We start from the raw sequence: 57,671 nt of genomic DNA, 5'->3' as shown, positions 1-57,671 counted from the left end.
GGTTTATGCGAAGGATACCACCCAAGATCCAATATTCTGTTCCGTAATTCGTTTCTAAAATAAAAGATATCTTCTTGAAACTCCCAACAATGAATATATTCCTCATCCAAGAACTTTTCCGGTTCTGATTGTGTAAAATTGTTCCAAATAACTTTCCAATCTTTCGGAATATTCAGCGAAACTAATTGAAGACTTATTGCTTCCACCTTCTCATTTGTAGGGAGGTTTCACCAACTTGACGCTTTGACAAGAACCAACCGCGATATCATAACAAACGCCGCAGTGCGAATGTTCTGTTAATAGGAGGCTGATTTTTGAATTACTTATACTTCTATTTCAAAATCGTCCTTTTTTTTTATCTCCTCAATTAATTCAACAATCAAATTAGCTTTATTTTTCAATTCATGATCAATCCACAATCTACCTTGCTTCGATGTGTAGTAGTAATAGTTTTTCTTTATCAGTCTCTTTCTTTTGACATTACCGCTAACCCAACTTATTGCATGCTGAGGATCCGTAATTCCATAATAATATAGTGGTCTTATTGCTATTTTCATTAATCTCCTATCTAGATCAGGTCTAAAATAGCAAATATGTGAAATAATTGAGAAATAACCACTTGCAGCATCATCACAAGAGTAGCTTGGTAAATATCCTTCGACTTGCGATATTATTTCTTCATCTTTGAACTGATCCGATTTAGTAAATAAAGAATTTAATAGATTTTGAAGCTTTGGATCGCTAGCAAATTGACTAATCATTTAATGGCTTCTCCTAAAGGTTAATCTCCTCATGAGTTAGGTAAGATTCAAGAGTTTGCAGGAACTTCTCTTTTAGTCTATTTATTTGATTAGTCCGGACTCCATCAATTAAGATACAAAGCCGTGACAAGTCATTAACGAATACTATATGCTTCCGATTGTTCAAATTATGTTTATTCACATGCCAACTATAGAGTGGATCTGCTTTATCGATTTCTATTGGAGTAACTTTCATGTCTTTTAGTAGAGCTTGAGTAAATCTTAAAGTAATCAAAAGAATCTACCCTTTCTTGTTCAAAAATATGCAGGTGACGACTCCTCCGAGTTACTTAAGGTTCTTTCGAGTGTCGTTGTGGAATTTTCTAATTACTCCATCATGAAAGTATTCGATTAAATATTCTCCTGTTCTAAACAGCCATACATCTGGCGAGACAGCCAATATATCCTCTAGCTTCTCTAGTGCTTCCTTTATGTTCACTTCAATTACAGGATCATTCCCGTGGCTCCAAAGAACAAAACATCTTTCATTCTTGGTTATAGTATTGGATAGATGATTTTTGTTTAACTCTTCGAACATATATACTTCCGAATTCACTCTTCCGTAAAAAGTAAATTCAAATTGCTCCTGCATATCATTATATATTTGATCTGATCTTTCCTGACTATAAATAATTATTTCTTTGCCCAATGATGCTATACATTCGTTAAACATGGCACTGTAGAACCATCAGGACATGAAGTGCGGATATCGTGTTATATGTAGTCATGGTCATCTTTAAAGTCGCTTACACTAATTCGTTTTACTTGGTAATCTTCATCTTTGTATTCAAATTCATTTTCATTTATCCATCCATTAAACGATTCATATGGACTTATTCGCATAATTTCTTTATACGGTAATTCCAATGGATTCCCTATATCATAAATTACAATTTCATATTCCTGTGCCCAAATGCAGCCTTCTACCGCTAGCTTGTCATTTTCTATTTTATGGTGCATTGCAGCCCAACAAAAACCTAAGCCTTCGTAAGCCGCTTTGGGAACATAACTCATCGTTAGCCCTGTCTTTAATTCCACTATCGTATATCCCTGATAATCTATTCCACATAATAGATACTCCTTGCTATCCTTTTCAATCCAACAGTATGGAAAATAATCATAATTCCTATCAATCACAGCGACGATTTCATTTTTGCTATCTGTTATTATCCCTTTAGAATATCCATAATGCCTTATTCCGACTTCATACTCGAAATATTCAATAACCAACTTGTATCTTCCTGATGGTGAATGGCTTTCATCTCTATCATCTGTTTTATTTTGTTCTTGATAAAAATAAAATTCTTCTTTTCTTTCAGCGATAAATCTATTTTCGTGCACTATGTTTTTCATCGTTTCCCCTTTTCTAACTCCTTGCGCGATTATATAACGTTCCTGTATCCACGACGTCCCACCGATTTAAGGCTCCGCCAGGAGCCAGCCGCGATGCGTTAGTCGGTGCAGATGTGTCCGTCTGTTTCCACTTCCCTGTCATTCCTCTTCTCCCGGATCGAGGGGGGCGAAAAGCCCCGAAACATGGATATGATCTTATCTGAAGTGGATGCCCCGCCTGAGCCATTCTCAAATCCATTATCGTTTACCTTTATCTTTCCACTCCCAATAGGAAGCGAATAATAAGTCATGCATAAAATCTTCACGATCCTCTAGTTTTTCCGCTTCTTCATGACTACACTCTACTAATTCGATCCTCTCATAATTTGAATCTGGTATATCGGTAGTTCCATCTATAAAATTGAATAAATTAAATAAAGGATACATACTCATATTTCTCATCAACTTTTTCATTGTCTTTTCTATTTCAAGATTTTGATCTAACAATTCTATTAGATTATTTACTTCATGTTTTGTCAGTTCAACATCAGGAGGATAAGATATCATTTGTTGAAGCTTATCATTACGCAATGATTCAAAAGTCCAATCCACAGATTCATGAATATCCTTATGCAGATATAGTAAAAGAGAGTTCAAATGATTATTGTTTAACTTCTTCAATATAATTTCCCCTTCTATTATACATGCATTCATTTAAAATGTTCCTATATCCACGACGTCTCACCGATTTAAGGCTCCGCTAGGGCGTGTATTCAAACCTTAAGCCATCCAGATCATGGAAGAAGCAAGCTTTAAAAAGGCGATAAAGGTACATGATAATTTATCGTAGCGGGTAGCTAATCGGCGGTTATGCTTAAGCTTGTTAAACAAGCATTCGACCAGGTGCCGTTCTTTAAATAACCACCAGTCGGTAGCGCGTTGAATGGTGCGGTGCTTACGGCTTGGAATGATGGAGTTCGCTTGCTTCTCTTCCAGCAGTGCGATGATTTTATCGGTATCGTATCCACGATCGGCCATGACGTTTTTGCCTTCGACGTCCATTTCCTTCAGGATTTCGTAACCGGTCACACAATCGTTGATATTGCCAGCGGTAACTTCGTATTTCAGCGGGTTACCGAGGGCGTCAACAATCGCATGGATCTTGGAGGTTAAGCCTCCGCGCGATCGTCCGACTGCTTGGAATTGTTGCCCCCTTTTGCTCCCGCGCCGTGTTGGTGAACACGGACGATGGAGGCATCGATCATGACACTTTCAGAATCCGGTTCGGCCGCAAGCACATCTAGCATCTGATCGAACAGACCCGCCTTTTCCTAACGGCGGAATCGTGTGTAAACGCTGCTCCAGGAACCGTAGTGTTCCGGCAGGTCACGCCACGGCGCTCCCGAACGTAGCACCCAAAGCATGCCATTTAGCATCTTGCGGTTGTCGATGGCCGGGCGTCCGCCCTGTGGTTTTCGTTCCGGTGGTAAAAGATCCTTCAGTCGTTCCCATTGATCGTCCCGTATCTCGTATCGTCTTCTCATATGAAAAGTTTACCAAAAGATAGCCTGTTCCGATAGTTTGAATACACGCCCTAGGAGCCAGCCGCGATCGTTAGTCGGTGCAGATGTGTCCGCTGAATAAACTATTCTGCCATCACTTCGCTCGAACCGAGGATCCGTCAGGCTCCGAAACATAGACATGGTGTTATCTGAAGTACTCAACTACTTGATAAGCTTACATGATTCTTTGAAGTAACTTTTTTAAAATATCATCTAGTTCCTCATCAATTTCATCTCGAGTTGGATAATATAACATTCTTTCTAAATCTTCTTTTAATTCTACAAGCACTTCATCAGGTAATCTTTTTATTAGTCCATAAAGTAAAAAGTACTTCCATTGTCCATCAACCACATTAAATATATTTTTCAGGTGTGGAACTAGTTCTTCCTGAAAACCAATCAATATTTCTTCAACCTCAATTGCAATTGGCCAGTTTATATCTTGAAGCCATTCTAGTAAGTCTGGAAGTATCGGTCTTATTTGATCTAGACTTAACTTCTTTAAATCATTTATTCTATCAAAATCGCTTTTATGTTTTGGTACTAATTCCTTAATATCCATTTAGTCACCTTCATTTTTAAACATTATTTCGAGTGTTTCAGATAACGTTCGTGTATCCACGATGTCCCATCAACTTAAGCGATTATCGAGAACTGCCGCGATGCGGTTAGTGGTGCGGATGAGTCCACCTGCTTCCATCTCGCTTCCAATCCCCTCGTACGGACCGAGGAGCCGCCAGGCTCCGATACGTGGATTTGATGTTATGTGATGTCCCCGACTTCATAAATTGCTCTCAAGATAACTGGCTTTATTTCAGGTAGATTCTTTTTGATAATTTCCCAAATAATTTGATTATCTATTCCAAAATACTCATGAATCAGGATGTTTCGAACCCCGATCATTTGCCTCCACGGTATTTCTGCATATTAACTTTTGATTGCCTCATCAGTGTTTCTCGCAGCTTCTCCGATAATTTCTAGATTCCTTATCACAGCATCGAACATCATTTCATTACAACAAAAGGAATCGAAATCGACTCCTTCTGTGTATGCTTCTATTTTCTTTATAGATTCCATTATATCCAGCAATGGTACTTTATTATTTTTCACTGGAACTGTACCTCACTAATAATATTGTCCTTCATAAATGGTCTTAAGGCGTTAGGTGTAACTAAATCAACCAGCTTTCCAAATACCCCCTCTAAATATTCCTTAAGCTCAATAAATTCAAATCCTACTGGCTTACTAAACTCGACCAACAAATCAATATCACTATCTGCAGTTTGTTCATCTCTAAGAAATGAACCAAACAAACCTATGCGGTCTACATAAAAGCTATCTCTTAAATATTGTTTCTGTTGTTGTAAGGTGTTTTGAATATCCATTTTATTCAATCGGCTCACCTCAATTGTAATTCGTTCTTTATTATTATAATCCAAAATTCTGTACTTGATAAAAAGAACTTAAGAACCCTTCGGGGATTTTCCATCACATTCCTGCATCTACGACGACCCACCGATTTAAGCGACCAAAGGGAGACGGCCGCGATGCGGTAAGTCGGTGCGGATGTGTCCGCCTGATTCCGCTTCTCTGCCATCCTTGAACTCCAAACCAATATTTATTGACTTATTGATTTGATAATAATTTCACTCTTTGTAGAGCTATTTCCATCCCTTCATATAGTTCTGTCACTGATCTATACTCTTCTTTAAATATTGGATCTAATATCCGTCATGTCACTTGGACTTAATTTAAATGGATTGTCAGTTACTATCCCTGGTTCAAATTTAAATTCTTCAAACATATTTATTACTCCTATTTTTTCCATTTGTCTTACTAATGTTTTTTGTTTTGCTACTCAATTAAGATTGCAGTAATTTCATATAACATTCCCGTATCCACGACGTCCCGCCGACTTAAGCGACCAACGGGAGCTGGCCGTGACGCAGTTAGTCGGTACGGATGTGTCCGCCTGATCTCGCAGGCTCCGATGCGTGGATATAATGTTAGCTGATGCCTCTGACTTCTTGAGTTACATTCAAGCTCCCTCTCTTACAAACTCAACAATATCGCTGTAATGCGGTATCTTTAGAGGTATTGGATTAACTGCTTCTAATTCAGAAACGAACTTATTTGTTTTAAATCTTAGTTCATCCTCAAACTGCTCCCAATATACCATTTCATTAATAATCTCTGACTTTTCTGCACTTTTAAATACATTCTTGTTTGCCTCAATAATGTTCATCCCTTCGGTTATTGGATAACTTAGTTCACTTATGATCAATAGATCATTGTGTTTAGCTATTTCTAGCCATGTGTTCGAATCTTCGATGTATTTAATTGCAACATAATTGCTTTTTTGTAAGTATTTATATGCTTGGAATAGATGTGAAAAATGTATGCTAATAATTTCCGATAATCCGCGAAGCTCCTGTAACTCTTTCTCATTATTCTCTTAACATCTCTTCCATATCTAATGTTTTTAATTCTTCGCTATCTTTTTCAAAGATCTTATATCTTATTATATAGATGTTATTCACCACACAATCATTATATTATTAAATCAATATTTCAGAGGTTTCAGCTAATGTTCCCGTATCCACGACATCACACCGACGTTACTTAAGATTCCTTTTTATCCCACTTAACTCAAGAATTGTTGCGAAGTCATTTTGTAGATTTATATCCTTCATTTTCATTATTATCAAAGCTTTTTTCTTTTGATAAATCAAAAAATAATACTGTTCCTTTTCAATTACTTGATCAAAAAAAGACCATTCATAAGATGAATAAGCATTATTAATAGATGATTTAAAACCGTTCTGATCAATGATTATCTCAAATTTTTTATGTAAGTTTTGATTGTTATTATAAATATATCTCAAGTTAAAATACCTTACGTATAGTAGAAGCATTATCAAAATTATTCCTAAAGATACAAATATCCAGCCCGCAGCTATCGAAGATAATAGCATAACAGATCCAAATATAATGTTTACTAATGCAGAAAATATGCTTGGTGCGATCTTATGTTTGTTAAATATTGAATAATACAAATTCATTGAATTTATGTAGTCTTTTCTTGTAAATCGAAATGAATAGTTTATTGGCTTCATATTATCCTCTCAACGGAGATTTCGCTCTGTCGCATAACGTTCCTGTTTACCTTCAAAATCTATTGTCGAACTTCCATTCCTCATGTTTAACTTCTTCAATCTTATATCCAATCAAATGCAACGTGTCTTTGTTAATATCGAAATAAATGGATTTCATTTCTTCAATTGTATTCCCCTGTATCCTGACTTTGAGGTTCCATTAATGTTTTATCAGTAGTGCCGCATGAACATAGTATCGTTAACATGATCATAATAATGGCATATTTCAGCCTCATAGGTTGTCTCCTTGTCATTATTCTCTTTTAGAAAACAATCATTTCCCGCACATCAGTCCAAAGACAACCTAATTATATCCACAATTACGTTAAAGTTCTAGCATTTTGAAGGAAGCCGCTTGTCTGCCTTACGGATCAATAAATGCGCCTCTGTTCAACGATCACCACTTCAGTCTACCTCCTCCCGATTTTCCACATATGACACAAAAAAGCCCGCTCCTTCGCCGACCGGACGAACGCCCGATGGGAAGCAGCAAGCTCTCTGAGGATACGGAGCTGGGAAGAAGCAGATCTTGCTCTCTCTTAGATTAGTGCACGAATCCTAGTCACCAATACCGGTCCCATCATCCGCGCAGACTCGCACCCCGTCAGGCACCCAACCCGCGAACGAGCCACAGGGCAGCCGCAAGAGAGACAGCGATGATGACCAGCCCCCAATCCTTCGCCGTCCACCTGCCCAGCTTGACGATTGTGGGGGATGCGACCCGGCCGACTCCCCGGCTCTCGAGCGCAATCGCGGCCTGGTCCCCCAAGCGGAAGAGGGAGAACAAGAACGGCGTCGCGATGCGGCCGATCCGCTTAACCAAGCCGGGCACGGAGCGCCGCCGCCCCGATTCCTTGCCTCTGGCTATCGCATAGCGGGAGAATCTCTCCCATTCGCTCAGGAACACCGGAATGAACCGTAGCATCAGCGCGACCGTGAGCAGGAACTTCTGCAAGATCGGTGCAATCCTGCCGCGGTAAGCGAACAAGCTCTCGAGCGATCGCCGCAAGCGGAGCGGCGTGATCGCCACCGCGAGGCCGAGGCCGAGCAGCAACACGAGGAACGTCCTCGCCATCGAATGAAGCGCCGTGAGGAACGCCCCGACTTGGAACCCCCACTCTCCGCCCGCACTGCGCCCGATCCCTGCGACGACCGATACCGTTAGCGTGAACAAGAGGAAGCCGACGAGCACTCCGCGCCACCTCCCGAGCGGAATCCGCCCGAAGGCAACGCCCGCTGCGGCAATCGCGCCCCCGGCTGCGACTCCCCACCAGCTTCTCTGCGCCAGAATCGCGATCGAGAGGATCACGTACACAAGCCACAGAGCCCGCGGGTCGAAAAACAGCAGAGGAGTGCGAGCGATACGTCGGCGTTGTTCCCTGGCTGCAGAGGTTCCTCTCCGGCGAACGACGGAAGAGGAACCCGGCGAGAGGTCTTCCGTCTCCGCTTCCCTCTTCGCCGCGGCTCGGGCCAAGTCGCGAGGACTCCAGACAAGAGAAGCCGGCACTCCCCTCTTCAGAAGGGGAGCGATTGCCTGCAACCATTCCGGCACCGGAAGACCGGCTTCCTCCCACCATTCCGGGTGCCCGAGCAGCTCTTCCGGCGAGCATTCCCGCACCCGCTCCCCGCCTGCCGACAGCAGCAGAACGCGATCCGCAAGCGGGAGCGCCCACTCCGTATCGTGCGAGATGAGCAGGATGCCTTGCCCCTCCGCCGCCCGCAGGCGAAGCTGCGCCTGCAGCGCCTCCTGGCCGGGAGCGTCCAGGCCCGAAGTCGGCTCGTCGAGCAGCAGCCAGTCGCAAGGAGCGGCGAGCAGACAAGCGAGCGCCAGCCTCCTCTTCTCGCCCCCGCTGAGCAGGAACGGAGAACGGGCCAGCCAATCTTCCGACCAGCCGACCGCCCGCAGCGCCGCGACAATTCTCTCGCGAACTTCCTCCGGAGGGAGCGAGTAAGGCTTCAGCGTCTCGGCCAGTTCCTCCTCGACGGTGCGATGAGCGAGCTGATCCTCCGGAGCCTGGGTGGCATAAGCATAGGCGCGAAGCGCTTGCGGATTGCGCACGATGCGTCCGCGCGCCCCCGCCCGCCAGAGCGGCTCATCGCCGAAGCGGACTCCCATCCCTGCGGAGGGGAGCAGACCTGCCAGGCTCTCGATCCAGTGTGTTTTGCCGGCGCCGTTCTTCCCCAGCAGAACGTGGATACGGCCCGTCTGAAGAATAAGCTGCCCCTCCGTCCCCGCAGAGTCGAATCGGCAGACCAGATGGGAATCCCGCCCGCTTGTCATGGCGTTTCCCTTCTCTCCAGCGCTGTCGCCCATTCTTCCTTCGTCGCCGGAAGCGGCCATTCAAGCTCGCCGAGCGCATGGAGCTCAAGAGCAAGCTTCGCCAGATACGGCAGCTTGAGGCCGCAGTCTTCGCAAGCGGAAGAGCCGCTGCCCGATACGCTCAACAGGCCCGGCAGACCCGGCCCGTTCGGCTCGCGTCCGAACAGGAATGCTCGTCCCGTCCCGTCGAAGCGAATGCGGCCGGCCGCCAAGGCGACGACACGCGCATCCGGCTCCAACTCTTCAAGCCGCTGCGTGAGCCAGACGACCGCGCTGCCCTGCCCGTGCAGACGCTTCGCGAACCCGCGCACCCGCTCCGCCGCCGCTTCGTCGAGCATCGACGTCGCTTCGTCGAAGACGATCAGCGGCGTCCGGCAAGCCGCTGCCGCCGCAACGGCGGCGAGCTGCCTCTGCCCGCCCGACAGCTCGGCCCAAGGGAGATCCGCCTGCCTGAGCAACCCCACCTCCTGCAGCGCTTGCTCGACAAGCGCCGGAATCCGCTCCGCGGGCACCGCTCTCCATTCCAGCGCGAACGAGATCTCCTCGCGCGGCGTGGCGGCGAAGAGCTGGGCGTCGGGCTGCTGCATGACGTAGGCGCTCGCCCCTTCGCCGGCGAAGCCCCGCTCCATGCGGCCGACGGCGCCGTCTTCATAGATGCCGGCAAGAACGCGCGCCAGCGTCGACTTGCCGCTGCCGTTCGCGCCGACCAGGTAGAGCCATTCGCCTCTATTCAGTTCCAGAGAGAGATCGTCCAGACGAACGGAGCTCTCTGCTCTCTCATTTTCCGATAGTACGGTTAGACGATGCACAAGCATTCGATCGTTCATCCGGTCGAGAATTCCCCTCTTCCCAATTGCTCCATCCCATGTTACAATCCGAATTGTTAACCAACAGACGAGTATAAGGTTAACATTTAAAAGGAGCGTTGACAATGCCATCTTCATCATCGAATTCCAATCCTGCAACAACACCTGCAACAACAGATCCGCACACCTCGAACGCCCGCAATCAGAAGACACAACAACCACCCGAGCCGATCGGACCGCTTCGCGCCAATTCCGCGGCCTGGATTCGCGGCTCCGTATTCACCGCGTTGTTCGCGGCGCTCTTCATCGCCTTCAGCTCGATTACGCTTCCGATCGGAATCTCTCCCGTCCCGATCACGCTGCAGACGCTTGCGATCATGCTCGCAGGCGGGTTCCTCGGCGCCTTCTACGGCTTCTGGAGCATCGCAATCGTCATTCTGCTGACGGCAACCGGCCTTCCCCTTCTGCACGGCAACGGCGGCCTGTCGCTGCTCCTCGGGCCGACGGGCGGCTTCCTGTGGATGTTCCCGTTCTGCGCGCTCTTCATCGGCTGGGTGACCGATCTCTTGTTCCGTGGAGCGAGATCGGCGAGCGTGCTGCGCTTCGTCCTGCTCACCGTCGCCATCTACATTGGAGACTTGCTCTCGTACATAGGCGGCGTTCCGTGGCTCGCCTTCAAGATCGATGCCTCGCTCGCCAAAGCCATCTCCGTCGGCATGACGCCTTATGTGGGCTTCGATGCGATCAAGGCGGTCATCGCGGCGATGCTCATCGTCGCCCTTCGCCCCGTCCTGACGCCGCTTCGCAAGCGCAGCCGGTAACGCACACTCCGCACTTGCAGACGATGAAGGCTTCCCGCGCCGTTACGCGCCGGGAAGCCTTCTCTGCTTCCTAATTCTTGATTCCGGCCGCTTACAGAGCGGAACGATAAATCGCCAACACATCCTCGCGGCTTAGGGACACGAAGTGCCCGCGGGGACCGTTCGCCGTTACCATGCCCGCCATTCGCTCCAGCTGGCTGCCGTCGATTCCGTAATCCGACAATCGGGCGGGAGCCCCGAGCGAGGTCCAGAACGCGCGCAGCGCCGCAATCGCTTCCTCCGCCACCTTCTCCGCCGTTCGACCTTCCCCGACGCCTTTTACCCCGAATACGTTCACGCCAAGCTGTGCGAACTTCTCCGGATGCTTCCGGCTGGCCATGTCCATCCAATGCGGGAACAGAATCGCCAGCCCGCCTCCGTGCGGAATGTCGTAGACGGCCGAGACGGCATGCTCCATGTCGTGATTCGCCCAATCGCCCCGGATGCCCATCGAGAGCAGCCCGTTCAGCGCCACCGTTCCGCAATACAGAATCGTGCCGCGATGCTCCGGGTTGCCAAGATCGGCGGCCAGCTTCGGAGCGGTCTGCACGACGGCGCGCAGAATCGATTCGCAGAAGCCGTCCTGCACAGGCGCGTTCGCGTCATGATGGAAGTATTGCTCGAACACATGACTCATCATGTCGACGATGCCGTACACCGTCTGATCGAGCGGAGCCGTCGCCGTGAACGAGGGAGCCAGGATGGAGAAGCGCGGGTAAACGAGGGAACTGCTCCAGCCGTGCTTCTCCTGGGTGTCGGCGTTGGAGATGACCGAGTTCGCGTTCATCTCCGAACCGGTCGCCGCCAGCGTCAGCACGGTGCCCAGCGGCAGAGCGTCCGTCGCCGTCGCCTTCTTCGTGACGACGTCCCAGAAGTCCCCGTCGTACTTCGCCGCAGCAGCGATTGCCTTCGCGCAGTCGATGACGCTTCCCCCTCCCGCCGCCAGCACCCAGTCGATCCTATGCTCTCGGCAGAGCTCGGCTCCGCGACGCACGGTCGAGACCCGCGGATTCGGCTCGACGCCGGACAGCTCGACCACCTCCGCTCCCGCCGCGCTAAGCTCCCGCATCACCGCGTCGTACACGCCGTTGCGATGAATGCTGCCTCCTCCGTAGACGAGCAGAACCCGGCTGCCGAGCTTCTTGCTCTCAGCCGCCAGTTGACCAACCTGGTCATCGCCGTAATACAGCTTGGTCGGATTCCAATACGCGAACGATCTCATAGTTCCCTCTCCTCTCGATTGCATGAATAAGTTTGGCACACGGCGGCTTCTCAACCGTCTCTTCCCGCTGGACGACCGTACAAGCAAGCTTGCATAAGATCGCATAAGGTGAAAAGGTATCGGAAGACATCCTGCAGCAGGTCTTCACAAGGAGCGTGAATAGGCTTCATGGCAAGCACAAGGTTGGATATCTACTATTCGCAGATCCCGCCGAATGCCGTCTACATGACATTTAACGGGCTCGGTCCGGGCGAGAGAGGACTGCGCTCCATCGGCAGCGGCAAGCTTGTCGTGCTTAAGCGGGGCAAGACGGAACGAAATGCCACCCTCCTCTTCCGCGAGAACGGGGAGAGCTTCGCGAGCGAGCTTGAGATCAGCGCCAAGCTGGCAGCTCCTCTCGGACTGAAGGCGCAGTCGCGCTATCAAGTGACCTACGATCCCAAGACGAACGTGTTGACGTTCGTCCCTTCTCCGGTCAGCACCACGGTCGCCAAGCTGATGACCAGCGCCAAGCCCGCCGCCGGCCGCATCGCGATCGGCTACGAGCTTCTGTCCAAGCTCGGCATCCCCGACTCCGGGAGCCCGAGCATCGATTGCCGCACGGCGACGGCGGCGAAGCAGCTTCGCGTCCGCTCCCCTTCGAATTTATTCGATAAGGGGCTCTATCTGGACCTTCCGACGATTCGGGCGCTCGGCTTGTCGTCCGGCGCTTATGTCTCCCTGACGTACAATCAGACGACGAAGACGTTGAGCTTCGCGCCAACCAAATCTCCGTTGCCGCAAGCGAACCGGTCCTCGAAGTCTCCCCGGACGCTCAAGCACCGGGAGGGCGGCGACTTGTACTGATGACTATACTGATGACTGTACGGATGACTGCACTAATGACTCGCACTGATGACTTGTACGGATGCACCAGCCTTCCAAGCAGACAGAACGGGCGGGACCGTCAGCGGCCCCGCCCTTCCTCTGCGGATCAATCGCAAGTCTCAGGCGCTTCCGCCTTCGCCGCAGCTTCCAGATCGAGCCTCTCGGCCACCGTATCGCGGATGATCGACACGATCGATTGCAGCAAGTAGTTGACATCCGTCTGGCTCTGCTGGAACTGCTGAACAACCGGCATCTCGTCGAGCTCGTCCTGCAGCACCGCGATCTCCTGCTCGATCTTGTCCGCCATCTTCTGGTTCTTGAACGTATTCTGGAAGGCGACGAGCTCCTTCTGCTTCTTCTTGATCTGAGCGATCAAGCCTTGAATTCGATCGTGCCCCTGAATCAGCTTCTCGGACTTCTGGTAGAGAGCGACCTCCTCCGACGTCGTGATCAATTGGGCAAGCTCGTGAGCGCGGGCAAGAATATCTTCGCGGACGATCAGCTCCCGGTTGTCGAAGCGAGGGATGTCGTCGTGATGGCAATGCCCATGCTCGTGGTCGTGGGAATGGTCGTGCGAGTGCTCGTGCTTCGTGTTCGTTGCGGACATGTCGATAAGTCTCCTTGTATCGGCGAATAGCTCGGCAGGTTCGGCTGTCGGCCGGCTATTCGGCTTATGGTAATGGTTAATGGCAATCTGGCGTTCGGACCAGGACTTGGACCAGGCTAGGACTAAGCTAGGACTAGGCTAAGCGCCGTGCGACAGCGCCGTAGCCAGGCGAGGCGGCTCCGCCGCTTCGGCGTTCAAGTACCAGGTCGTCGGCTTCGTGATGCGAACTTGCATGAGATGGCCGATCCATTCCTTCGGTCCTTCGAAGTGGACCAGCTTGTTCGAAGTCGTGCGCCCGGACAGCACGTTCGGATTGCTCTTGCTCTGCCCCTCGACGAGAATCTCGACCGTGCGGCCTTCGAACTGCCGATTGCTCTCGCAACTCATCTCGGCGATCAGCTCGTTGAGGCGGTTCAAGCGATCCTGCTTCACCGCCATCGGCACGTTGTCCTCCATCTCGAAGGCGGGCGTTCCTTCCCGAGGCGAATAGATAAACGTGTACGCCATCGCGATCTCCGCTTCCCGAACGAGAGACAGCGTCTCCAGGAACTGCTCCTCCGTCTCGCCGGGGAAGCCGACGATAATGTCGGAAGACAGCACGGCTCCCGGTATCGCGCTCCGGATTTTCCCAACAAGCTCCAGGAACTGCTCCCTCGTATACTTCCGGCTCATCCGCTTCAGCACCTCCGTGCTTCCCGACTGGAACGGAAGATGAATCGCTTCCACAAGATTGCCGCCCTTCGCGAGAACCTCGATCAGATGATCGTCGAAGTCCCGGGGATGCGAGGTCGTGAAGCGCACGCGCGGAATGTCGATCTTCCGAATGTCGTCCATCAGATCGGCGAACCGGTACGCCCGGTCCTTGAAGTCCTTCCCGTAAGCGTTCACGTTCTGGCCGAGCAGCGTGATCTCCTTGTAGCCCTGCCGGGCAAGCTCCCGCACTTCCGCGAGAACATCCTCCGGAAGCCGGCTTCGCTCCTTGCCTCTCGTGTAGGGCACGATGCAGTATGTGCAGAACTTGTCGCAGCCGTACATGATGTTCACCCAGGCCCGCATGCCTTCCCGCTTCTTCGGCAGGTTCTCGATGATGTCCCCTTCCTTGGACCATACCTCGATCACCATCTCGCGGGAGAAGCTGACTTCGCGCAGCAGATGCGGCAGCCGATGAATATTATGGGTTCCGAACACCAGATCCACATGCGGGTTGCGCGTCATCAGCCGATTCACGACCGCCGCTTCCTGCGACATGCATCCGCAGACGCCGAGAATGAGCCCCGGCTTCTCGAGCTTCAGCTTCTTGAGATGGCCAAGCTCCCCGAACACCTTGTCCTCCGCATTCTCCCGAATGGCGCACGTATTGAGCAGAATGACGTCCGCATCGCGGCGCTCTTCCGCCTGAACATACCCCATCTCCTCCAGCAGTCCGCGAATCACCTCGGTGTCGTGCTCGTTCATCTGGCAGCCGTACGTCATGATGAAGTACGATTTATCCCGGCCGAACTCCCTCATATCGTCGGGAATGGCGTTGTCGTAATGAATCCGGACCGATTCCTTGCCCCGCTTCTTCTCGTCCTTATAGCTGGGAGCGGACTGGATCTGGATATGACGGCCGTTGAGCCGCAAGGTGGTCTTCCCGTCCTCCTCGCGAATTATCTTCGCCTCGCGGAAGTCGAAGTATTGCGAGTAATCCTTGCTCATCTTCATCTGTCCGAATTCGCCTCCCCCTCATCAAGCCGACGTCCTCTTCATGGTTAAGGTTGCTTCGAGAAATTATACCATTTCGGCAAGCCGAATTCCATGGCAAGGCTATTCCAGACCGGGGATGACGCCCTGCAGCGAGATCAACCGAGAGTGCACCGCTTGGAAAATATACAAAAAGCAAGACGATCGCTCGCCTTGCTTGCTTCAACGCCAGTCCCCGTCGGGCACTCCCTGTACGCAACTTCGAGTTATTCGATAATTTCGCCGAAGTCCCCTGTCGACACGCCTGCGGCATTGCCTTCGTCGGTGTCGATGTGCATGTCGAGCGCGAAGTCGGGCGAGACGCGCGCGATGACGTTCTCGAAGACAAGGCCGCGCTCGCCGCCGACTCTCACCTTGAGCAGTTGCTTGTCCGCGATGCCCCAGCGCTCCGCGTCCGACGTATGGAAGTGAATATGCCGGGCGGCAACGATAACGCCCTTCTCGACCGTCACTTCGCCCGCCGGACCGACGATGCGAATGCCCGGCGTTCCTTCGATATTGCCGGATTCGCGAACGGGAGCCTTCAAGCCGAGCGCGAACGCATCGGTTCTGGACACCTCCAGTTGCGTCGCCTTGCGCGCAGGGCCCAGAATTCGCACCTTGGCGAAGGAGCCCTTCGGCCCGTGCACCGCGACCGTCTCGTTCGCCGCGAATTGACCGGGCTGCGAGAGCGGCTTCAGCTCGCTGAGCTCCGCTCCTTCGCCGAACAGAATTCGGATATGCTCCTTGGATAGATGGATGTGCCGCGCGGAGACGCCGACGGGAATCTGCTTGATGTCGCTCATGGTTAATACCGCCTTTGCTGGGATGTAGGGTACGATGGGTAGATGGGTACTTAAATTTGACGAAGTTACTTGAATTCGGCGAGCAGCTTGGCGAATTCGCCTTCGGACAGCTTCAGCTCCTGCTTCGCCAGAGCTTCCTGCTGGAAGCCGACGGCCATATCCTCGTACGACTTGCGGCTCTTGTCCTGGTACACGAGCCCCGTCAACAGGCCGCCCGTCTCCATGATCTTCGTCATGGCGGCGATACGGTTCGACGGATCGTAATCCTCGAACTGATCGAGGTTGACGATGTGCTCCTTGAACCAATCGTACGTGTTGATCTTGTTGAACGTCACACACGGGCTGAAAACATTGATCAGAGAAAACCCCTTGTGCTGCAACCCGGCTTCGATCAGCGCCGTCAGCTGCTTCAGGTCGCTTGAGAACGATTGGGCGACGAACGTCGCTCCCGCGGACAGGGCGACCTCGAGCGGAGACAGCGTCGATTCGATCGAGCCCTCCGGCGTCGACTTCGTCTTGAAGCCCTCCGCGCTGCGCGGGGAAGTCTGCCCCTTCGTCAAGCCGTAAATCTGATTGTCCATGACGATGTACGTGATGTCGACGTTGCGGCGGATCGCGTGGACCGTATGGCCCATCCCGATCGCGAAGCCGTCCCCGTCGCCGCCCGAGGCGATAACCGTCAGCTCGCGGTTCGCGAGCTTGACCCCTTGGGCGATCGGCAGCGCGCGGCCGTGGATGCCGTGCAGGCCGTAGGCGTGAATATAGCCCGAGATCCGGCCCGAGCAGCCGATGCCGGAGATAACCGCGAGCTGCTCCGGCTCAAGGCCGATGTTCGCAGCCGCCCGCTGGATGGCCGCCTGCACGGAGAAGTCTCCGCAGCCCGGACACCAGTTGGGCTTCAAGTTATTGCGGAACTCTTTGAATGTCGCCACTTTATCTCAGCTCCTTGCAGGCTTTTACGATCTCGGAAGGCAGGAACGGCGTTCCGTCATACTTGAGCACGTTCTCGATCTTGTCGTGCCCGCCGATGTTCAGCTTGATCAGATTCGCCAATTGGCCGGTCGCGTTGTTCTCCAGCACGACGACCTTCTTCGCGCTCTTCATGTGCGGCGCAAGCAGCTCGGACGGGAACGGGTGGAGCTGACGCACCGTCACATGGTTCGTCGCTACTCCGTCACCGCTGAGCCGGCCGCGGGCTTCGTCGATCGTCCCTCCCGTCGAGCCCATCGCGACGATGAGCAGCTCCGGCTCCGCATGGGGAGCGTCCGCCTTGATCGCGTTCGCGACGCGGAGGCCGGACAGCTTGCCCAGCCGCTTATCCATCATCTTCTTGCGGTTGACCGCGCTCTCGGACGGACGGCCTTCCTGATCGTGCTCGACGCCGGTCACGTGGTGAATGCCGTTCTTCGCGCCCGGCAGCACGCGCGGGGAGATTCCGTCCTCGGCGAATTCATAGCGCTTGAACAGCGTGTGCTGCTCAAGCGGCGGCAGCTCCTCGCGGGCGAGCTTGCCGCGCTCGATGACGATGCGCTCGTAGTCCAGCGGCTCGCACGATTGCTTGCCGAGGGAGAGCTGCAGATCGGTCGCGACGATGACCGGCACCTGGTACGTCTCCGCGACATTGAATGCCTCGATCATGTCGTAGAAGCATTCCTCGATTGTGCTCGGCGCGATGACGACCTTCGGAATCTCCCCGTGCGTTCCATAGATCAGCGCGTTGATATCGGACTGCTCCTGCTTCGTCGGCAGGCCCGTCGATGGGCCGCCGCGCTGCGTGTCGATGATGACGAGCGGCGTCTCGGTCATGCCCGCCAGACCGATCGCCTCCATCATGAGGGACAGGCCCGGGCCGGCGGAAGCCGTCATCGTTCGCACGCCGGCATAGTTCGCGCCGATCGCCATCGTCACGGCCGCAATCTCATCCTCCGTCTGCACAACCGTACCGCCGAACTTCGGCAGCTTCTTGATCAAGTATTCCATGATCTCGGATGCCGGGGTGATCGGGTAGGCCGACATCAGCCGGCAGCCTGCCGCGAGCGAGCCGAGCCCCATCGCCTCGTTGCCGATCATGAACAGCTTCATCTTGCCGTCCGCCGCTTCGAGCCGGAACTCTTCGAGCGGGCCGCCGGCCTGCTCCAGCACGAATTCGGCGCCGCGCCGGACCGCCTCGACGTTCTTCTCGACGATGGCCGGCCCCTTGCGTCCGAACTCCTCCTCCACCGCCTTATTGAACACCTCGAGCGGCAAGCCGAGCAATGCCCAGGATGCGCCCGAAGCGACCATGTTCTTCATAAGCGAAGTGCCGAGCTCCTCGGCCATCGCCGTGATCGGCACCGCGAACAGCCGAGCGTCCACGCCCTCCGGCACCGTCGGGGAGAACTTCGCATCCGCCACAATAACGCCCCCGGGCCGCAGCTCCTTCGCGTTCAGGTCGATGCTCTCCTGGTCGAACGCAACCAGAATGTCCAGATCGTCCGAGATGGCCCGGATAGGCGCCGTACTGATTCGAATCTTGTTATTCGTATGGCCGCCCTTGATGCGCGAGGAAAAGTGACGGTACCCGTACAGGTAGTAACCCAGCCGGTTCAGCGCAGTCGAGAATATCCGGTCGGTGCTCTCCACGCCTTCCCCCTGCTGGCCGCCAATCTTCCATGACAATTGACTGATCACAGTGTCATCTCCTCTTGAGCATTCGCTTCAACAATGCATAACTGTTTATATTAACGTTCCATAAGTCAGCTATCAATCAAATAAATTTTATGATTCCCCTTCTGAAAATGCAAGCGTTTCGCCCTAAAAGCAACGATAGCGGTTTCGCATCAAATCGATAGGGAAGAGATATCGGTCAAGCCTGCCCGGTCATCTCTGCGGAAGATTGTCCATCAGGAATCTCGTCGCATTCCCTCCCAGGAAGCCGCTTACGAGAGATTCCGGATACCGCTTCAGCAGCGCTTCCGCCAAGGCGGGATATTCGCCCGGATGGGCGAGCCCGGCGACATGCGTCTCGATTCCGTCGAAGTCCGACCCGAACGCGAGATGGCTCGAGCCGCCGAGCACGCAGATATGCTCGACGTGACGAAGCACGTCGTCGATGCGAGCCGGCTGCGCGCCTGCCAGGAAGAACGGCACGAACGTCAGCCCGAGCAGCCCGTCCGCTTCAATCAGCGCGCGGATCTGATCGTCCGTCAGATTGCGAGGATGGCTGTGCAGCGCCTTCGCGTTCGAGTGCGAGGCGAAGAACGGCCTCGTCGCCAGCTCCTTCAGCTCCCAGAAGCCTCGCTCGGACAGATGCGATACATCTAATAGAATGCCCAATTTCTCGCATTCGTTAACAAGACGCCTGCCGGCGCGCGTCAGTCCTCCGCCGCGAGGCTCCATCGCCCCGTCCGCCGCCCAGTTAGCGTGGTTCCAGGTCAGCCCGAGCAGACGAACGCCGAGGCGGTACAGCAGCGTCAAGCTCCACCATTGCTCTCTCAGGCAATCCACGCCTTCCAGAGACAAGAGCGCCCCAAGCGCTCCCGTCCGCTCGGCTTCCTCCAGGTCGGCGGCCGTGCGAATGAGCCTCACGCCCGGCTCGGTCAGCACCTTCGACCAGAACAGTTCCGCTTGGTGGAGCGCCGTCTGCGGCTCCATGGGCTTGTCCTCCGGCACGTAGATCGCGAACACCTGGGCGGATACGCCCCCCTCCCGCAGCCGCTCCAGCGTCACATCCAGCTTCCCGTCCGCATCCGCTTCTCTTAACGACAGCTTGGGGTCCCTTTGCATTTTGAACAAGGCATCGCAATGCAAGTCCGTTATTCTCATCATCCTCTTCCTCCCCTGCACGAGATTCGCTCAACAAAAAACCTGTTGCCGCGGTCGGGGGCAAGGGGGATCGCTCCGCCTTGGCCAGATCCACTAGAACAGGTTGAGAGATTCGCTCTTCATTCCCTTAACGCGGCTCTACGATCAGCTTGATAGCCGTTCGGTCTTCTCCGTCGATGACGATGTCCGTGAATGCCGGGATGCAGATCAGATCCACGCCGCTTGGAGCGACGAAGCCGCGCGCGATTGCGACCGCCTTGATCGCCTGATTAAGCGCCCCTGCGCCGATGGCCTGCAATTCTGCTCCCCCGCGTTCGCGAAGGACGCCGGCCAGAGCGCCTGCAACGGAGTTTGGATTGGACTTTGCGGAAACCTTTAGAACTTCCATGACAAGTTCCTCCTCAGGCATCAAAGGATGGGCCCACTAACGGATACATATTCGGTGGAGATGGCAATAATTCCTGCTGCTTAAGAACCGTATCGGCTCGAATAGGCGAATAATTCTGAATTTTGTTGCCGGTCCTGCAGATTGACACTAACAAAAACGCGGCCGCATCAGCGCCGCGTCTCGTTCATCGTGCTCCCGCATGCGTCTCCAGACCTTACTCCGCGATCCAGGAGTCCTCGTCCACGCGGATTTTCTGGATCTTCGTCGCCCGGCCCGTCGAATCGTCGATCTCCACGCACAGCCCGCTCAGAATCCACTTCGTGTCGGCCACCTGGAAGCGTGTCGGAAGTCCCGTGAGGAACTTGTGGAGCACGCTGTCCCGATCCATGCCGAGCACCCCGTCGCGCGGCCCGGTCATTCCCGCATCGGTCAGGTAAGCCGTTCCGCCCGGGAGAATCCGGTCGTCGTTCGTCTGCACGTGCGTATGCGTTCCGACAACCAGCGAAGCCCGGCCGTCCAGATGCCAGCCCATCGCGATCTTCTCGCTTGTCGCCTCGGCATGGAAGTCGACCAGAATACACTTCGTCCGGCCTCGCAGCTCCTCCAGAATATCGTCCGCCGCGCGGAACGGACATTCGGACGGAGGAAGGAACGTTCTCCCGATCAGATTGACGAGCGCCAGCTCCTTCGAGCCTGCCTTGATAACGGTATACCCTCTTCCGGGCGTTCCCGGAGGCAGGTTCGCCGGGCGGATCATCCGCTTCTCGTCGTCGATGAACTCGAAGATCTCGCGATTGTCCCACGTATGATTGCCCATCGTGATGCCGTGAACGCCCCAATCGAACAGGTCCCGCGTAATCGCCGCATTGATGCCGCGTCCCGCAGCCGCGTTCTCGCCGTTCGCGATGATGATATGAGGCTGATATTTATTTTTAATCCACGGGAGCAGACGCTTCACCGCGTCGCGCCCCACATTGCCGACGATGTCGCCGATAAATACGACTTTCATTCTGTTGCTCTCCTCCATCCTCGGGTGCACAAACGGGAAGAAGTGGCCGCGCGGATTGTCGCAGCCACTTCTTCAGCCTTCCCGAATCTTACTTGGCGTACTCCACCGCGCGCGTCTCGCGAATGACCGTGACCTTGATGTGTCCCGGATAATCGAGTTCTCCCTCGATCTTCTTCGTGATGTCGCGAGCGAGTCGGAACGCTTCCGCGTCGTCGATCTTCTCCGGTTGCACCATGACGCGAACCTCGCGTCCGGCCTGGATCGCATAAGACTTGTCGACGCCGTCGAACGATTCGGAGATCTCCTCCAGCTTCTCGAGGCGTCTGATGTACGTCTCCAGCGTCTCGCGTCTTGCTCCCGGGCGGGCGGCGCTGAGCGCGTCCGCGGCTCCGACGAGCATCGCGATGACCGAAGTCGCTTCCACGTCGCCGTGGTGCGAAGCGATGCTGTTGACGACGACCGGATGCTCCTTGTACTTCTTCGCCAATTCAACGCCAATCTCGACATGCGAACCTTCCACTTCGTGGTCGAGGGCTTTGCCGATATCGTGCAGCAAGCCGGCGCGTTTGGCCAGAGTTATGTCTTCTCCAAGCTCTGCAGCCATCAGTCCCGTCAGATAAGCAACCTCCATCGAGTGCTTCAGCACGTTCTGGCCGTAGCTTGTCCGGAACTTCAGTCTGCCGAGAATCTTGATCAAGTCCGGGTGCAGGCCATGGACACCCACTTCGAACGTCGCCTGCTCCCCGTACTCGCGGATTCTCTCGTCCACTTCCTTGCGGGACTTCTCGACCATCTCCTCGATGCGGGCCGGATGGATTCGACCATCGGCAACCAGCTTCTCAAGAGAAGTACGGGCGATCTCGCGGCGGATCGGATCGAATCCGGACAGGATAACCGCTTCGGGCGTATCGTCGATAATAAGATCGATCCCGGTAAGCGTCTCCAACGCCCGGATATTGCGTCCTTCGCGGCCGATAATCCGCCCCTTCATCTCTTCGTTCGGCAACGAGACGACCGAGACGGTCGTCTCCGCCACGTGATCCGCGGCGCAGCGCTGAATGGCGAGAGAGATGATATCGCGAGCGCGCTTGTCGGCTTCTTCCTTCGCTTGCTGTTCAATATCCTTGATCAGTTGGGCGGTCTCGTGGCGCACTTCCTGCTCCACCGTCGTGAGGATAAGCTGCTTCGCATCCTCCATCGTCAGGTTCGAGATTCGCTCCAGTTCCGTGATCTGCTGCTTATGCAGGTACTCGATCTGATCTTGGGTCTCTTCGATTCGTTTCTCCTTGCTGGCGACTTGCTCCTCCTTGCGCTCCAACGCTTCAATCTTGCGGTCCAGGGATTCCTCCTTCTGCACCAACCTTCTCTCTTGCCGTTGGATCTCGTTGCGCCGTTCGCGAATGTCGCGCTCGGCTTCATTACGGAGCTTGTGCACCTCGTCTTTGGCTTCCAGCACCGTCTCCTTGCGAGCGGCATCCGCTTCCTTCTTCGCATTGTCGACGATTTGGCGGGCTGCCTGCTCAGCGCTGGATATCTTCGCCTCCGCAATGGACTTGCGTACCGCATAACCGATCCCAAAGAAAAGCGCGCCAACAACGATGACGATCAAGACCCAAATCAAGGTTGCAACCATGGTCTTCACCTCCTCGTTGCATCACCAAGGCAAACGCTTGGGATACTTATGAAATTGTTGGCCGGTTTCTAAACCGAATTAATCTTCTGTCAAAAAAAATCGAAAAATTGTTCTCCGAATCGTTTTTTGGAAGGAAAAAGGGTTCGGAATAAGGATATGGAATACAGATTCATTGTATCTTTTGTGAAAATGGATTGTCAAGCAAAGCAAAACTAGCCTTGCCTATTCCTTCCATTCTCCTCTGCTCCATCCCGCATCCCGCCGACGCGAAGAACCCTGATGCGCCGCGTTAGTCGTCGAATTCGCGCTCCGGCTCCTCGTACGATTCGTCCAGCGACAGCTCCGCCAGCCCCGTCTCGTCTTCGTCCCACGCAGAGGATATGCCTCGTTCCTCATCCTCGAACCGCTGCGCCGCATAGCGAACCGCGTCCATCGCGACGGAAGCCGGATACCCTCTGCGGAGCAGCACGCCGAGCAGCTTGTGCTCCCGCTCCCGCCGCTTCTCGCCCTTGATGCCGGGCCACTTCTTGACCGCCAGCTCCCGCGCGGCACTCCGTTCCATTCCCGCATCCAGAGACGCGAGCGCCTCGTCGACGTCCTGCTTGCCGACTCCGCGGCTGCGAAGCTGCTGCCGCACGAGTCGGCTGCCCTTGCGCTGACTGACCACCTTCTGCTCCGCGAACCTCGCCGCATAATGAGCATCGTCGATCAAGCGATGCTTGGCAAGCCTATCCAGGCAGCCGGACACCGCCGCTTCCTCATACCCTTTGCGCTTCAGCGTTTGCTCCAGTTCTTTGCGTGTCCTTGCCTTCCGGTCCAGAAGCAGCAGAGCGGCGCGATACGCCTGCTCCACCTGCTCCGTCCGCCGGAGATCTTCCCATTCTCGGGGAGTCAGCCGCCTGCCCTTCAGAAGCCTCCATGCGACCATCGTGTCTTCATGGACGAGCAGCACTTCGCTCACTCCTCCGGCCTCCGGCGTTATCGCGATCCGGTACATCGAGGACCGCCTGGCATCGGCCTCGATTCCGACAACGACGGCAGGTACGGCTTCGCGGCTCTCCCCCATTCTCAGCTTGCCCTTCTTCCCGGCTTGCTCATCCATTCGCTACCCCTCCCGCTCGCACTCGTTCCCTGCTCCGACGGTTTGTGCGATTTTATGTGAATTTTCACATTCATCGGCTCGAATTCGCGTAAACCGAGGCATTTTATGCGATTTTTAGCATATATGCCGAATTTCAGGCCGGAAGCTCCCCCATGAATGTGATTTTTCGCATAAAAACATCCAAATAGCCCCTTATCGGGCGACGCCAATGTGAAATTTCGCATAAATTCCCGTTCCCCCATCAGCATCATCGGCTCCATCGTCTTCCTCCGTTCATCTGACGCTCCGCCCCGACTATGTACGCAGTTTGGTTGCTTGCCATGAACAGGCCAGGAATTTTGTCCCTTGCCGCATATGTACAAAGGGCACCCGCCGACTCGGCGGATGCCCTTCTCCCTGCTCGCTTACTCCAGTCGGAACTCCGCTTCGTCCTCGTCTTCTTCCGAGGCCAGTGCCGCTCCGGCCGCAGCCGACTTGTTGATCGCGTCCGAGTTCAGCGTCTGGCTGCGAATCTCTTGTTCGATCTGCTGCGCCAGAGCCGGGTTGTCCTTCAAGAACTGCTTCGAGTTCTCGCGGCCTTGTCCCAGGCGTTCTCCGGAGTAGGAGAACCATGCACCGCTCTTCTGAACGATGTCCAGACTGGTTCCGATGTCGATGATGCTGCCTTCGCGGGAGATGCCCTCGCCGTACATGATATCGAGCTCCGCTTGCTTAAACGGAGGCGCAACCTTGTTCTTGACGACCTTGATCCGGGTCCGGTTGCCGACGACGTCATTGCCCTGCTTGATGGACTCGATGCGGCGAACGTCGAGGCGAACGCTCGCATAGAACTTCAAGGCTCGTCCGCCCGGCGTTGTCTCCGGGTTGCCGAACATAACGCCGACCTTCTCGCGAAGCTGGTTGATGAAGACTGCGATCGACTTCGACTTGCTGATAGCGCCGGACAGCTTGCGCATCGCCTGCGACATCAGTCTCGCCTGCAGGCCGACGAAGGAGTCGCCCATGTCTCCCTCGATCTCCGCCTTCGGCACCAGAGCGGCGACGGAGTCGACGACGACGATGTCGACCGCGCCGCTGCGCACGAGCGCTTCCGCGATCTCGAGCGCCTGCTCGCCGGTGTCCGGTTGGCTGAGCAGCAGTTCGTCGATGTTGACACCGAGGTTGCGGGCATAGATCGGATCAAGCGCGTGCTCGGCGTCGATGAATGCCGCCTGGCCTCCGGCCTTCTGCACTTCTGCGATCGCGTGCAGCGCGACGGTCGTCTTACCGGAAGATTCCGGTCCGTAGACCTCGATAATGCGCCCCCGCGGGAATCCGCCGATCCCGAGGGCAATATCCAGAGCGAGTGCTCCGCTCGAATACGTCTCTACTTGAAGCTGTGCCTGTTCTCCCAACTTCATGATAGAGCCCTTGCCGAATTGTTTCTCAATCTGGCGCAATGCCATCTCTAATGCGGCGCGACGATCGGACAACACACCCACATCCTTATCTCTTTGATAGTGTTATCATACCTTGTTTTGATCCGTTTGCCAAGCATTTTACGAACATTCGTTCGATCAATCTCTATAAAAAAACCGCAGCAAAGTAATCTTCGCTACGGTTCTTCCGCAACTTTCTACACGAATCTATCATATAGGACGAGCATTGGCAACCGCTTCTAGCGAAAAATGTCATTTATCTGCTCAATTCGACACAAATTCGACACATCCCCGCATCTGCCTCTGCCTCCGCCTTCTCCCGTCCCTATTCCAGACCGCCGAGCGTTCGCCACAGCAAGTACAGCGCCCGCTTCGTCGCGCGAATCCGGATGCCTTCCCGGTCGCCGGCCAGTTGCAGCTTCTCCACCTTGGCCGGCTTGCCTCTCTCCGCCAGCCCGACGTAGACAAGGCCGACCGGCTTGCCCTCGACTCCGGCGGGTCCGGCCACTCCGGTTACGGACAGCGCATAATCGCTGTCTGCGGCGGCGCGCATCCCGTCCGCCATCGCAGCGGCCGTCTCCTCGCTGACCGCTCCGGGCGCTCCCGGCCCTTCAAGCAGCTCCGTCGGGACGCCGAGCTGCTTATGCTTGACGCCGTTGCTGTAGCTCACCACGCCGCCCAGGAACGCGTCCGCGCTGCCCGGCACCGAAGTGAGCGAGGCGGCGATCATTCCGCCGGTGCAGCTCTCCGCGAGCGTCACCGTCTGCCGCTTGCTCGTCAGAAGCCGGATGACCGCCGCTTCCAGCGGAATGTCCTCTTCCGCATACAGATAACGCTCCGTGCGGCTTCTTATCGCCTGCAGCGTCGGCTCCATCCGCCTCGCCGCCTCCTCCGCGGAGCCCGCCTTCGTCGAGACGCGGATGCACACCTCGCCTTCCTTCGCATAAGGCGCAATCGTCGGGTCGGACTGCTCGCGAATAAGGTCGATCAGCAGCTCCTCCAGTGCCGACTCGCCGATTCCGGCGAACTTCAGCATAACCGACCGCAGAGCGGCCGCGTCCCCGAGCAGCTTGCGCAGCCAATCGGAGCCGTCGTTGTCGAACATCGGCTTCATCTCGCGCGGAGGTCCGGGCAGCAGCAGGTAATGCTTGCCGCCCGCGGATAACGCGTTGCCGACGGCCAGCCCGGTATCGTTGCGCAGCGGATGCGCTCCGTCGATCAGCATCGCCTGCTTGCGGTTGCTCTCGATAAGTTCGACGCTTCTTCCTGCGAACAGTTGCTCGATCTTGCGCAGCGACGGCTCGTGAAGGCCGATCGCAAGACCAAGGTCCGCCGCCAGGGCGTCGCGGGTCAGATCGTCCTGTGTCGGGCCGAGGCCGCCCGTGAACACCAGCAGATCCGCGCGTCCGCGCGCCGTCTCGATGGCTTGACGCAACCTCGTCAGGTTATCTCCCACTACGGTCTGATAATAAACGTCAATGCCCAGCTCTGCCAGGCCTTGCGACAGATACTGGGCGTTGGTGTTTACGATCTGGCCGAGCAGCAGTTCGGTTCCGACTGCAATAATCTCAGCTCTCATACGTCTCGGCGCACCTCTTTGTCAACCGAACCTTGGGGCGGGTTCGAAGTCTCGACGATCAGCTTCTTGTTCTTGACGAAGTAGTCGATGCCGGAATACACGGTAATGATCGCGGCCGCCCATACGACGATCGTATCGACCGGCACATGAATGAACTCGAACGGGAGATTGTTGAGCAGCAGCACGATGATCATGACGATCTGAATCGTCGTCTTCCACTTGCCCCACTTGCTGGCCGCCAGAACGACGCTGTCCAGGAGCGCAATCTGCCGGAGGCCGGTCACCGCCCATTCGCGGCTGATGATGACAATTGCGACCCATGCGTCCAACTTGCCCATCTCGACAAGCGAGATCAGAACGGCGCAGATCAGCAGCTTGTCGGCCAACGGGTCCAGCAGCTTGCCGAGGTTCGTGACGATCTTGCGCTTGCGCGCGATATAGCCGTCAAGCCCGTCCGTGCTGGCCGCGATGATGAAGAGCAAGAGAGCGAAGATCTGGTTGTAGGAGATCGAGTAGCTGCCGATCGTCAGCGGATTCACGTCGAGCTTGACCAGCAGCAGGAAGGCGACGATCGGGACGAGAAAAATTCGCGCCAGGGTAATCCGGTTAGCGAGATTCACGCGAGATCCCCTCCTTGCGCCGTCATGGCCCGCGCGCGGGATGCCGCGAACCCGGAGCGAGCTGTCGCTCTCGCCGTGCGGTATGTAGCCTTCATCACAGTCATCGTTGCTTGCCCCCAGAAAGTAATCTTTACGTATCAGCGGTAATTGACGAATTGCAGTTCCAGCGCAAGCCCGGCTCCGCGAAGGAGATTCATCGCGGCTTGCAGGTCGTCCTTGCTCTTGCCGGTGACCCGAAGCTGGTCGCCTTGGATTTGGCTCTTGATCTTCAGCTTGGAATCCCGGATCAGGATATTGATCTTCTTCGCATTCTCCTGGTCGATCCCTTGCTTCATCTTAATGAGCTGCCGGACCGTTCCGCCCGAAGCGGGCTCGACCTTGCCGTAATCGAGGTTCAGAATCGGCACCCCGCGTTTGATCAGCTTGGTCTGGAGAATGTCGATGACACTCTTCAGCTTGTACTCGTCGTCGGAAGCGACGTTGATCGCCTCTCCTTCGAGCTTGATGGTGCTCTTGCTTCCCTTGAAGTCGAATCGCGTCTCGATTTCCTTGACCGCTTGCGTCACAGCGTTGTTCACTTCTTGCATGTCTACCTTGGAGACGATGTCGAACGAATATTCCGATGCCATATGGTAAAGTCATCCTTTCTGACGAATGATCATTTTCATTATAAACATTTTCCTGCCGCAAGTAAAAAGCTGCTTGCGGCCTATTTCCGACGAAGCTCTCCCGCAAATGCCGAAAGCCCCGCAGCGGGGGCTTTCGGAGTCGTTGCCGTGATCTTAACGGGCGCGCGCCGGCGAGCGGAACATGTCGAGAATTCCGAGTACGATCCAGGCAAGCCCGAAGCCGAGAATGCCGTATCCGTAGGCATGGGGCGTCATGTACCAGCCGAGCAGGCTGACGACGATGCCGATTGCGCAGACGATCCAACTAGTCGCCATGAGGAGTCTCCCTCCCTGATAAGGATGCAGATAGCTCTCTCAGCATCCCCCAAGAAGACGATTCCTATTCCGCATGAACGAAGGCTGGCTCGTCAAGGCGTCGTCGTATCCGCAGAAGCCGCCGGCGTGAACACGAACTTCTTCGAGCCGGCCTTGTCCCCGTCGTCGACGGCGATTCCGTCGATCGTGATCACGACGTTGTTGGCCTGACCGACATTGACGTAAAGCGGCATGTCTTCCAGAGAGAAGACAATCTCTTCCTTCGGAGTGCCCTGGTAACGCGACTTGCCGTTTTTGTTCGTCTCATTGACGCCAACCCAGCTCCCTGAAGACACGATCTTCAGCTCATGCGCGCCGGCCGGAGACACTTCGTAGTGGACTTCTCCGCCCTTCGTCGTCTCCGTCAGCGTCAGTGTCGTCGCCGGGACGGTCTCGCTCGGCGTCGGCTCTTCCGAGCTCGTCTGGGACGGGGTGCTCGACCCGTCGGGAGACGAAGAAGGGGAAGGCAGCGTGGTCTCATGCGTAATATCGGTATCCCGATCCGAGTTTTTCGCCTTGGAGGCACTGTTCTGATCGATAAAATAATAAATCAGCGCAATGATAAGCAACGGGAACAGCCACATCAACAGGTTGACGGCGAGCTTGCCCCACTTGTCGTTATGCTGGACCGATCGGCTCTTGGGCTTGAGCATCGCTTCCGGAGCGACGGTCTCCGCCGTCGTCGGCTTGGGCAATTCCTTATGGTACAAACGAAGAACCTCTTCCGCGTCGAGGCCGACCGTCTCCGCGTAGGTCTTCACGAACGCCCGCACGTAGAAGGAGCCCGGCAATACCTTGTACTCGCCGTTCTCGATCGCCTCCAGATATCGCTTGCGGATCTTGGTCGCCTCCTGGATATCGTCGAGCGTATATCCCCGCTGCTCTCTGGCTTTACGCAGCAGCAATCCCAAATCCGACATCGGTCCCACCTCCGTTAAGGGCAATCTCTAGGCATATGTATCGTTGGCGCGCATCCACTTGGCAACTTCCTATCTACAATAATCGTAATAAGGGCTGATCTGATCTTAGAATTCTCCGTCGAGGCCGGCGGTCGTGAAGGTCTCGTATGTAATCTCCTCGTCCGGCGTGTTGCGCAGCTCGATAATACAGTCGAACGTGTCATAATCGTATTCGGATTCCCGTACGAAAATATCCGGGTGCTCGATGACCTTCGTCGAAGGCATCGCCATAATATCCTGAAGCAAGAGATGATGCTTCTCGTTGGAACGGATGGTGCTGACGATCCCATCGATAATGAAGACGTTGTTCGCGTTCGTCTCCTCCTCGGAGAGCTGGCTGCGCACGGTCTGTCTCAGCAGCGTCGAAGAGACGAACGTCCAGCGCTTGTTCGCGCAGACGCTGCCTGCGATGATCGACTCGGTCTTCCCTACCCGCGGCATGCCGCGCAGACCGATCACCTGATTGCCGTCCTTCTTGAACAGCTCGCCCAGGAAGTCGACCAGAAGACCGAGGTCGCTTCGCGTGAACCGGAACGTCTTGCCGTCGGAAGAGTCCCTCTCGATATAAGTTCCGTGCCGAATGGCCAAAATATCCGTCAAGCGCGGAGGCCGCAGCGTAATAATGGATATATTCTCGACCTTCGTGAGCATCCTGCCCAGAAGCTCAATCTTCTCGTCGTCATCCGTCTGAAGCAGAAGGCCTCGCGTCCGATCCTCGACGCCGTTAATCGTGATGATATTCACCTCGAGCATCCCGAGAAGAGATGCCAGATCGCCGAGCAATCCGGGGCGATTCTTGTGAATCTTATACTCCATGTACCACTGCTTCTTCTCCATGCTGCACCTCAATAGTCAGACAATAGCCCAACTGCCCGTCAATTTACAGTCCTATAATCCATTCTACAAAACTCTTCATTCTCCTGCAAAATTTACGGGCACTTTCCGACTAAAGTCCTATATTTTTTCGATTCATGTTTAAACGGCTCCGCAGCGAATGGCGGAGCCGTCTCTCCTCGGCACAGCAGCGATTAGCTGCGGTCGGCTAGTTTAACCATGAGTCCGGCGATTGTTTTGCGTTCGCTCTCATTGCCCGCGTCCCAGAGTTCCTTCAACACCCGCTGCTCGTCGTTCTGCGGTTCCACCTTGTTGTCGAGGAATTCTCCGATCTCGTAGGCCAGCCTGGAGATCGCTTCTTCGCTGATTCCCGCGTTCTTGGCTGCATCCACTCGATCACCGAGAAAATGTTTCCAAGAGTCGAAATTTCTCAGCACGTTCGACATTGAGCCGCCTCCTGCCATGATGGGATTGTACTGCGTCAATAATATGTCCCTTCCGGCAAGAGGCTATTCCGTCCGCAACGAAGCGGGACCTGCCAATTGTGCCGCATCAGCCAGCTTCTGCAACCGCCGGCATATGCATTAGCCACCGCTCGCCCCCGCCGGCATCTACACCCGCCAGCCTCCGGATAATGCAATGATCTGGCCGGTGATGTAATTCGCTTCCTCGGACGAGAGGAAGGCGACCAGTTCGGCCACCTCCTCCGGGCGGGCGAAGCGCCCGAGCGGGATCTCCTTCAGCAATTGCTCGCGCTCTTCGTTCGAGAGCGGCCCGAGCATGTCGGTATCCACCGCTCCCGGGGCGACCGCATTGACGGTGACTCCGAACGGAGCGAGCTCCCGCGCAAGCGCCTTGGTAAAGCTGTTAAGCCCGCCCTTGGCCGCGGAGTAAGCGACCTCGCCGGCCGCTCCGATCGCCCCCCAGACGCTCGAGACGTGAATGATGCGACCGCCGCGGCCCCAGGAGAGCGCCGGCCCGAACAGCTTCGCGAGCCGGTATGCGGACGTCAGATGAACCTGCAGCAAGTCGCTCCACGCTTCCTCGCCCGTCTCGTCCAGCAAGCCGTAATAAGCGGTTCCCGCGCTGTGGACGACAACGGACGGACTCCATCCGAGTCCGTCCATCTCTCCCTTCAGCCGCAGCAGCGCCCCCGGGTCGCGGAGATCGGCCCGCACCGCAATCGCGTCCGCGGCGCCCGCTTCCAAGCACCGCTTCCTCTCGTTCTCCGCCGCCTCGAAGGAAGCGCCGTAATGAAGCGCCACCCGGTCCCCCGCCGCCGCGAACCGTCTCGCCACGGCGGCTCCGATTCCCCTGGACGCGCCGGTCACAAGCACGGTTCGAGACAATTGTCCTCTCCCTGTCGCCGTCATTCTCCCCGCACGATCGACGCGGACATTCGGGACGGATGAACGTGTTCGCGCAGACGCGCGTTCAATTCCTCCAGCGTCAAGCTCTCGTACAGTCCGATCAGCTCGAACAGATCGCCTCCCCGGCTGCGGTAACGCGTAAATTCGCTCGCGATCGCTTCGGGGCTGTTCAGCATGCGGAGGTACGAGCCGATCCGCTTCCGCCTCGTTCTCTCGAAGACGGCTTCGTCGATTCCCGACTTGGCGGCTTCATTCAACGCACCCGTCACCCGGGCGATCAGCTCGTCAGGATCTCTCGTCTCTCCCCCGATAACGGAGAAGGCATAGCCCGGACCGGTATTGTACTCGTGGCCGAAGCCGTCGGAGATCAGATTGTCGTCGTACAGCTCCTGGTAGAGCGGCGAACTCGCGCCGAGAAGCGATTCGAGCATCAGCTTGGTCGCCAGCTCGCGGCGAATCGCCTCTTCCCCGCGCTGCGGTCCCGGAGTCTCCTTGTAGCCGAACATGCATTTAGGCAGCGATACGGGAAGATTCGTCGTCAGCAGCGGCGTCCGCACCGTCTCCGGTTCTTCGTCGAAGTATCGTTCGATCCGCCCGCCGGGTTCGAATTTTTTCCGCGCCTGGTTCGCCTTGATGATCTCCATCATCGCTTCGGGGTCGACGCCGCCGACAAGGAACAGCGTCATGTTCGAAGGATGGTAGAACGTGCGGTAACACTCGTACAGCATCTCCTTCGTAATCGAACGAACCGAATCAGGCGTGCCCGCGATGTCGATATGGACCGGGTGGTTGACGTAGAGCGCTTCGATCAGGCCGAAGTAAACCCGCCAATCCGCGTTGTCCCGGTACATGTTGATCTCCTGGACGATGATGCCCTTCTCCTTCTCCACGTTCGCGTCCGTGAAGTACGGGTTCTGCACGAAGTCGAGCAGCGTCTCGACGTTCCGCTCGATCGATTCCGTCGCGGAGAACAGATATACCGTGCGATCGAAGCTCGTGAAAGCGTTCGCCGAAGCTCCCTGCGACGAGAAGGTCGCGAAGATGTCTCCCTCCGGCTCCTCGAACATCTTGTGCTCAAGGAAGTGGGCGATCCCGTCCGGCACCTTCACCTCTTCATGGCCCTCGCGCTTGAAGCGGTTGTCTACGGAACCGTAGTGGGTCGCGAATGTCGCGTATGCCTTGGTAAAGCCGGGTTTGGGCAGAATAAACACGTCAAGCCCATTGTCCAGCTTCTCGTGCAGAAGGGTCTCCTGAAGCTGCGCATAATGTTCCTTAGGCACCGACTTCCGCCTCCTTCCGATCCCGCAGGAAGTAGATCGTGTCCAAGCCGACCCGCTGCGCGGCCGCCGTCACCTGCTCGGGAACGACCCCCGCTACGTCCGCAAGCATGTTCTCGCCGGTTCGATCGGAGCCCGACAGCACATTGTTGAAGTCGAACGCGATCCGCTCGAACGCGGAGTCCTGGAGCTCCCGCAATTGGTTGGAGAGCATCGCCTTCGTTCGCTCGAGCTCTTCCGAATCGAAGCGCCCCTCCTTCATCGCGGCGAGCTGCTCGACAATAATTCGCACCGCCTGCTCGTAGTTGCCGATCTCGATGCCCGATTGGATCGTCAGCAACCCCTTGTGCCCATCCAGCCTCGAAGAAGCGTAATACGCCAGAGATGCCTTCTCGCGCACATTGATGAACAGCTTGGAATGCGGGAACGCCCCGAGAATTCCGTTGTAGACCAGAAGCGCGGGGTATTCCGCCGCCGCGTAGCCGATGTCGGTCCGCAGTCCCATGTTCAGCTTGCCTTGCGCAACGTCCAGCCGTTCCACGATCGTCTGGGGCTCGGCGCGGGGGGCGCGGAACTCCGGCGCGGCGTAATCGGCCGGGGTTCCCTCCGGCAATCGGAACGACTCCCCTGCCAGCCGCTCGACCTCCTCCAGCGAGGTGTCGCCGGACACATACAGGTCGATCGCCGCTTCGCTCAGCCAATTGCGGTATTCCGTATAGAGCGTCCCGGCGTCGATGCCCGCCAGTTCGTCCTTCCGGCCGAGCGCAAGCAGCCGGTAAGGTTCATCCTTGCACATCTCGGCCACGCATCGTTCGCCGGCGTAACGGATCTTGTCGTTGACGATCGCTTCGATCCGCTTCAAGACCGTTCGTTTCTCCGCCTCCACGTACTTCCCGCGGAACGTCCCGTTCTCGAGCGCAGGCGACGTCAGCACCTCTCCGAGGAAACGCACGGCTTCCTGCAGGAGCGATAGCTCGGAAGACACGAAGCGGTCGTTGATCATGTCCAGACGAAGCTGGACGATCTGGTAATCGCCTCTCTTGTACAAGTCGAAGCCGAAGCCCGCCCCGTACAAGTCATCCAGCCGCTCGCGGAACGAGATTGTCTCCGGATAGGAGCTCGTTCCCCTCCGCAGGACGAACGGAGTCAGCGCGACTGCCGACACCCGCGATTCCGACAGCGGAATTCCGATAAACAAGGAGAGAGAGAACGTCTTAAAGCGTCTCGTTGGCAAGACGTGCAGCCGCATACGACCGATGGAGCCTCGCTCGAATTGTTCGGTTATCAAGGCATCTACCCCTTCGAGTCATTTCCAATTCAGCCTACATTTGATTTCAGCCTACATTTGATTTCAGCCCCATTCTACCCCATGGCCAAGCTTGAAGCAAATGCTTAAATGCAATGCTTGCAGGCAACTGGGATCAATCGCAGAAGATGTGCTTCCCGATCGTCTTGCGCTGCGGCCTCGTCCAGATCCAGGCGGAGGTCGCCGTGTCCGGATTGAAGTAATACAGGCAGCCGTCGCTCGGGTCCCAGCCGCTGAGCGCGTCTTTGGCCGCTTTATAAGCAGTCTCGTTCGGCTCCAGATAGATCTGGCCGTCGGCAACGGCCGTGAAGGCACCCGGTTGGAAAATCACGCCAGTGATCGTATTCGGGAACTGGGAATCCCGAAGCCTGTTGAGAATAACCGCCGCCACTGCCACTTGACCCTCGTAAGGTTCGCCTCTCGACTCTCCATACACCGCATTGGCCATCAGCTTGATGTCCTTCTCGGTCACGCCCGCATGGTTCGAAGCCGGCAGCTCCGAGCTGCCCGAAGCGGAGCCTCCGCTTCCGCCGGTGTTCGCAGTTCCGCCGCTGGACGACGGGAGCTCGTCGGCTGTCGGCTTGTAATTTTTGGTTGCCTCCCAGAGCTTGAGCTTCGTCTTGGAGCCGACGACGCCGTCGGCCTTCATGCCGAACTTCCATTGGAACCACTTCACGGAATCCAGCGTCTTCTGGCCGAATTCCCCGTCTACCTTGCCGCTGTAGTAGCCGAGATGCTTCAGGCGATATTGCAGCTCGTAGATGTCGCTGCCCGTCGCCCCTTGCTTCAGGATCGTATTGCTGAAGGTCGTCTCCGAATGGCGGACTTTCTCAAGCGAATACAATCCGAGCAATCCGACAACGAGACAAACGGATACAATCACCAGCCGGTATCTCACGCACAGTCACGCCTTTCCCAATCGATTAATGAGCCGTGCCGAAGGATGGCAAGCCTCATTCATGAACATTAGTATGAGAAAGGGAATCCTGCCTTATTCAAGCGGTTTGGCCCATACACGCAAGCAAGCGGCACAGGGAGGTCCCTATGCCGCTTGCTGCGATCATGACGTGATCCGGCCGCTTGCCTGATACTGCTCGAGAGAGACGAGCACCTCCCGAGGTTTGCTTCCTTCATAAGGGCCGACGATGCCGCGGGCTTCCATCGAATCGATAAGCCGCGCGGCCCGGGTGTAGCCGACGCGCATGCGCCGCTGCAGCAAGGAGACCGAAGCCTGCTTCGCCTCCAGCACGATCTGCACCGCCTGATCGTACAGCTCGTCGAGCTGCTCGTCCGCACCGGCGTCGGCATCGTCGCCGAGCTCCGGCACAAGCTCCTGATCGTAGACCGCCTCCGCTTGCGCGCGGACATGGTTCACGACCGCTTCCACCTCCGCGTCGGACAGGAAGGCCCCCTGCACCCGAATCGGCTTCGAAGAGCCCATCGGCAGGAAGAGCATATCGCCCCGCCCGAGCAGCTTCTCCGCCCCGACCATGTCGAGAATCGTCCGCGAGTCGACCTGCGACGAGACGCCGAAGGCGATGCGGCTTGGAATGTTCGCCTTGATGACGCCGGTGATGACGTCGACGGACGGCCGCTGCGTCGCAATGATCAAGTGAATGCCGGCGGCGCGGGCCATCTGGGCAAGCCGCATGATCGCGTCCTCCACGTCCCCTGCCGCCACCATCATCAGATCCGCAAGCTCGTCCACGATGACGACGTAATAAGGAAGCACCCCGTCCGGATTGTCGCCGCTGATCATCAGATTGTTGTAGCCTTCGATATTCCTCGTGCCCGACTTGGAGAACTTCTCGTACCGCTTCTCCATCTCGACGACGACCTTCTTCAGCGCCAACGCCGCGCGGCGAGGATCGGTGACGACCGGCGACAGCAGATGGGGAATGCCGTTGTACACATTAAGCTCGACCATCTTCGGGTCGATCATGAGGAACTTCACTTCATCCGGCTTCGCCTTGTACAGAATGCTTGTGATGATGCCGTTGATGCACACCGACTTCCCCGAGCCGGTTGCGCCCGCGACCAGCAAGTGAGGCATGCGGGCGAGATTGCCGACGATCGGCTGGCCGGAGATGTCCCGCCCGAACGCGATGGACAGGCGCGCCTGGGCTTCGTGGAACGCCTGCGTCTCCAGCACCTCGCGGAGAGTCACGACGCTTACCTCCGAATTCGGCACCTCGATGCCGATCGCCGACTTGCCGGGAATCGGCGCTTCCATCCGGATGTCCTTCGCGGCGAGCGCCAGAGCGATATCGTCGGTCAGGCTGACGATCCGGCTGACCTTCACGCCGACGTCCGGCTGCAGCTCGTACCGGGTAACCGCCGGCCCTCTCGCCACGTCGAGCACCCGCGCGCGGACCCCGAAGCTCTCCAGCGTCGCCTCGAGCTTGCGGGCGGTCTCCCGATTGTCGGCGACCGAGCCCCCCTTGCCGCCCTGCGGCTTGCCGAGCAGGTGCAACGGAGGAAGGCGATACGGCCGCTTCGGCTTCGGAACGGGCTTCGGAGGAGTCGCCGCCTGAGCCCCTTCCGGAGCCGGGCCGCCGCCGGCCGCATCGTCCGAATGCGGTCCCGCATCTTCCGCTCCCTCCGCTCCTGCGCCCGAATGCTCCCCCTCGTCCGGATACGGGAGCTCCGGATCGAATTCCGCGAGGCCTTCGCCCGCATCGGGTCCGTAAGCGTGTTCCTCGTCGTACGGATATCCCTCCGAGTACAGCGGATCATCCGGATTGTCGGAGCCAAGCTCCCCCATCCGATCCGGAGATTGCTCAAACGGAACGTTAAGCGGATTAAGGCCTGATTCTCCTTCTTCGAACGGCGCCGCCGCGTTAGGCGGAGCAGCTAGCTTGTCCGCCGCCGCCCCCTTGCCGAACAGACTGGTCAGCTTCGCGCCCTTCGCTCCCTCCTTGTCCGACTTGCGGATATGTACCTTCGGCCCTTCCGCCGCCGGATAAAGAATCGGCTCGTCGTCCCAAGCCTCGTCCTCCTCCTGCCGGTCCTCCCGGGACTCCCCCGGCTTGCCGTGGAAGAACTGGAAGAAGATCGGCTTCTTCTTCTCCCCTGCCGGGAACGCCTCGTCTTCGATCGGATCGTCGTCCTCCGGAACCGCAGGCACCGGCGCCGGCTTGCTTTTCTTCGCCTGCTTGACCGGAACCGCACGCGCCTTCACCGCCTTGCGTCCCGTCGACAACCGGGCGGCGAGCAGAGGGGCGAACCGCTTGACGAACCCTTGCGCAGCCCGAATCATATCCACATAGGACTTGTTGGAGATGAGCATAAGCGCGATCAGGAATTCGATCACGAGAACGAACTTCGAGCCGTAATTGCCGAACAGCCAGTAAAGGATCGAGTATTGGATCGCTCCGACCAGGCCGCCGCCGATATCCTTCTCCCAGATCCGGATCTCGGGCTCGACGGGCCCGTTCCAGATTTGATCGTGCAGCTCTGCAAGCGTCTGGCTGAAGATCGAGGCCGGAGTCACCGCGCCAACCGGTCTGAGCCGAGAATCGATAAAGCCCATCGCGCTCCAGAGTGCAAGAGCGCAGCACAACAGGACGAATCCGCTTCTCCGGAACGTCCACCCTCTCGGCCAAGAACGCTTGATCATTACATACAGGCCGAGCCAAATTCCAAGCAGCGCCAATAAGAAATAAAATTGCCCCAGCAAATACCCGAACAGCTTGGATAACGAACGGCCTCCGGCCGCCTCGCCATACAGCGCGATCACGGAGAGGGTAATAAGGAGTATGCCGTAGATCTCGTACTTCAGGCTTGCTCCGAGCGAGGCCTTCTTGCGTTTGCGCTTGGCCAAGCATGCCACCTCCCGACACAACATTATACCACAGTTGGTCGGGGTTTACATGATAGCGGAAGTCCGGCAAGCGTTTAGCGATTCGTGTCCCAGAGCGGGACTTCCGCCCTACCGTTCGCCATTTCCCGCGCGTTCTCCGACCATTGCGCCGCCCCGCTCTCGCCCCTGCCCTCGCGGTTCGCGAAGTAGATCAAGCTTCCGGGGGAATAGCCGGGGTTCAAGTAAGCGTCAAGCGGAGCCGAGACGAGCCGCACAAGGCGTCCGACTCCGGGAGAGACCGGAGAGAGCAGCATCGTCATTCCCGCCTGCTCGATCTCGAGCAGCGGTCCCGGCCCGTTCTCCCATCCTTCCATCACCCGATCGAGCGGCATGCATGTGTATAGAATCACCTCTTGTCCCCTCCTTCCGCCCCTTGCTTCCGTTCCGCGATTCGCCGGTTCAGCTCCCGAAGAGCTTCGCCGATGCCGCCGATCTCGTCGATCAAGCCGTGCGCCACCGCTTCCGGCCCGATCACCGTCGTTCCGATGTCCCGCGTAAGCTCCCCGGTCTTGAACATAAGCTCTTTGAACTTCTCCTCGGTGACGCGGGAGTGGCTCCTCACGAAGCGCACGACCCGCTCCTGCATCTTGTCGAGGTATTCGAAGGTTTGCGGTACGCCGATAATAAGGCCATTCAGCCGGATCGGGTGGATCGTCATCGTCGCCGTCTCGGCAATAAACGTATAATCCGCGGACACCGCGATCGGCACGCCGATCGAATGCCCTCCGCCGAGCACGACCGCAACCGTCGGCTTCGATAAGGACGAGATCATCTCCGCGATCGCCAGCCCCGCTTCCACGTCTCCTCCGACCGTGTTCAAGACGACCAAGAGTCCCTCCACCTTCGGGTTCTGCTCGGCCGCAACCAACTGCGGAATGACATGCTCGTACTTGGTTGTCTTGTTCTGCGGCGGCAGCATCAGATGCCCTTCGATCTGTCCGATAATCGTCAGACAGAACACATTCGATTCCGCCGCAGGAACCGTAACCTGCCCCAACTGGATCAAGCTCTCCGTGCCGGCGGCCGCTCTGCGGGCTTCGTCTCCGGGAGCCGGCTGCTCCGCATTCGCCGGCGTGTCCGGACCCGTCGGCTTCGGCTGCGGAGCCGGATTCGTCTTATCGCCCATTGGCACCCAATCCCCTCTCTGCTCGGCAATCCGATTGCCGCGAAGATTGTCCTAGTATGGGCGGCGTCCGGGCAAATATTCCTACGCAACGCACGAGGAGGACGGCAGCACGGAGGCGCCAATAGACCGTCTCCCGACGAGTTGGCCTCTTAGATCCGACGGCTTACGCAATTTTATGCGGTTTTCCACATTCGTCAGCCCGAATTCCGCATGAATCGATCTGGATTTAGACAGAAAAGTCTCGCCACCGTCTGGCACCAGCCGGCGCGGTCGGCATGTTGGTGAGTTGGCGAGTCGGTGAGTTGATTTCCACATTATGGTGACAAGAAAGGCGCTATCTCCCTTGTTAACCCTTATGCCTCTTCTCCCCTTGGATCAGGAACCTCCGCTCGCCGATCATGCCCTTGGGTCTTAGGACAGCCCATTCCCTTTGCACATCCTTATCCTGAACGAAAGGGAGAAGAGACCTAATCCCGCCAGAGGGAATACACCCATGGGGGCTTTTCATCACTGCGGATAGCCTCTTACGAATAATTTTCATGGTAGGGGGTGACAACTGTCCTTGTTGTCATAGTGGTTTTTCGCATATAATCGACCCAAACTGCCGTTGCCAAGCAGCACCAATGTGAAATTTCACAGCTAATTCCGGAGTCCCTGTGATCGCGCCGCGGCTCTGCTTCGCCTTCGGCAAAACCGCTGCACGGCCGATGCGGCTAAACGACCATCTACTCCAACAGAAATAGCCGCCCCTCTTCTCGATGAAGAGAGGCGGCTATCCGTTACCCTGAGTGTGGGGTGTTGCTGATTACCTTATACTTCCATAATGATCGGCAGGATCATCGGTCTTCTTCTTGTTTGTTCGAATAAGAATCGGCCGAGCGAATCCTTGACATTGGTCTTCAAGGATGCCCATTCGTTTACGTTCTCGCTCATGAGCTTCTGCAGCGTACCTGTTACGATACGGTTCGCTTCTTCGAGCAGCCCCTCGGATTCCCTTACGTACACGAATCCGCGGGAGATGATATCCGGTCCCGACATGATGGCGCCGTCTTGCTTGCTAAGCGTCACAACGACGACCAGGATACCGTCTTGAGACAGCAGCTTGCGGTCGCGCAGGACGATGTTGCCTACGTCTCCGACGCCGAGGCCGTCGATCAGGACGTTGCCGGAAGGAATCTTGCCCGCCTTGCGCGCGACGCCGTTCTGAATCTCGACGGTGTCCCCGTTGTCGACGAGGAAGATGTTCTCCTTCTCGATGCCGACGGATTCCGCGAGCAAGCCGTGGGAACGGAGCATACGGTATTCGCCGTGAATCGGAATGAAGAACTTCGGACGCATCAGGTTGAGCATGAGCTTCAGTTCTTCCGCGCTGCCGTGACCCGATACGTGAACGCCGGTGACGGAGCCCGGCCCGTAGATGACGTGAGCGCCGAGGCGCATCAACTCGTCAACCGTACGCCCGACATAGCGCTCGTTGCCCGGAATCGTATTCGCCGAGATGACGACCGTATCTCCCGGAAGAATGTCGACCTTCCGATGGGCCGAACGCGCCATCCGCGTAAGCGCGGACATCGGCTCGCCCTGGCTGCCCGTCGAGAGAATCGCCACCCGGTCCGCAGGCAGCTTGTTCACTTCCTCCGGCTCGATCAGCATTCCTTCCGGAATGTTCAGATAGCCCAGCTCGGAAGCGATGCTGACCATGTTCACCATGCTCCGGCCGATAACCGTCAGCTTGCGCCGGGTCTCCGCGGCAGCTTCGATAATCTGCTGAATCCGGTGCACGTTCGACGCGAAGGTCGCCACGACAACCCGCTGCTTCGCATTGCGGAAGATCGAGGTCATCTCCGAGCCGATGCTGCTCTCCGAAGGCGTGAATCCCGAACGCTCCGCGTTCGTGCTGTCCGAGAGAAGAGCCAGAACGCCGCGAGAACCGATCTCCGCCATGCGCTGGATATCTGCATGACGATCGTTAACCGGCGTATGGTCGAACTTGAAGTCGCCCGTATGCACGACGACCCCTTCCGGAGTCTCCAGCGCGATGCCCACGGAATCCGGAATGCTGTGGTTCGTCCGGAAGAAGCTTGCCTTGATCGCCCCGAATTGAATCTCCGAGTCGGGATCGATCAGGATCCGCTTCGTCTCGCCCAGAAGTCCCGCTTCCTTCAGCTTGTTCTCGATCAAGCCGAGCGTCAGCCTCATTCCGTACACGGGGACGTTTAATTGGCGAAGGACGTAAGGCAACCCGCCGATGTGGTCTTCGTGACCGTGGGTTACCAGAATCGCCCTTACTTTGTCGCGGTTCTCCGTCAAGTAGGTGATGTCGGGAATTACGACATCGATTCCGAGCATCTCCTCTTCCGGGAATTTAAGGCCGGCGTCGACGATGACGATGTCGTTCGCGTATTGAACCATGTACATGTTCTTCCCGATCTCGCCGGCGCCGCCAAGGGCTGAAATAATTACTTTGTCTTGGTTGTTCTTCTTGGACAAGTCTAGTACCTCCTACATTAGTTCGACGATCCCGCTCCTATGGAATTGTCAAGTTGCAAAATTTGGCCGCACCCAATCACTCATTGTTTATTATACATGAAGGGAAAGAACGAATTCAACCGCCGTTTGATCGGCCCTCTTCTCCCTGCGTGTTCCAAGTTGGTTTATTCCGCAACAAGCTTGCGGATAAAAGCCGCTTCCTCCTCGGAAGCTTCGACGAGAGGCAGGCGAACGCCGCCGACGGCTATTCCCTTCAGCTCCAGGGCATACTTAACCGCGACCGGATTCGGTACCGGATGCGGGCATTGGAACAATCCTTTAAACGTCGGATAAAGCCGATTGTTGAGAGCCACCGCGTCCTGAACGCGGCCATCCAGATAAGCTTCGATCATATTCTTCATCTCCGCGCCGACCAGGTGGCTGGCGACGCTGATAATGCCGTATCCGCCGACAGCGAGCGTCGGCAGCGTGATGCCGTCGTCGCCCGTATAGATGAAGAAGCCCTCCGGAGCGTCGATAACCAACTCCGTGATCTGTTCGACCGAGGCGCATTCCTTCGTGGCGACGATGTTCGGAATTTGTGCCAGCCGCAGCGTCGTCGCCGCGGACAGCCCGGCAACCGTCCGGCTGGGAACGTTGTAGAGAATGACCGGCAGGCTTGTCGATTCCGCGATCGCCTTGAAGTGCCGGTACATCCCTTCTTGGTTAGGCTTGTTGTAGTAGGGAGCCACAAGCAGGATGCCGTCGACGCCGGCGCGCTCGGCCGCCTTCGTCAGATGGATCGAATGATCGGTGTCGTTGCTGCCCGTGCCCGCGATGATGCGGCACCGGCCCGCCGCGCGCTCCACCGAGAAGCGGAACAGCGCTTCCTTCTCCTCGTCCTTAAGCGTCGGGGATTCTCCCGTCGTTCCGCAGACGACCAAGCCGTCGGACTTCTGCACCTCGATCAAATAATCGATTAACCGCCCTGTCTCTTCCCAATTGATCTTCAACTGTTCGTCGAATGGGGTCACCATCGCCGTAATCAGCCGGCCGAAGCTCATTGCCCTTCCTCCTCTAGAATAAATCCGTCTCTACTTCTTTATTCGTATATCTTTATTCATATAGCTTCCCGCATAAGCTTGCGCCGTCTGCCGGTTACAACACGTCACTTGAATACGCGAACGCATTCGGCGATCCCGTCCCTCTTCTCAAGAAGGGACGAGATGCAAGCCGAACGCGGCATGCAGAGCCTGCAGGGCGGGCACCATATCTTCTTCGGACACCAATACCCAGATCGTCGTGTTGGAGTCCGCCGATTGGAGAATCGGAATGCCCGCAGCCGTTAACGCTTCCACGATCCGGGCCATGATGCCCGGCTCTCCGTTCATCCCGCCGCCGATGACGGACACCTTCGCGCAGCCCGATCTCGACCGGACGGCGAGGCCCATTCCGCCCAGCAGCTTTAACGCCTCTCCGGCGTCTTGATCGATCACCGTATAAAGAACGCCCGCAGGGGTCACATTGATGAAGTCGACGCTGATTCCGTTCGTTGCCATCGCGCGGAACACCCGAAGCTGAACGTCGGACGGGCCTTCTTCGGTCGCCACCGCCAGTTGGGTGACCCCCTTCACGTGGGCAAGCCCCGTGACGGGCCGATCCGTCCAACCGCTCTGACGCCTGACCGAATCGGCGCGGGTGACCAGCGTGCCTGTTCCTTCCGAGAACGTCGAACGAACGCGAACGGGAACAGCCGCTCTCATCGCGATCTCAACGGCGCGGGGATGGATCACCTTCGCCCCGTTATACGCCATATTGCAAATCTCTTCATAGCTGACCATCGGCAGCGGCCGCGCTTCGCTGACCATCCGCGGATCGGCGGTCAGGATGCCGTCGACATCGGTATAGATATCGACAATTCCGGCCTGGAGAGCGGCTCCGAGCGCCGTTGCGGACGTATCGCTTCCGCCTCTGCCCAGCGTCGTGATCTCCCCCGTCTCCGTCATTCCCTGGAAGCCGGCGACGATAACGATCTTGCCTTCTTCGAGATACTCCAGAAGCCGCGCTCCGTTCACGCCGACGATTCTGGCAGAACCGAACCGGGCATCCGTGCGGATTCCCGCCTGGCCGCCCGTAAGAGCGACCGCCGGAATGCCTTCTCGGTTAAGCAAGCTGCACAAGGTTGCCGCGGAGATCAATTCGCCGCAACTGAGCAACAGATCCTTCTCTCGGTCCGGCAACGAATTGCCATTGTCAGCGATCCAATCGAGCAGGGTATCGGTGGCGTAAGGCTCGCCTCGCCTTCCCATGGCCGACACGACAACGACAAGCCGATGCCCCTCCGCTCTCTCTCTCCTAATATGACGGAGGACGTGCTGCCGACTGCAATCGTCAGACAGCGACGTCCCTCCGAATTTCTGAACGATGATCATTGCTCTCATCTTCCTTCCGAACAGCCTGCGGGGAAGTCAAAGGCAACGAAGAGAGTCGAGTCTTTATTCCGAATAAGCCGTGAAGCCGTTCCTATCTTAAGCGTATAAGAAACGCTCGATCAGCATGGGCTGCAGTTGTCTGCCTTGCAGCGCCGCCTCGCAAGTCTCCAGCACGAGGTCCATCCTCGCGACGAGGGAATTCGGCTTGGCCTCCGGATTGTCTTGCCCGAACGGGACGAAGTAGATGCTCTTGGCGACAAGCAGCTTCGCGATATTCGCGGCGTTAAGGCCAAGACCGTCGTTCGTCGAGATGGCTAGAACAAGCGGCCGGCCGTTGCGCAGCTGCGCCTTGGCCGCCATCAGCACCGGACTGTCGGTCAGCGCGTTCGCAAGCCGGCTCGTCGTGCTGCCCGTGCAGGGGGCGATGGCCAGGACGTCCAGCTTCTTCGAAGGGCCGAGCGGCTCTGCGGCCGTGATCGACGAGATCAGTTCGTTCCCCGTAATCCGGCGAAGCTCGGACTGCCAATGCTCCGAGGTTCCGAAGCGCGTGTCGGTCGTCAGAATCGTCTGACTGACGATCGGAACGACATTCGCGCCCGCATCCGTGAATCTCTGAATCTGCGGAAGCACTTCCGCAAGCGTGCAATGGGAACCGGTAAGTGCGTAACCGACGGTCACTCCATGCCAATTCATGGTTCATTCCCCCGTAGTCGCTGATCTTCCAACAACAGTTGGATAAGACCATTCGCGATAATTCGACCGGCCGTCTTCGGGGCGACGATTCCCGGCAATCCGGGGGCGAGCATCGCCTTGATTCCTCGCTTCTCGGCGAAGCGAAAATCCGTGCCGCCGGGCTTCGAAGCCAGGTCGATAATCACCGCTCGCAGGGGGAGTCCCGCGATCACTTGCGCTGTGACTATCATATTAGGTATCGTATTAAAAAGCAAGTCGATATTCCCCGCCTGACGCGCCAAATCGCCCATGTAGAAAGGCTCGAAGCCCATCTCGAACGCCCTCGCGAAGGACTCCTCCCGGCGTACTCCGGCCTTCACTTTCGCGCCGAGCGCTTGCAGCGTCCGCGCCATCGTGAGACCCGTTCTTCCAAGGCCGAGCACCATGCAAGTCGACCCGTGAATCGTAATGTCCGTGTGTTGGATGGCCATCATCAGAGCGCCTTCCGCCGTCGGGATCGAGTTGTAGATCGCTACGTCGTCCCGCTCGAACAGCTCGATAAGCTTCAGTTGATGGGCGGCGCACAGCTTCTTCAGATAGGCCTTGGCCATTCCGCAATAGATTTGGCAATGCGCGGGCAGCCTCGAGACGTACGCTTCGGTCAGCTTCATCTCCTTGTCGGTGAAGATGGCCGAGACCGTTCCGTCGTCCTCCGTTCCGACCGGAGGAAGAACAAGCGCATCGGCCCCGCGCAGCGCCTCTTCCGTCCACTCCGCCTTCGTTACGCCCGGGAACGGTGTGTCCAAGCGATCGAAGCCGATAATCGTTACCGTGGCATCCAATTCCGTTAGACGGCGGATGACTTCCAACTGCCGGGCATCCCCGCCCGCGAGCACTACGTTCACTCCCGTAAGCAAGGCATCCCCCTCCCTTCATGCCGCCAGTGTCGCAAGTACATAGCTATCTTATGCGTACGCCCACCGACGGGTGCGCAATCCCTTGCCGCGGCCTGACGGGCAGATCGGGACTTTTTTAACATATGCCAAAAAAAGAACCGCACAGCCGCCCTCCGCGAAGGGCTGCCCTGCGATCCTTGGATCAATCCATATCGATACCGATATCCACATCCGCGTTCATCTTCTCAGCGCCCTCCGCGAATCTTCTGCGCATGCGCCCGCGCGTCGTCGACGCTGTTTACGCGATTGCGGCTCCACTCCAGCAGGATGCGGTCGATGTAGCGGAAGTGCAGCTTGCCGGCGAACACCGATTCCTTCAGCGCGAACAGGATCAGCTCGTTCGGATAGCCGTCGTTGTCGATCCAGCCGTTGATCGTCTCGCATTCCATCGGCGTCAGCGGCCGCCCGAACTCCTGCTCGAAGACGCTGAACAGATTCGGCTCCGCCGCGTGCGACGCCGCGGACGGGATCGACCGCGAAGCGATGCCGGGCTCGAAGGAAGCTCTGGCGGCCTCGGCTCCTTCGAGCGGCACCTCGCCGGCGGCGAGCAGCGCCGCAATCTTCTGGAACAGACCGCTAAGGTTATATCGTTCCGCCTGAACGCCAGTGAGCGGATCGACGACCTCGTCGATGCCGACGAAGCCGTTCTTCACCAGCTTCTGCATCGTATGGCCTATCGCATCCGGAGAAGCGCCGAGCCGGCCTTGAAGCTGATCCATCGTCGGGAACTCGTTCTGCTCAAGCTGGCGGTACGCGATAATATGGATGAGCATCATGCATTCCGTGTCCATCAGCTTCAAGGCGCGATAGCTGCGCAGAAGCGCATAGGGCAAGCTCACCGAGCCGTCCGCATAGGCGGCGGCCAATCCTTGCGCAAGCGCGTTGCGATCGTGCAAACGATCGTTCATAAGCCTCTTCCTCCCTTCTTCGTGCCTGTGTGCCGACGCCCATGACGCGGCACCCAGAAGTCGCTAATTGCTCTCCGAAGAGGTTGTCAGCAGCCGGTACGTGTCCCGCGCGATCAGCAGTTCCTCGTTCGTCGGAACGACAAGCACTTCGACCTTGGAGCCATCCTTCGCAATTCGCCGCGTCTCGCCGGAACGCACCTTGTTGCGCTCCGTGTCCAGCTCGATGCCGAGGAACGTCAGCCCTTCGCACACCTTCTCGCGCAGCGGAGCCGAATTCTCCCCGACGCCCGCCGTGAACAGAATGACGTCGATGCCGTTCATTGCCGCCGCGTAGGCGCCGATGTACTTCCGGATGCGATAAGCATACATCTCGAACGCAAGCCGCGCCGATTCGTTGCCGTCCTCCATCGCCTGCACGATCTCGCGCATGTCGCTGCTGATGCCCGAGATCGCCATCAAGCCGCTGTGCTTGTTGAGCATCGAGTTGACCTCGTTCAGCGTCAGGTCTTCCTTGCCGATCGTGTACGGCACGATTGCAGGGTCCAGGTCCCCGCTGCGCGTCCCCATCATCAGCCCTTCGAGCGGCGTCATCCCCATGCTCGTATCGTACGACTTCCCGTGCATAATGGCCGTGCAGCTCGCTCCGTTGCCGATGTGGCAACTGACGATCTTCAGTTCCTCGATCGGCTTGCCGAGGAATAGCGCGGCCTGCTGGCTCACGTAATCGTGGCTCGTGCCGTGGAAGCCGTAGCGGCGAATCTTATGCTTATTGTAGAGCACCATCGGAATGGCGTACAGATACGAAGACTTCGGCATCGTCTGGTGGAACGCCGTGTCGAATACGACCGCCTGCGGAACGTTCGGCAGGTTCGCCTCGACCGCGAGAATGCCCATCATGTGAGCCGGGTTGTGCAGCGGCGCGAGGTCGAACAGCTTCTTGATCTCCAGCTTCACCTCGTCGTTGATCAGCACCGATTGCTTAAAGGACTCTCCGCCGTGAACGATCCGGTGGCCGACCGCCTGAATATCCTCGATCGAGCCGAGCACGCCGAAGCGCTTGTTCGTCAGCATGTCCAATACCTTGCGAACCGCCGTCGTATGCTCGAGAATCTCGCTGACCTCGCGAACCTCCGGACGGTCGTCGACCTCGTGTGTCAGAATCGAGGATTCCATCCCGATCCGTTCAACCCTGCCCTTGGCCAGAACGGATTCGTCGTTCATGTTGTAAAGCTGGTATTTGAGAGAGGAGCTTCCCGCATTGATGACAAGAATGTTCATGAGAGACGGCCTCCATCCCTATCGTATTCGAAAAACCCTTCTCCCGTCTTGACACCCAACTGCCCTGCTCGGACTTTCTTCTTGAGGAGGATCGACGGTCTGTACTTCAGCTCTCCGTATTCGCGGAACATTCGTTCCAGCGCGGCAAGCACCGCATCGAGGCCGAAGCGGTCGGCCATCTCCAGCGGTCCGTGCTCGAACTGGTAGCCGATTCTCATCGAAGCGTCGATGTCCTCCGGAGAAGCGACGCCTTCCTCGAGCAGGTGGAGCGCTTCGTTAATCAGGAGGCAGATCAGGCGGGTCGTCACGAAGCCGGGAGATTCGTACACCATGACGCCCTTCTTGTTCAGAACGTTCTCGACGAACTCCTTCGTCTGCCGGAACGTATCGTCCGACGTCTGCAGGCCGCGAATGATCTCGACCAGATCGATGCGGATAGCCGGATAAACGAAGTGCATGCCGATGACCCGCTTCGGCCGGTTCGTCACCGCGGCGAGCTCGGTCAAGCTGAGCGTCGACGTGTTGCTCGCCAGAATGGCTTCCTCCGGCAGAATGGCGTCCAATTGGGCAAAAACATGCTTCTTGCTCTCCACATCCTCCGAGATCGTCTCGATAACGAGATCGCACTTCGCCAGATGCTCGAGAGACGGCTCGGTATGTATGCGATTAAGAATTAATTTTTTCTCCGCTTGCGTGATGGCCCATCTCTCGATCTGCCGATCGAGGCTGGCTTCAATCGCTTGCATCGCCTGGCTCAGGCGCTCGTGCGTCTTCTCCGCGAGATGAACGTCCAAGCCCTTGACGGCGAGCATCTCGGCGATGCTCTGTCCCATCGTTCCGGCGCCGACCACTCCAATGTCTCGAAACATGTGCCTTCCTCCGCCCGTGTGTCTCTATTTTGGTCTCTCTTATCGCTTCTCCACTCCCCTTTATTTTAGCATATTCGACTATGTTCATAAAATCGACGATGTGTTGTCGATCCCGTTACAGGTCATTGAAGATTCCGCCGTTTATGATCGAAATCACAGCCAACTGCTCCAGCAGGATGGCGTTCTCCTCCTCCGTGCCGACCGATATCCGAAGACAGCGGGGCAACCCCCAGCCCCGGCCCGGTCTGACGATGACTCCGCGCTTCAGCAATTGCTCGTACACAAGCGGAGCGCTCTCTCCGATCTCGGCGAGGACAAAGTTGCTCATGCTCGGAACGCAAGCAATCGACAGCTTGGCGAGCCCTTCGTACAACTGCCGCCTTCCCCGTTCGTTGAGCGCCCTCGACGCTTCCATGTGCTCCTCGTCGTCAAGCGCCGCGAGAGCGGCCGCTTGCGCCAGCGCGTTCACATTGAACGGCTCCTTCACGCGCAGAATGCTGGCAACAACCGCCTCCGGAGCGGCCCCGAAGCCGACTCTTATGCCGGCCAAGCCGAATATTTTCGAGAAGGTGTGCAGCACGACGACCGGGAAGCCCTCCGCGATCAACTCCATCCCATCCGTGTAATCGTCCGCCGAAGCATAGTGCGAATACGCCGCGTCAATCGCCACGAGCACGCCGGAGGGGAGCCCCTCCACGAGCCGCCGCAGTTCCGTCTTCGCCAAGTACGTTCCGGTCGGGTTGTTCGGCGTGCAGACGTAGACCAGCTTCGTCCGCGGCCCAACCCGTGCGAGCAGGTCGTCTGCCGAATAGAGGCAGCCGTCGCGAAGCGGCACGCCCACGATGTTCGCATCCATCAGAATCGCGCCGAATTCATACTCGCTGAACGTTGGAGTCGGCACGATCACCTCGTCGCCCGGTTCCAGGTAAGCTTCCGACAGCAGCTTGATAAATTCGTCGCCGCCATTGGTCGCGAGGAAGCAGCCCTCCGGCAGGCCGTAACGCTTCGCCAGCGTCCGAACAAGCAAGCGCGCGCGATCGTCCGGGTAGCGATGAAGCTCCGGCAGCATCTCGCGAATCGCCTCCAGCGCCTTCGGCGACGGGCCGAGCGGGTTCTCATTGGAAGCCAGCTTCACGATCCGGTCCAGCCCGTATTCGCTCTTCACCTCCCAGATAGGCTTGCCCGGAGTGTAAGGGGTCATGCGATCAAGCGCAGCTCTAGCCGAGGCGGGCGGGATATTCGGCGTTCGGTTGGGATTGGAGGTCATTGGAATCTTTCCTTTCGTTGTCGTAATGGTGTCGCCATTGATTTTCCACCGGTTGCCATTGATTTTTCATTGCATTTGCTATTCTGTTCGCTTCATTACGATAATACATTATTGCGTCATCTTAGTAAAGCGTTAATGCGAAGATTGGAGATTGTCCGCGACTAGCCGCCCAATTGCACCGCTCCTTCTGCGCTCCAGGTCAAACGAGTGGGCCTCGGATGGATCGACTCTCTCAGCACCCCCGCTTGAGCCAACTACCACCTACGATTCCGCTCGACCGCCTCCGATCGCGCAACAGTCACAGAGAGCAACACAATATGTCGGAAAATCCGGCATTCGGAGCACGGGAGTAGTCAGCGAGCGGATCGTATGTCGGAAAATCCGACATTCGGAGCGCAGGAGTAGTCGGTGGGCGGCTCGTATGTCGGAAAAACCGACATTTGGAGCACGGGAGTAGTCGGTGGCGGCTCGTATGTCGGAAAATCCGACATTTGGAGCGCAGGAGTAGTCGGCGAGCAGCTCGTATGTCGGAAAATCTGACATTCGGAGCGCATGAGTAGTCGGTGGGCGGATCAAATGTCGGAAAATCCGGCATTCGGAGCGCGGGAGTAGCCGGTGGGCGGCTCGCATCGGGCCTTGTCGCGCATGCATGGTCCGAATCGATAGTTTGCGAAAGGTACTATTAGTAAGTTTGTTTAAATAAGCTGGCGGGATAGATCTGAATGGAACGAATCTGCGGCGGACGGCGAAGGTACGAGGAAAATGTATGCGAAAAATCGCATAAAATCGGGCGGCGGGGCGGCGGGGTTCCAATGCGGCGGGTGAGCGGGATATTCGGCGGGCGGCGGCAACTGGGAATTGGGGCTGGGGGCTGGGGAGTCGAATTCGAATGCGGTGCTCCAAACATCGAAGAAGCCCGGGGAATCTCCCCGAGCCTCGTATCTTGCCAGCGTATGCTTACTCTTCCCTTATTGGGCCCTCATTCGTTCGGCCCCTTATTCGACGACTACTTGGCGACGACGGCTTCGGTGCCGGAGGCGGAGGCGGCCTGCAAAATCTCGCTGACCTTCGTCACCCATTGCTCCGTGTACTTCTGCTCGACCGACCATTGAACCATGATGACGGACTCTCCGGGGTCCAGGTCGATCGCGAGGACGTTCTCCGCCGAATTCTCGCGTCCGTATGGATAGATCTTGAGCTGCCGGTCGAGGGCGACGGCCAGCACCTGCAGATTTACAGAGGCGTAGGCATCCGTCGCAGCGGGCTCCAGCGCGAGAACGTTCGCCCAATCGATCGGAAGGGAGTTGTTCCTCGCAATCTTGTCCGGCAGGCTCTCGCCCGTCTCCTCCTCGCTCGTAAGATCGAGCGCCCCATAGCCGGCGGAATTCCGGTAGCGCACGCCGGCCCAACTGCCCTGCTTGCGGATAATGCTCCATTGCTCGGTTCCGACGTTAACCGGGACGGCATCCTCTTCCTTCAACTCTTCCGTCGCTTCGTCATCCGACGCCGCTTCCAACGAGAGATGAGGCTCGGTCGACGAATCGTACGGTGTGCCGAGCGACTCGCTCAGTTGCTTCAGGCTCTGCACGAAGCGGCGCTCTCCGGCGCCGGAGCCTTCCTGTGCGACCGCCAAGTATTCGTGTCCGACGTAGAGAAGGCGTTCGGACAGCAAGCCTTCCCGAACGGGAGCCGCTTCCGGCACGGCGGCCAGCTTCTTGCTTGTATAGGCCTCGTAAGCCGAGATCGTCTGCGCGGATGAGGAGCCGTCGTCTCCCGTTGCGTTCAGGAACCAGAACGATTGCTTATACGGCATGACGATTCCGTCGCCCTGCGCCGCTACGACCAGCTTGTCTTCGCTCTCCGGCGCGACAAGAATCGTCCGGTACGTGCTGACGACTCCCCCGTCAGGCGTGGAGATATCCTTGCGCAAGCCGATCAGCATCGCCGTCTCCAGCGGTTCCTCCACCTTCGCCAGCTTGACGGCTTCCGGCTGGGAAGCCATGCTCATCTCGGCGTCCCGATTCGCTTGCCAAGCTTCCGTGCCGGAATCGGACCATTGCCAGATTCCGATGAGGAGCGCGGCCGCCACGGCGACCGACGCGCCCAATGCTGTCCAGAGGCTCCGGGAACGAGCGCGGCGCGGAGGTCGATCGAGGTTCGCTTCAATCCTTCTGCGAAGCCGCTCGTCGAAGCCTCCGCCAGGGAACGGCCCGTCAGACAGCCATTCCCTCAGCTCTTTATCCGTTGGATCCATATGCATTCTGCTCCTTCAACTTCGATAGTTTCTTGCGAGCATGGAACATGCGGGACTTGACCGTTCCTTCGGTTACGTCAAGCATGTCCGCAATCTCGCGAAGAGATAACTGATGGTGGGCGTATAAAATAATCACTTCCCTGTACTTGGTTGGGAGCTTCAGCACAAGCTTCCACATGTCGTTCACGGACTGCTTCTCCATCACTTCCTGCTCGACCGAACGCGACTCTCCCGTCTCCAGGGACCAATCGGTCAACGTCACCTTGCGCAGGAACGCCGAACGCTGGAAGTCGATCGCCGTATTGCGGGTGATCGTCAGAAGCCAAGTCTTCACCGAGGCATCGCTGCGGAACCCGTGAAGATTCTTGAACACCTTGATGAACACCTCTTGGGTGATGTCGTCGGCCATCTCCCGCTTGCGGGAGATGCTGTAGGCGTAATTCCACACTTCCCGTCCGTAAGCGGTCATCAGCTCGCTGAGCAGCGCCTTCTTGTCCGCGTGGTCGGTCATGTATTTCAAATAATCGAAGTTCGCTTCGGAATTCAAAACCGTCCACCTCTTCGTTTGACGATACGATTGCTTCATCGGTTCACTATTTCTAAAATTTTTATTAAGTCGGGAGGAAAATTTCATTTTTCTCTACAAATCTCTTCCCATTTATATCTATAATTCCTCTATATTCCCTGATGCAATCTCGTCATAATCTTCCTATATTCCCTGACACAATCTCGTCGTAATCTGCCTATATTCCCTGCCGCAATCTCTCTACAATGCTAACACAATTTCCCACCGGTTAGTTGCACTTGTTTTGACAATTGCAGTTGTTTGGACAAAAGTACATCTGTATTAGACGACGCTCGTCGACAAAAAGTTTAATGTTTCGGTAAATTTTTTAACCTTCGTTATACCGACAAAAATCGGGCGCCCCCCGCCCGCTAGCGACCGGAAGCGCCCGCTCCGCCTATCCTAATCTTATGCGGCAACGGCTTGGAGTTGCTGTCTTAATTGTTCGCCGGACAACGTCTCTTCGCGAATCAGAATATCGAGCATCTTGCGGAAGGTGTCCAACTGGCCGCCGAGCAAGGTTCTCGTTCTCTCCGTCAGCTCCTCGAGAATGGCGGCGTTCTCCTCCGCCCACCGCTCCGTCGTGATCGCCTGCGGATGCACGATGCCGAGCCCCGACATGCCGGACTCGATCATCGTGCGGGCGATGTTCGTCGCCTGCTCGAAGTCGTTGCGCGAGCCGGTGCTTCTTCCGCCGTAATGAAGCTCCTCCGCCACCGCGCCGCCGAGCGCGATCATGATCTGCTCTTCGAGGAACGGCTTCGTGTACAGATAGCTGTCCTGCTGCGGATGGTGCCGGACGTAGCCGAGCGCCTGTCCCCTCGGCGTCAGCGACACCTGGGCCACGCTGCCGGGACGGACGGACTCGGCGACGATGGCATGCCCCAGCTCGTGCAGGGCGACGCGCTCGCGCTCTTCCTTCGTCGTCTCCCGGTCCATCCGCTCGCCCATCATGACCTTGTCGATCGCCAGCGCCAGATGGTTCGCCCCGATCTGCTCGCATCCGTCGCGCATCGCGTAGATGGCCGCTTCGTTCATGACGCTCTCAAGCTGGGCGCCGGAGAAGTTAAACGTCTCGTCCGCCACCTTGGCGAGCGATACGTCTTCGGCCAGCGGCTTGTTGCGCGCATGAAGCTTCAGAATATGCTCGCGCCCGGTCTTGTCCGGAAGATCGACCTGGATGTGGCGGTCGAACCGGCCCGGGCGAAGCAGCGCGGCATCGAGCAGTTCCTTGCGGTTGGTCGCGGCGATAAGCAGCACGCGCGGCGACTCGTTGCCTTGGATGCCGTCCATCTCGGTGAGGAGCTGATTCAGCGTCTGGTCATATTCGCGATGCTGGCCTCCGTCCCGCTTGCCGCCGATGCCGTCGATCTCGTCGATGAAGACGATCGCGCTGTCCAGCTTCAGCTTGGCTGCCTGCTTGCGCGCTTCGTTAAACAAGTCGCGGATGCGGCCGGCGCCGACGCCGACGTACATCTCGACGAATTCGCTGCCGGAAGCGGCGATGAACGCCGAATGGGTGTGCCGGGCGGCCGCCTTGGCGAGCAGCGTCTTGCCCGTTCCCGGAGGTCCCGTCAGCAGAATGCCCTTCAGCGGGCGAATGCCGAGCTTGGTTATTTGGTCCTGCTTCACGAGGAAGTCGAGCGCTTCCGTCAGCTCCCGCTTCGCCTGCTCCTGCCCGCCGATATCGTCGAACGAGAGCGTCTGAGGCGCGCGCGCCGGCGCTTTCTTCGCCGCGGCGCTCATCGCGAGCCCTCCGCGGGTGCGCGAGAGCAACAGCAGACCGCCGACCATCACAATTCCGAGCAGCAGGGGAATCGCGGGCAAGCCGGCGAAGATGAGGAACACGAGCAGAATCGGCAGGAAGCCGACGGCGATCTCTTTGCCATACTGGCGGAAGTTACGCATTCGGCCACACCCCCATCTCCTGGCCGCTGCGCGGCAGAATCACGTACTTGGCCGCGTCTCCCATCCTCAGGCTGACATAGACGTTCGTGTCGTCCATCTCCGTCTCGGCTTCAAGCCCCGGAACCTGCTCCATCAGCTCGTCCATCGCGTCCTTCACGCCGGAATACTCGCGATGCTCCATCGCTTCGGCAACCTCGAACAGCGCCGAGCGCCAGGCTTTCTCAAGCTGAGCGTCCTCGGGTTCGCTGATGACCAGCTCCAGCGACTTGCTGCCGATCGATCCCGAGCCTTCCGTCCGTACTTTATGATAAATATCCGCCAGATCGGCCTCCGAAGACAGCTTCACCGTCAGAACAACCTTGTTAACCGAATTGCTTGTCTCGGCCGACACGACGCCGGGCAGCGACGAGGCTACTTTATCGAGCGGCTTCTCTACTCCGTAGTGCCCGTATGCGTACCATCCGCCGAACAGAAGCGCCGCGGACAATACGGCAGTAATCGCAACCGGCAGGATTCTCAATTTCATACCGCAATGCCCTCCTTCGCGATAAGCGCGTCAACCTCGTATACACTTGATGCAATACGCTAAGTATATCATTAACTAGCAGACTTGGCGTCCGCTAATGGTTGGCAGAGCTGCCACCTCGAATCGCAATCGACAGGAATGGGCAAAAAACGCCCAGGCGAGAAGCCCGAACGTTCGCGGTATGCGGTGCTATATGATGCAGATCGATGAAGCGATCACTTGCCGGGAAGATCATATGTCTTCAGATGCTCGCCGGAATGGAACTGATAGAAGTCGATCGCCTGCAGCTTCGACGCGGCGTCGGTCACATATCGGATCTCCCAGGCAGGCTCATTCTGGAACCACCCCGGCAGAATCCGGACGATGTCGTCTCCCGGATGGTCGATCCGGAACCTCGACACGATCTGGTCCTCGTCGTAGCCGGCCGACATCTGCTCGGCGGAGATGCCGCTCTCCCGCTCCCAGACAATTCGCTTGTCTCCTTGCGCGTCGGTGCCGATAACGACCCACACCGTCTCTTCCCAGACGTGCTTGTACGTGGCGTCGACGTTCGCAAGACCGCCTTCCGAGAGCGCAAGCCGAATCGCCTTCCGCTCGTCGGCCGTATACTCGGCGTCCGCCGAGCGGACGTAGACGAAGAAGGCGACACACAGGAAGAGCAGGAACAGCGCCGCGAGCAGGATGTAGCGCCAAGCCGGAATCCCGTGCGTCCGGCGGCGGTCTTCGAGGCGGCTGAGACTCATGCGCGGAGCCTGTCGAAGCAGCGCTGCGCTTCGTACCGGATCTGCTCGACGTCAAGCGTCAGCAGTTCGCGGTTCCGCAGCAGTTGCTTCCCGTCGACCCAGACGTGGGCGACATCCGCTCCCGAAGCGGCATAGACGAGATGCGAGACGTAATCCGTCGCCGGCACGAAGTGCGGCTTCCGGATGGAGACGCCGATCAGATCCGCCTTCATTCCCGGCTTCAAGACGCCGACGGTTCCTTCCAGCCCAAGCGCCTTCGCGCCGTAGACCGTTCCCATGCGCAGCGCTTCCGCCGCCGGAACGGCCGTCGGATCGCCGGACACTCCCTTATGAAGCAGCGCGGCCAGCCGGATCTCCTCGAACAGGTCCAGATTGTTGTTGCTTGCGGCGCTGTCCGTGCCAAGAGACACCGTGACGCCCGCGCGGAGCAGTTCGGGCACGCGGGCGACGCCGCTGGCCAGCTTCAGGTTGCTGACCGGATTGTGCGACACCGCAACGCCGCGTTCGGCAAGCAGCGCGATCTCCTCGTCCGTCAGATGCACCGCATGAGCCACGAGCGAAGGCCGCGAGAACAAGCCGAGCTTGTCGAGATGCGCGACCGGGCGCGCTCCGTAGTCCTTCACATTGGAAGCGACTTCGGCCGACGTCTCCGACATATGCGTATGGAGCGGAAGCTGAAGCTCGTGCGCGGCCGCGACGATGCGCTCGATATAATCCGGCGGGCACGTATACGGCGCGTGCGGCGACATCATGACCTGAATGCGGCCGTTCGCCCCTCCATGCCAGCGCTTCGCGAACGAGACCGCCTCCTCCAGCTTCGCCGTCTGCACGTCCGGCGGGCATAGACCGATAACACCGCGGGCGAGCGTCGCGCGCAGCCCGGAGTTCTCGACCACCTCGGCAACGCGATCCATATGGTCGTACATGTCAAGGAACGTTGTCGTCCCGCTCAAGATCATCTCCGCGGCCGCGAGCGAAGTGCCCCAGTAGACGTCGTCTCCGGTAAACTTCCCTTCCATGGGCCACATGTGATTTTCCAACCAGTCCTGCAGCACCAGATCGTCCGCAAGCCCGCGAAGAAGGGACATCGCCGCGTGCCCGTGCGTGTTGACAAGCCCCGGAAGGAACAGATGGCCTTCGCCGTCGATCTTCTCGGAGGCGGTGTCCCGCAGCTCGGCCGGAGCCTCGCCCTCTCCCATCGCCGCGATCGCAGTTCCTTCTACGGACAGCCACCCCTTGAAGACAGGCTGCTCCGGGTTCATGGTAACGAACAAGCCGTTCTCGATTAACCAATGCGTCATAGTCTCTTCTATCCTCTCCGTTATAGACCTTGCTTAGGTCTCGTCATCGCTATCCATATAATACGCCAAGCTGAGCAAATCCGCCGTAAAATCCGTATGATGAATGCGAACGCCGTCCGGCGTGCGAAGCACCGTCGGAGCGAAGTTCAGAATGCCCCGGATGCCCGCCGTCACGAACCGATCCGCGACCTTCT

At 57.0% G+C, this 57,671-nt stretch carries 56 protein-coding genes and 2 pseudogenes (1 of these 58 cut by a window edge); 2 read left to right on the top strand and 56 right to left on the bottom strand.

Annotated features, from left to right (window positions below):
- Positions 1-323: 323 nt before the first annotated feature.
- The 13 genes and pseudogenes from E6C55_RS14785 to E6C55_RS14735 all read right to left on the bottom strand — a co-directional run bounded on the left by E6C55_RS14785 (position 324) and on the right by E6C55_RS14735 (position 9,996).
- On the bottom strand, positions 324-761 hold the full coding sequence (locus E6C55_RS14785) for a hypothetical protein (protein ID WP_136370563.1): 438 nt from the start codon (positions 759-761) through the stop codon (positions 324-326).
- 13 nt (positions 762-774) lie between these two features.
- On the bottom strand, positions 775-1,035 hold the full coding sequence (locus tag E6C55_RS35400; protein ID WP_407923734.1) for a DUF6933 domain-containing protein: 261 nt from the start codon (positions 1,033-1,035) through the stop codon (positions 775-777).
- A gap of 51 nt (positions 1,036-1,086) precedes the next feature.
- Positions 1,087-1,473 (bottom strand): CDI toxin immunity protein, encoded by a 387-nt coding sequence (locus E6C55_RS35610; RefSeq protein WP_456318727.1) that lies wholly within the window; start codon positions 1,471-1,473, stop codon positions 1,087-1,089.
- Positions 1,474-1,514: 41 nt separating this feature from the next.
- Positions 1,515-2,153 (bottom strand): hypothetical protein, encoded by a 639-nt coding sequence (locus E6C55_RS14780; protein WP_136370562.1) that lies wholly within the window; start codon positions 2,151-2,153, stop codon positions 1,515-1,517.
- Positions 2,154-2,390: 237 nt separating this feature from the next.
- Entirely contained in the window at positions 2,391-2,813 is a 423-nt protein-coding gene (locus E6C55_RS14775) for a hypothetical protein (RefSeq protein ID WP_136370561.1), read from the bottom strand.
- Between the two features lie 99 nt (positions 2,814-2,912).
- Positions 2,913-3,344: pseudogene (locus tag E6C55_RS33830) on the bottom strand (IS5 family transposase); the annotation flags it as partial.
- A 119-nt stretch (positions 3,345-3,463) separates the two neighbouring features.
- Positions 3,464-3,676, bottom strand: coding sequence for a transposase (locus E6C55_RS35395; RefSeq protein WP_136370559.1), 213 nt, complete (start codon positions 3,674-3,676; stop codon positions 3,464-3,466).
- A gap of 193 nt (positions 3,677-3,869) precedes the next feature.
- Entirely contained in the window at positions 3,870-4,256 is a 387-nt protein-coding gene (locus E6C55_RS14760) for a DUF5071 domain-containing protein (protein ID WP_136370558.1), read from the bottom strand.
- 200 nt (positions 4,257-4,456) lie between these two features.
- Positions 4,457-4,771: pseudogene (locus E6C55_RS14755) on the bottom strand (HepT-like ribonuclease domain-containing protein).
- A gap of 29 nt (positions 4,772-4,800) precedes the next feature.
- Entirely contained in the window at positions 4,801-5,079 is a 279-nt protein-coding gene (locus E6C55_RS14750) for a nucleotidyltransferase family protein (protein ID WP_230986692.1), read from the bottom strand.
- A gap of 653 nt (positions 5,080-5,732) precedes the next feature.
- On the bottom strand, positions 5,733-5,939 hold the full coding sequence (locus E6C55_RS14745; protein ID WP_136370556.1) for a hypothetical protein: 207 nt from the start codon (positions 5,937-5,939) through the stop codon (positions 5,733-5,735).
- Positions 5,940-7,453: 1,514 nt separating this feature from the next.
- Entirely contained in the window at positions 7,454-9,130 is a 1,677-nt protein-coding gene (locus E6C55_RS14740) for an ATP-binding cassette domain-containing protein (protein ID WP_168735645.1), read from the bottom strand.
- A complete protein-coding gene (locus E6C55_RS14735; RefSeq protein WP_168735644.1) occupies positions 9,127-9,996 on the bottom strand; it encodes an energy-coupling factor ABC transporter ATP-binding protein in 870 nt (289 codons plus the stop codon). Before E6C55_RS14735 ends, E6C55_RS14740 begins: the two co-directional genes overlap by 4 nt.
- A 104-nt stretch (positions 9,997-10,100) precedes the next feature.
- On the opposite strand from E6C55_RS14735, the gene E6C55_RS14730 reads away from it, so the two are divergent.
- Positions 10,101-10,796 carry a biotin transporter BioY gene (locus E6C55_RS14730; protein ID WP_136370553.1) on the top strand — a complete coding sequence of 232 codons (696 nt, stop codon included), beginning with the start codon at positions 10,101-10,103 and terminating at the stop codon, positions 10,794-10,796.
- A 91-nt stretch (positions 10,797-10,887) separates the two neighbouring features.
- Here E6C55_RS14730 and E6C55_RS14725 read toward each other — a convergent pair whose 3' ends face one another.
- Entirely contained in the window at positions 10,888-12,057 is a 1,170-nt protein-coding gene (locus E6C55_RS14725; protein WP_136370552.1) for an iron-containing alcohol dehydrogenase, read from the bottom strand.
- 168 nt (positions 12,058-12,225) lie between these two features.
- Here E6C55_RS14725 and E6C55_RS14720 point away from each other — a divergent pair, with 168 nt between their 5' ends.
- The gene (locus E6C55_RS14720) at positions 12,226-12,903 is read left to right on the top strand and encodes a hypothetical protein (protein ID WP_136370551.1); all 678 of its coding nucleotides are present in this window, start codon (positions 12,226-12,228) and stop codon (positions 12,901-12,903) included.
- 127 nt (positions 12,904-13,030) lie between these two features.
- Here the strand turns inward: E6C55_RS14720 and E6C55_RS14715 are convergent, their stop codons facing one another.
- The 42 genes from E6C55_RS14715 to E6C55_RS14510 form a co-directional block, all read right to left on the bottom strand.
- The gene (locus E6C55_RS14715; protein ID WP_136370550.1) at positions 13,031-13,531 is read right to left on the bottom strand and encodes a RicAFT regulatory complex protein RicA family protein; all 501 of its coding nucleotides are present in this window, start codon (positions 13,529-13,531) and stop codon (positions 13,031-13,033) included.
- Positions 13,532-13,669: 138 nt separating this feature from the next.
- Entirely contained in the window at positions 13,670-15,235 is a 1,566-nt protein-coding gene (gene miaB / locus E6C55_RS14710) for a tRNA (N6-isopentenyl adenosine(37)-C2)-methylthiotransferase MiaB (protein ID WP_136370549.1), read from the bottom strand.
- Between the two features lie 245 nt (positions 15,236-15,480).
- Positions 15,481-16,059 (bottom strand): phosphate propanoyltransferase, encoded by a 579-nt coding sequence (gene pduL / locus E6C55_RS14705; protein WP_136370548.1) that lies wholly within the window; start codon positions 16,057-16,059, stop codon positions 15,481-15,483.
- Between the two features lie 65 nt (positions 16,060-16,124).
- Entirely contained in the window at positions 16,125-16,991 is an 867-nt protein-coding gene (locus E6C55_RS14700) for a 2-oxoacid:ferredoxin oxidoreductase subunit beta (protein ID WP_136370547.1), read from the bottom strand.
- A gap of 1 nt (position 16,992) precedes the next feature.
- Positions 16,993-18,729 (bottom strand): 2-oxoacid:acceptor oxidoreductase subunit alpha, encoded by a 1,737-nt coding sequence (locus tag E6C55_RS14695; protein ID WP_136370546.1) that lies wholly within the window; start codon positions 18,727-18,729, stop codon positions 16,993-16,995.
- Positions 18,730-18,918: 189 nt separating this feature from the next.
- On the bottom strand, positions 18,919-19,866 hold the full coding sequence (locus E6C55_RS14690; RefSeq protein ID WP_211093584.1) for a dipeptidase: 948 nt from the start codon (positions 19,864-19,866) through the stop codon (positions 18,919-18,921).
- Between the two features lie 124 nt (positions 19,867-19,990).
- Complete coding sequence (locus E6C55_RS14685) at positions 19,991-20,251, bottom strand: stage V sporulation protein S (RefSeq protein ID WP_006211249.1); 261 nt, start codon at positions 20,249-20,251, stop codon at positions 19,991-19,993.
- A gap of 214 nt (positions 20,252-20,465) precedes the next feature.
- A complete protein-coding gene (locus tag E6C55_RS14680) occupies positions 20,466-21,260 on the bottom strand; it encodes a TIGR00282 family metallophosphoesterase (protein WP_136370544.1) in 795 nt (264 codons plus the stop codon).
- Positions 21,261-21,348: 88 nt separating this feature from the next.
- Complete coding sequence (gene rny / locus E6C55_RS14675; RefSeq protein ID WP_136370543.1) at positions 21,349-22,893, bottom strand: ribonuclease Y; 1,545 nt, start codon at positions 22,891-22,893, stop codon at positions 21,349-21,351.
- A gap of 289 nt (positions 22,894-23,182) precedes the next feature.
- Positions 23,183-23,995: a regulatory protein RecX gene (locus E6C55_RS14670; RefSeq protein WP_136370542.1), complete on the bottom strand. Its 813-nt coding sequence runs from the start codon at positions 23,993-23,995 to the stop codon at positions 23,183-23,185.
- On the bottom strand, positions 23,962-24,255 hold the full coding sequence (locus E6C55_RS14665; protein WP_136370541.1) for a hypothetical protein: 294 nt from the start codon (positions 24,253-24,255) through the stop codon (positions 23,962-23,964). Before E6C55_RS14665 ends, E6C55_RS14670 begins: the two co-directional genes overlap by 34 nt.
- A 144-nt stretch (positions 24,256-24,399) precedes the next feature.
- A complete protein-coding gene (recA, locus tag E6C55_RS14660; protein ID WP_136370540.1) occupies positions 24,400-25,467 on the bottom strand; it encodes a recombinase RecA in 1,068 nt (355 codons plus the stop codon).
- A 271-nt stretch (positions 25,468-25,738) separates the two neighbouring features.
- Positions 25,739-26,992: a competence/damage-inducible protein A gene (locus E6C55_RS14655; RefSeq protein WP_136370539.1), complete on the bottom strand. Its 1,254-nt coding sequence runs from the start codon at positions 26,990-26,992 to the stop codon at positions 25,739-25,741.
- On the bottom strand, positions 26,989-27,612 hold the full coding sequence (gene pgsA, locus E6C55_RS14650) for a CDP-diacylglycerol--glycerol-3-phosphate 3-phosphatidyltransferase (protein WP_136370538.1): 624 nt from the start codon (positions 27,610-27,612) through the stop codon (positions 26,989-26,991). The genes E6C55_RS14655 and pgsA overlap by 4 nt, the downstream gene beginning before the upstream one ends.
- A 137-nt stretch (positions 27,613-27,749) precedes the next feature.
- Positions 27,750-28,241 carry a YajQ family cyclic di-GMP-binding protein gene (locus E6C55_RS14645; protein ID WP_136370537.1) on the bottom strand — a complete coding sequence of 164 codons (492 nt, stop codon included), beginning with the start codon at positions 28,239-28,241 and terminating at the stop codon, positions 27,750-27,752.
- A gap of 153 nt (positions 28,242-28,394) precedes the next feature.
- Positions 28,395-28,556: a DUF4175 domain-containing protein gene (locus E6C55_RS14640; protein WP_136370536.1), complete on the bottom strand. Its 162-nt coding sequence runs from the start codon at positions 28,554-28,556 to the stop codon at positions 28,395-28,397.
- Between the two features lie 92 nt (positions 28,557-28,648).
- Positions 28,649-29,515, bottom strand: coding sequence for a helix-turn-helix domain-containing protein (locus tag E6C55_RS14635; protein WP_136370535.1), 867 nt, complete (start codon positions 29,513-29,515; stop codon positions 28,649-28,651).
- Positions 29,516-29,620: 105 nt separating this feature from the next.
- A complete protein-coding gene (locus E6C55_RS14630) occupies positions 29,621-30,391 on the bottom strand; it encodes a DUF3388 domain-containing protein (RefSeq protein ID WP_136370534.1) in 771 nt (256 codons plus the stop codon).
- A gap of 191 nt (positions 30,392-30,582) precedes the next feature.
- Entirely contained in the window at positions 30,583-30,834 is a 252-nt protein-coding gene (locus E6C55_RS14625; RefSeq protein ID WP_136370533.1) for a DUF3243 domain-containing protein, read from the bottom strand.
- 165 nt (positions 30,835-30,999) lie between these two features.
- Complete coding sequence (gene ymfI, locus E6C55_RS14620; protein WP_330999626.1) at positions 31,000-31,737, bottom strand: elongation factor P 5-aminopentanone reductase; 738 nt, start codon at positions 31,735-31,737, stop codon at positions 31,000-31,002.
- 20 nt (positions 31,738-31,757) lie between these two features.
- Positions 31,758-33,038, bottom strand: a complete 1,281-nt coding sequence (gene yfmH, locus E6C55_RS14615) for an EF-P 5-aminopentanol modification-associated protein YfmH (RefSeq protein WP_136370531.1) — start codon at positions 33,036-33,038, stop codon at positions 31,758-31,760.
- Positions 33,031-34,323 (bottom strand): EF-P 5-aminopentanol modification-associated protein YfmF, encoded by a 1,293-nt coding sequence (yfmF, locus tag E6C55_RS14610; protein ID WP_407923733.1) that lies wholly within the window; start codon positions 34,321-34,323, stop codon positions 33,031-33,033. The genes yfmH and yfmF overlap by 8 nt, the downstream gene beginning before the upstream one ends.
- 133 nt (positions 34,324-34,456) lie before the next feature.
- On the bottom strand, positions 34,457-35,239 hold the full coding sequence (gene sleB, locus E6C55_RS14605; RefSeq protein WP_136370530.1) for a spore cortex-lytic enzyme: 783 nt from the start codon (positions 35,237-35,239) through the stop codon (positions 34,457-34,459).
- A 162-nt stretch (positions 35,240-35,401) separates the two neighbouring features.
- Entirely contained in the window at positions 35,402-38,188 is a 2,787-nt protein-coding gene (locus tag E6C55_RS14600) for a DNA translocase FtsK (RefSeq protein ID WP_168735643.1), read from the bottom strand.
- Positions 38,189-38,238: 50 nt separating this feature from the next.
- Positions 38,239-38,553: a YlzJ-like family protein gene (locus E6C55_RS14595; protein ID WP_136370528.1), complete on the bottom strand. Its 315-nt coding sequence runs from the start codon at positions 38,551-38,553 to the stop codon at positions 38,239-38,241.
- Positions 38,550-39,329 (bottom strand): ClpP family protease, encoded by a 780-nt coding sequence (locus tag E6C55_RS14590; protein ID WP_136370527.1) that lies wholly within the window; start codon positions 39,327-39,329, stop codon positions 38,550-38,552. Before E6C55_RS14590 ends, E6C55_RS14595 begins: the two co-directional genes overlap by 4 nt.
- Positions 39,330-40,139: 810 nt before the next feature.
- Positions 40,140-41,819, bottom strand: a complete 1,680-nt coding sequence (locus E6C55_RS14585) for a ribonuclease J (protein WP_136370526.1) — start codon at positions 41,817-41,819, stop codon at positions 40,140-40,142.
- A gap of 164 nt (positions 41,820-41,983) precedes the next feature.
- Positions 41,984-42,862 carry a 4-hydroxy-tetrahydrodipicolinate synthase gene (gene dapA, locus E6C55_RS14580; RefSeq protein WP_136370525.1) on the bottom strand — a complete coding sequence of 293 codons (879 nt, stop codon included), beginning with the start codon at positions 42,860-42,862 and terminating at the stop codon, positions 41,984-41,986.
- Positions 42,863-43,009: 147 nt separating this feature from the next.
- Positions 43,010-44,230 carry an aspartate kinase gene (gene dapG / locus E6C55_RS14575; protein ID WP_136370524.1) on the bottom strand — a complete coding sequence of 407 codons (1,221 nt, stop codon included), beginning with the start codon at positions 44,228-44,230 and terminating at the stop codon, positions 43,010-43,012.
- Positions 44,231-44,326: 96 nt separating this feature from the next.
- The gene (locus tag E6C55_RS14570; protein ID WP_136370523.1) at positions 44,327-44,923 is read right to left on the bottom strand and encodes a dipicolinate synthase subunit B; all 597 of its coding nucleotides are present in this window, start codon (positions 44,921-44,923) and stop codon (positions 44,327-44,329) included.
- Complete coding sequence (gene dpsA, locus E6C55_RS14565; RefSeq protein ID WP_136370522.1) at positions 44,920-45,819, bottom strand: dipicolinate synthase subunit DpsA; 900 nt, start codon at positions 45,817-45,819, stop codon at positions 44,920-44,922. The genes E6C55_RS14570 and dpsA overlap by 4 nt, the downstream gene beginning before the upstream one ends.
- Positions 45,820-46,043: 224 nt before the next feature.
- Positions 46,044-46,766: a DnaD domain-containing protein gene (locus E6C55_RS14560; RefSeq protein WP_136370521.1), complete on the bottom strand. Its 723-nt coding sequence runs from the start codon at positions 46,764-46,766 to the stop codon at positions 46,044-46,046.
- A 63-nt stretch (positions 46,767-46,829) separates the two neighbouring features.
- The gene (locus E6C55_RS14555) at positions 46,830-48,044 is read right to left on the bottom strand and encodes an acetate/propionate family kinase (RefSeq protein WP_136370520.1); all 1,215 of its coding nucleotides are present in this window, start codon (positions 48,042-48,044) and stop codon (positions 46,830-46,832) included.
- Positions 48,041-48,913, bottom strand: coding sequence for a 3-hydroxyacyl-CoA dehydrogenase family protein (locus E6C55_RS14550; RefSeq protein WP_136370519.1), 873 nt, complete (start codon positions 48,911-48,913; stop codon positions 48,041-48,043). Before E6C55_RS14550 ends, E6C55_RS14555 begins: the two co-directional genes overlap by 4 nt.
- A 115-nt stretch (positions 48,914-49,028) precedes the next feature.
- The gene (gene hisC / locus E6C55_RS14545) at positions 49,029-50,180 is read right to left on the bottom strand and encodes a histidinol-phosphate transaminase (protein WP_136370518.1); all 1,152 of its coding nucleotides are present in this window, start codon (positions 50,178-50,180) and stop codon (positions 49,029-49,031) included.
- A 1,006-nt stretch (positions 50,181-51,186) separates the two neighbouring features.
- Entirely contained in the window at positions 51,187-52,434 is a 1,248-nt protein-coding gene (locus E6C55_RS14540) for a hypothetical protein (protein ID WP_136370517.1), read from the bottom strand.
- A complete protein-coding gene (locus E6C55_RS14535) occupies positions 52,418-52,981 on the bottom strand; it encodes an RNA polymerase sigma factor (protein ID WP_230986688.1) in 564 nt (187 codons plus the stop codon). Before E6C55_RS14535 ends, E6C55_RS14540 begins: the two co-directional genes overlap by 17 nt.
- A gap of 426 nt (positions 52,982-53,407) precedes the next feature.
- The gene (locus E6C55_RS14530) at positions 53,408-54,907 is read right to left on the bottom strand and encodes an AAA family ATPase (protein WP_136370515.1); all 1,500 of its coding nucleotides are present in this window, start codon (positions 54,905-54,907) and stop codon (positions 53,408-53,410) included.
- On the bottom strand, positions 54,900-55,433 hold the full coding sequence (locus E6C55_RS14525) for a hypothetical protein (RefSeq protein ID WP_136370514.1): 534 nt from the start codon (positions 55,431-55,433) through the stop codon (positions 54,900-54,902). The genes E6C55_RS14530 and E6C55_RS14525 overlap by 8 nt, the downstream gene beginning before the upstream one ends.
- Before the next feature lie 215 nt (positions 55,434-55,648).
- Positions 55,649-56,176 carry a cell wall elongation regulator TseB-like domain-containing protein gene (locus tag E6C55_RS14520; protein ID WP_136370513.1) on the bottom strand — a complete coding sequence of 176 codons (528 nt, stop codon included), beginning with the start codon at positions 56,174-56,176 and terminating at the stop codon, positions 55,649-55,651.
- Positions 56,173-57,477 (bottom strand): amidohydrolase, encoded by a 1,305-nt coding sequence (locus tag E6C55_RS14515; protein ID WP_136370512.1) that lies wholly within the window; start codon positions 57,475-57,477, stop codon positions 56,173-56,175. The genes E6C55_RS14520 and E6C55_RS14515 overlap by 4 nt, the downstream gene beginning before the upstream one ends.
- A 33-nt stretch (positions 57,478-57,510) precedes the next feature.
- Positions 57,511-57,671 carry the final stretch of a redox-sensing transcriptional repressor Rex gene (locus E6C55_RS14510; protein WP_136370511.1) on the bottom strand. Its footprint extends 469 nt past the window's final position, so 161 of the gene's 630 nt are visible here — the last part of the coding sequence; its start codon lies off the right edge, out of view; it ends in the stop codon at positions 57,511-57,513.

The sequence above is a fragment of the Cohnella fermenti genome, assembly GCF_004801405.1.
Classification (GTDB): domain Bacteria; phylum Bacillota; class Bacilli; order Paenibacillales; family Paenibacillaceae; genus Cohnella; species Cohnella fermenti.
This window is presented reverse-complemented; position numbering and strand designations above follow the sequence as displayed.

What these genes read in the sequence shown, in the direction of transcription:
- E6C55_RS14750 (WP_230986692.1), bottom strand. Translation starts at nt 5,079, where the DNA reads ATGGATATTCAAAACACCTTACAACAACAGAAACAATATTTAAGAGAT.
- E6C55_RS14785 (WP_136370563.1), bottom strand. Translation starts at nt 761, where the DNA reads ATGATTAGTCAATTTGCTAGCGATCCAAAGCTTCAAAATCTATTAAAT.
- E6C55_RS14570 (WP_136370523.1), bottom strand. Translation starts at nt 44,923, where the DNA reads ATGAATTGGCATGGAGTGACCGTCGGTTACGCACTTACCGGTTCCCAT.
- E6C55_RS14515 (WP_136370512.1), bottom strand. Translation starts at nt 57,477, where the DNA reads ATGACGCATTGGTTAATCGAGAACGGCTTGTTCGTTACCATGAACCCG.
- E6C55_RS14645 (WP_136370537.1), bottom strand. Translation starts at nt 28,241, where the DNA reads ATGGCATCGGAATATTCGTTCGACATCGTCTCCAAGGTAGACATGCAA.
- E6C55_RS35395 (WP_136370559.1), bottom strand. Translation starts at nt 3,676, where the DNA reads ATGAGAAGACGATACGAGATACGGGACGATCAATGGGAACGACTGAAG.
- E6C55_RS14690 (WP_211093584.1), bottom strand. Translation starts at nt 19,866, where the DNA reads ATGATGAGAATAACGGACTTGCATTGCGATGCCTTGTTCAAAATGCAA.
- E6C55_RS14685 (WP_006211249.1), bottom strand. Translation starts at nt 20,251, where the DNA reads ATGGAAGTTCTAAAGGTTTCCGCAAAGTCCAATCCAAACTCCGTTGCA.
- E6C55_RS14520 (WP_136370513.1), bottom strand. Translation starts at nt 56,176, where the DNA reads ATGAGTCTCAGCCGCCTCGAAGACCGCCGCCGGACGCACGGGATTCCG.
- E6C55_RS14530 (WP_136370515.1), bottom strand. Translation starts at nt 54,907, where the DNA reads ATGCGTAACTTCCGCCAGTATGGCAAAGAGATCGCCGTCGGCTTCCTG.
- E6C55_RS14540 (WP_136370517.1), bottom strand. Translation starts at nt 52,434, where the DNA reads ATGGATCCAACGGATAAAGAGCTGAGGGAATGGCTGTCTGACGGGCCG.
- dapA (WP_136370525.1), bottom strand. Translation starts at nt 42,862, where the DNA reads ATGAGCTTCGGCCGGCTGATTACGGCGATGGTGACCCCATTCGACGAA.
- E6C55_RS14720 (WP_136370551.1), top strand. Translation starts at nt 12,226, where the DNA reads ATGGCAAGCACAAGGTTGGATATCTACTATTCGCAGATCCCGCCGAAT.
- E6C55_RS14630 (WP_136370534.1), bottom strand. Translation starts at nt 30,391, where the DNA reads ATGGAGAAGAAGCAGTGGTACATGGAGTATAAGATTCACAAGAATCGC.
- E6C55_RS14555 (WP_136370520.1), bottom strand. Translation starts at nt 48,044, where the DNA reads ATGAACATTCTTGTCATCAATGCGGGAAGCTCCTCTCTCAAATACCAG.
- E6C55_RS14745 (WP_136370556.1), bottom strand. Translation starts at nt 5,939, where the DNA reads ATGAACATTATTGAGGCAAACAAGAATGTATTTAAAAGTGCAGAAAAG.
- E6C55_RS14670 (WP_136370542.1), bottom strand. Translation starts at nt 23,995, where the DNA reads ATGGATGAGCAAGCCGGGAAGAAGGGCAAGCTGAGAATGGGGGAGAGC.
- E6C55_RS14725 (WP_136370552.1), bottom strand. Translation starts at nt 12,057, where the DNA reads ATGAGATCGTTCGCGTATTGGAATCCGACCAAGCTGTATTACGGCGAT.
- E6C55_RS14635 (WP_136370535.1), bottom strand. Translation starts at nt 29,515, where the DNA reads ATGTCGGATTTGGGATTGCTGCTGCGTAAAGCCAGAGAGCAGCGGGGA.
- E6C55_RS14715 (WP_136370550.1), bottom strand. Translation starts at nt 13,531, where the DNA reads ATGTCCGCAACGAACACGAAGCACGAGCACTCGCACGACCATTCCCAC.
- E6C55_RS14560 (WP_136370521.1), bottom strand. Translation starts at nt 46,766, where the DNA reads ATGAACGATCGTTTGCACGATCGCAACGCGCTTGCGCAAGGATTGGCC.
- E6C55_RS14625 (WP_136370533.1), bottom strand. Translation starts at nt 30,834, where the DNA reads ATGTCGAACGTGCTGAGAAATTTCGACTCTTGGAAACATTTTCTCGGT.
- E6C55_RS14665 (WP_136370541.1), bottom strand. Translation starts at nt 24,255, where the DNA reads ATGGAGCCGATGATGCTGATGGGGGAACGGGAATTTATGCGAAATTTC.
- E6C55_RS14525 (WP_136370514.1), bottom strand. Translation starts at nt 55,433, where the DNA reads ATGAAATTGAGAATCCTGCCGGTTGCGATTACTGCCGTATTGTCCGCG.
- E6C55_RS14680 (WP_136370544.1), bottom strand. Translation starts at nt 21,260, where the DNA reads ATGAAAGTCGTATTTATCGGCGACATCGTCGGCAATGTGGGGCGCGAC.
- hisC (WP_136370518.1), bottom strand. Translation starts at nt 50,180, where the DNA reads ATGACCTCCAATCCCAACCGAACGCCGAATATCCCGCCCGCCTCGGCT.
- E6C55_RS14640 (WP_136370536.1), bottom strand. Translation starts at nt 28,556, where the DNA reads ATGGCGACTAGTTGGATCGTCTGCGCAATCGGCATCGTCGTCAGCCTG.
- E6C55_RS14655 (WP_136370539.1), bottom strand. Translation starts at nt 26,992, where the DNA reads ATGAGAGCTGAGATTATTGCAGTCGGAACCGAACTGCTGCTCGGCCAG.
- E6C55_RS14760 (WP_136370558.1), bottom strand. Translation starts at nt 4,256, where the DNA reads ATGGATATTAAGGAATTAGTACCAAAACATAAAAGCGATTTTGATAGA.
- miaB (WP_136370549.1), bottom strand. Translation starts at nt 15,235, where the DNA reads ATGAAGATGAGCAAGGATTACTCGCAATACTTCGACTTCCGCGAGGCG.
- E6C55_RS35610 (WP_456318727.1), bottom strand. Translation starts at nt 1,473, where the DNA reads ATGTTTAACGAATGTATAGCATCATTGGGCAAAGAAATAATTATTTAT.
- E6C55_RS14780 (WP_136370562.1), bottom strand. Translation starts at nt 2,153, where the DNA reads ATGAAAAACATAGTGCACGAAAATAGATTTATCGCTGAAAGAAAAGAA.
- E6C55_RS14600 (WP_168735643.1), bottom strand. Translation starts at nt 38,188, where the DNA reads ATGTTGTGTCGGGAGGTGGCATGCTTGGCCAAGCGCAAACGCAAGAAG.
- E6C55_RS14735 (WP_168735644.1), bottom strand. Translation starts at nt 9,996, where the DNA reads ATGAACGATCGAATGCTTGTGCATCGTCTAACCGTACTATCGGAAAAT.
- rny (WP_136370543.1), bottom strand. Translation starts at nt 22,893, where the DNA reads ATGGTTGCAACCTTGATTTGGGTCTTGATCGTCATCGTTGTTGGCGCG.
- E6C55_RS14550 (WP_136370519.1), bottom strand. Translation starts at nt 48,913, where the DNA reads ATGTTTCGAGACATTGGAGTGGTCGGCGCCGGAACGATGGGACAGAGC.
- dapG (WP_136370524.1), bottom strand. Translation starts at nt 44,230, where the DNA reads ATGATCATCGTTCAGAAATTCGGAGGGACGTCGCTGTCTGACGATTGC.
- pduL (WP_136370548.1), bottom strand. Translation starts at nt 16,059, where the DNA reads ATGAGCGACATCAAGCAGATTCCCGTCGGCGTCTCCGCGCGGCACATC.
- E6C55_RS14740 (WP_168735645.1), bottom strand. Translation starts at nt 9,130, where the DNA reads ATGACAAGCGGGCGGGATTCCCATCTGGTCTGCCGATTCGACTCTGCG.
- E6C55_RS14590 (WP_136370527.1), bottom strand. Translation starts at nt 39,329, where the DNA reads ATGGGCGATAAGACGAATCCGGCTCCGCAGCCGAAGCCGACGGGTCCG.
- E6C55_RS14730 (WP_136370553.1), top strand. Translation starts at nt 10,101, where the DNA reads ATGCCATCTTCATCATCGAATTCCAATCCTGCAACAACACCTGCAACA.